We start from the raw sequence: 57671 nt of genomic DNA on the forward strand, positions 1-57671 counted from the left end.
CGCCGTATTTGACTCGCGGGTTGATCGCAAGCGCCCGGATAATCAAGGCTTCTCCTTCGTCGAGGTGACCGCGCCTCAGCTGGCATAAGCCGAGCTCGCTCAGCACGTCAGCGGAATCGTCCATGATGCGATGCACGTCAACCAGCAGCTCGTAAGCCGCATCGTATTTCTTCTGTTCCATATAAATTCGGGCGATCTCATGCTTGGTTGAGAGATCATGTGGGCTTAACCGCAGCTCATCGCGCAGCCGGCTCAGCCGACGTGCCCGCTTGAGCGGCTTGAGGAAGCTCGGGGTGAGTCCGACAAAGCGGCGGTCCAGCATATACACAATCAGCAGCAGTACGATGAGGGCAACGAATGGATTCCCAAATAACCAGGTCAACAGGATAAATATAAAAACTTTACTCACAAACGACACGCATCCTTCCCCGCTCAATATATAGCCGATTGTACCATAAGCTGCCAGTCTTTGGACAGAAGCGGCTGACCGCAGGTCGGGGACGGCTGTTTTTTGACCGTATAGGCAGGAATTTGCCATTCCTTGCTCGAATGGGTTGTCTTAGCTAAAAACGTTGGGGGACCGAATAACAGATGAATGAAATCAAGGCTGCCGCCTGGGGCAAAACCAGACAGATGGGCAAAGCCAAGTTCGTAATGATCCGGGGCGTACTTCTGTGGGGGATCACACTCGCGGCCTTATTTACCGCGATCGAGTTGTTTTCGCAGCGTTCCTTGCAGTCATCCTGGCTGACCGTGAGGCTGCTCGTCTTTGGAATCGTGGGCTTCTTCGCCGCTAACTTCCAATGGGACGGCAATGAGCGCAAGTACGCAGCATTCCAGCAAAATTCCGCGCCCTCCAAATCTGGCGGCTCCGGAACCGGGAATTCCAAGTCAGGCAGCAAGCATGCCGGTCCTTCCAGAACGGGCAAACCGAAGGCCCGCAGGAAATAACCCCGCCTAGCTTAGCAAGCGTGGCACGACGAAGAGGGGCTGATCCCGAAGCAAAGTTGCTTCCGGGTCAGCCCCTTTTTCATCTATTGAGCCCGTTGCGTGATGCATAAAACACCAAACAGCCGACCGCATCGCGATCAGCTGCTTGATGAATAGGTGATTATCCCGCTGTGTTTACGGCATTAGACAGAAGATTGAAGTCCTCGTCACTCAGCTGGATGGCGGCTGCAGCAATATTTTCCTCCAGATGGGCGATCGATGAGGTGCCCGGGATCGGAAGAACGTTAGGCGAGCGCTTCAGCAGCCAGGCCAGAGCCAGCTGAGCCGGCTTAGCCTCTAGACGTGCGGACAGCTCGCTGAGCGGACCACCGTCTCTTGCCAGCTCCCCGGTAGCTAGAGGGAAGAATGGTATGAACGCGATCTGATTGGCCTGCGCATACTCGAGTACTTGCTCCGAATCCCGCTTCGCCAGATTATACAGATTTTGCACGGCTACAATCTTGGCGATCTTGCCTGCCGCCTTCAGCTCCTCGACGCTCACTTCGCTTAGTCCGATGTGGCGGATCTTGCCTTCCTGCTGGAGCTTCGCCAGCTCTCCGATCTGCTCCTCCAGAGGGACCTGCGCATCGATACGGTGCAATTGCAGCAGATCGATCCTTTCCAGGCCGAGGAAACGAAGGCTCAACTCCACCTGCTGACGCAGGTACTCCGGGCGGCCGACCGGACGCCAGTCATTGGGACCCGGACGGCTGAGGCCGACCTTGGTGGCAATGACCAGCCCGTCCCGGTACGGATGCAGAGCTTTCTTGATCAGCAGATCCGTTACGAACGGACCGTAGGCATCCGCAGTATCAATAAAATTAACGCCGAGCTCTACGGCATGGCGGATCACCCGGACCGCTTCCTCAGGGTCGCGGGGATCTCCCCAGCTGCCCTCGCCGGTCAGCTGCAGCGTACCATAGCCCAGCCGGGTAACCGGCAGATCTCCTCCCAGGGTAAATGTACCGGACGCGCTGGCTGCTGTGGATTGTGTGGTCATATCAAATCTCCTCCTTAAGGTATGAAAGATAGGGATGGTGAAGTTGCGAACCCCAATAATCAATTTTTCCTCCCTATTTACTGAGAATTAGGATTGCTTACTTGTGGTCCGACATGATTAAATTGTATCAGGAGCATATCGCTTGCTGGAATGTACCTGAGTTCGTATCCACCGTTCGTTTTTGTTCGTCTCTGTGTATCAGGGAATGCGTAAGGAGGCTGGGAAGATGCCATACCAAGCTAATGTGGAGAACCTTCCGGAGGAATATATCAAAAAATTCAGAATCAGGTCGGCCACCGCCTCCGGCAAAAGGCTGCGGCAGGTCGATCTGGCCAAGCTGGTCGGCGTGGATGCGCGAACCATCCAGCAGTGGGAAAGCGGCGAGCGCACGCCGAGTGCGCCTAATCTGCAGAAGCTGGTCAAGGTATTCTGGGATGAAGGAATTTTCCAAGCGGAGGCCGGGGAGCAGGAAGCGATGCTGCTCTGGCAATCCGTCAAACGGTATCATGACAACAAGCCGGGTATGTTTCGCACCTATCCGGAATTTGATAGAAGCTGGTTTCAGCAGCTCATGTCCTCCCCTCTTGGTCTCGCTCGTACCGAGACAGAACCGTTGGCTGAGCCGGTAAGAGACGGCCATACCCAGGAGAAGGAGCGGCCAGGCCTGAGGAGCTTGAGCTTCGAGCGCAGGGTACAGCGAGCAGCAGGCAACCTGACGCTTCCCCTGTCCAGCTTTATCGGGCGCAAGCAGCATGTGCAGGAGATTCACGAGCTTCTGCTCCGCTCCCCGCTCGTCACACTGACCGGACCGGGAGGCAGCGGCAAGACCTCGCTCGCGCTCCATGCGGCCTCCGCCCTGGGTTCGAGGTATACGGATGGCATCTGGCTGTTCGAGTTTGCCTCTGTGTCCGAGCCTCAGCTTGTGATCGGCTCGATCATGTCTACACTCGGTCTGGAGGACCGGCAGGGACACTCGCAGTTGGAGACCGTACAGGATTTTGTGAAAGAAAAGAACCTGCTCCTTATCTTCGATAACTGCGAGCATCTGATCGGGGCATGCGCCCATACGGCAGAGGCGCTTCTGGCTCATGCCCCTGCGGTCACCATCCTGGCTACGAGCCAGGAGCCGCTGAGCATGTCCGGCGAGATGCTGGTGCGGGTGCCCGCGCTAAGCCTTCCTTCGGCGTCTCTCCGTCTGGAGGAGATGTCCCGTGAGGAGCTCATCGCCTACGAAGCCGTCCAGCTATTTATCGACAGAACGGGCTCGATCCTCCCCGGCTTCCAGGTATCGGAGCGGCAAGCGGTTCTCATCGCCGAAATTTGCCAGCGGCTCGAAGGAAACCCGCTGTCGCTGGAGCTGGCAGCCGCTCGCATGAACATGCTGTCGCTGGAACAGATCAAGGAGCGTCTGAGCGATTTACTGGGCTTCCTGACCACAGGAAGGCGGACCGCCGCTCCGCGTCAGCAGACGCTGAAGGCGGCGATTGACTGGAGCTACTCTCTGCTCTCCGACAAGGAGCAGCTGCTGCTGCGGCTGCTGAGTGTGTTCATGGGAGGATTCACGCTGGAAGCGGTGGAGGAGGTGTGCGTCTACAGCCCGACAAACCATGAGCCCTGCGCACTTTCCAAGGAAGACGTGCTGGAGCTGCTCTCCCATCTGGTCGACAAATCGCTCATCGCGACGGACTGGTCGGGTTCCTCCGGTCAGCTCCGCTATGAATTACTGGCTCCAATCAAGCAGTATGCGCAAGAAAAGCTAGCTGAGTGCCAGCTAGAATGTCACCGTCTGCACGGAGGTGATATTGGACAGAATCACCGTCTCCACGCCGAGCATTATGCGCGGCTAAGCGGGAAGATGGAGCAGCACTACGCCAGCGGAGACGAGGAAGCTGCTCTGGAGAAGATCCGGTGCGAGTACGCAGACCTCCGCGCTGCGCTCCAGTGGGCCTGCGAGCAGCCGGAGCGGCTGAATACCGGACTTCGTCTGGCTGGCTCGCTCATCTGGTTCTGGGTGCATGAAGGACACTGGAACGAGGGACTGCTGTGGTTGTCCAGATTGCTGCCGTCCGTCCGGAGCGGAGAAAACCCGGAGCTGGCGGCCAAGGCTCTGCACGGCCGCGCAAGCCTGCTGCAGGCGCAAGGCCAACAGCAGCAAGCCCAAGCTCCAGATATCGTGCAGGGCTGAGTAAGAAATCAAATCATACTCATAAAGTTAACCTATGCACAGACAAGAAAAAACCTGCTACCGCAAGAAGCGGTCGCAGGCATCAAGGGAATGTATATAATTAAAAAGGGGGTCACTGCTTATTATAGGGGGACAACATTAAAGGATGATGAATATCAGATTACAGTTCCATGACAATTCGTCGTACTTGCTCCCCCGCTCAATCATCATCCGGATGCGGCTCATAGACCGGTGGCTGATCTCCCCCGATCTTGCGCTTCATCGCCAGCAAGGCAAAGAATAGCAGCACCTCATTATTCACATAAGACACGCTCAGTCCGAAAATGCCGAACATGCGGGAGAAATCCTGCCCGGCCCCGCCAAAGGAGGATGCCCACCACCAGATGCCTCCTCCTGCAATTAGCGTATTCACCACCGATCCTGCCAGAAAAGAAAGACCCAGCTTCTCCGTCTTCCACATCGGCCATATGCCTACAACTCCGGTCAGCACGAAGCCTGCCCCGAGAATGAACCAAAATATCGTATCGTACGTCAAGGCGTCCCCTCACGCTCCCTACCATTTGTTTCGTTCGCTCTAAGTCCTTCAACAGCGTATCACGAATACCCCGCCCGGACAACCGTTTGAACAATCTGCCTTAAAGTTGTCAAATGCTGCCTCGGGCTGGCAACTGCCCCATGCATCAGCTTACATCCCGGTTCCTCCCTATGGCACTCCCGGCCTGTATACGTTATACTGAAAGGCAGAGACGACTCGGCTTGGGGGCTGTAACCCCAGGCATAGTGCCGTCCGATAGAGGAGGTGCCTTATGGCACAAAGCAAAGCACAGAAGCAGCGCAGCAAGCAAGTGCGTGAAGGAAAGGTCGATCCCGCGGTTAACCGCAAAAGCTGGAATGGCTGTCTGCCGGTGGTGAAGCTCACCCCAACCTACAAGGAAACGAAGAACAAACAGGACGGCAAGCACAAAAAGAAATGGCACCTCTCGTCATCCGCGAGTGAAGGTGCCATTTCTGTTTTTATATTCAGAGCTTGCTGACGCTACAGCACTTCTCCCGCTTCCAGACGTCCACGCGCATACAAGCCGCTGCCAACAACTCCCGCGTCCTCTAGCAGTTCTGCAGGCTTGATCTGGAGGTCCTTCCAGTAGAACGACAGAGCCGCGCGCTGGAGTTCCTCCCGCATCGGCTTCAGCAGCCGCTCCCCAGCCTGCGCAGCACCGCCCCCGACTACGATGACATCAGGACTGAATAGTGTGATGGCTGTTGCCAGTCCGCGGCCGAGCAGCGTGCCTGTACGCTGCAGCACCGCGATCGCTGCCGGGTCTCCAGCGTCATAGGCCTTGGATACGTCCGCCGCCGTGATCTCCTGCACCCGCTCGCCCGGGAAGCGCTCCGCCAGCACGGTCGACTCCCCGCGCTCTACCGCTTCGCGCGCCTGTCTCGCGATGCCTGTCGCTGAGGCTACCGTCTCCAGACAGCCAATCAGCCCGCAGTTGCAAGCGTAGTCTATACCTTCCAAGGCTATATGACCAAGCTCTCCTGCACGACCGCCGCTGCCGTAATACAGACGGCCTTCATTGAACATCGCGGCAGCCATACCTGTGCCTACCGTAATGCCCAGCACATGCTGGAACCCGCGTCCGGCTCCGCCAGTAGCCTCTCCATAGACATACATGCGCACATCGTTATTGACGAATACCGGCAGTCCTCGGATCCGCGCGCTCAACAGTGCGGCCAGCGGGAAGTCCTTCCAGCCGAGATTAGCCGCGAAAACGCTCGTTCCTTGAACATGATCCACGAAGCCGGGTACGCCGATTCCTACACCCTCGACCGGGACCTGTACGTCTGCCCGCAGCTGTTCGATCGCCTCGGCCAGCCGTCTTACGACATCTTCGCCGCCATGCTGCACCTCGGTAGGAATCTTCACCATCCGCAAAGTCTGCCCAGCCTCATTCACGATACCTGCAACCATATTCGTTCCGCCGATATCTACGCCTATGTAATGCTTCAACTGGCTCTCCTCTTTTCTCCCGGTTATAGTTGCCCCGGCTTGTCCGCTGCGGACCCGCCTGCGTTAAGGATTGACGCGCTCCGGCTCCGGCTCAGCCAAATACAGCTTGACGCCGTTCGCCTCCAGATACGTGCGCAGCGGGCCCTCATCCAGCCGATTCGTGATGCATCCCGTAAGCGTCGTCAGGGACGCCATGCTGAACAGCGACGTGCGCCCCGCCTTCGTGTGATCGAAGACGGCATAGGATCTCAGAGACCGCTTCAGCATCAGCCTGGCAATATCCGCTTCCTGCTCCGAGAACGTCGTCAGCCCCTGCTCCTCCGTAATACCGTCGATCCCCATGAACATAACCCCGATATTGATACCCTCGATAATCCGCTCAGCGAGAGGCCCGCACAGCTCGAAGCTGTTGCGGCGCATTACGCCGCCGGTCAGCACCACCTGCACGCCATCGCTTTCGGACAGCTCCATCGCAATGTTCACCGCATTGGTCACCACGGTGATTCCCTTGCGCAGCTTCAGCTCCCGGGCGATGAGGAAGGTTGTCGTCCCCCCCGTCAACCCGACGACATCTCCATCCTCGACCAGCGCCGCCGCCTGGGCTGCGATCGCTTCCTTCTCCAGCCACAGCAGCTGCTTTTTCTCGAAAAAAGAGATTTCCCGCGCAGAAGCAGCCGCAGGACTCTCCAGCTGGGCTCCGCCCAAACTGCGGATAATGCCTCCCTGCCGCTCCAGCTCATCGAGATCCCGCCGGGCTGTCGCTTCCGAGCAGTCGAACTTGTCGATCATTTCCTGGATCGTGATGCGTCCTTGACGCTTCAACAGGTTCATAATCTGCTCCCGCCGTCTATCTCCCTTGTTGGGAGCCCGATCAACCATGATCATGCCTCCTTCGCAATCCACTACGTTCGCTCGCTTTTATCAAATTTTAAATCATTTTTTTGACGATATCAATCAAATTTTATGTATTCACCTATCATATGAAACCAACTCGTATTTATTGCGTATTATATATGAAGCGAAAGCCACAGCCGCCGCTTACTACCGTTTATCAATGCTCTCAGGGGGTTAACATGCCTAACCGTCAAGATTTATACGAGGTGGAAGAAGCTTTCCGGCAGTTGTTCCGTCGGATCAAGGCAGCCTGGACGCGCTTCGAGGTGCGAGGCGTCTCTTCCTCTCAAGCCTCCATTCTGGAAAAACTTCATACCGACGGTCCGCTGAAGGTGTCTCAGATTGCCGATGCACTCTGGATTACAGCCGGAGCGGTCACTTCTCTGTCAGACAAGCTGATTGCCGGGGGCTACGCCGAGCGTTCGCGATCTGAAGAAGACCGCAGGGTCGTCTATCTGGAGATCACCGATAACGGCCGTGAAGTTCTGGAAGAATTCCGCCTCCACCGCAAGGCTATCGTGGACGGATTTTTCGGCAAGCTGGCGGACGAGGATGCCAGGCATTTGATCCGCATCTTCAATCTGATGCTGGATGAGTCGGACCCTTCGCAATCGTAGCACGTTCATTTTTGGAGCATGTCTGCTCATGTAGCCGACATTTGTTTAAACCGCAGCTGGTCTGCGGTTTTTTCGCTTGTTTTTTCAGGTGTAACGCTCGTGCATCGCGGAGCCGCTGGTAACCGGATCCGGTTACCAGCGGCTCCGCTTTACTCGCTCTTGGTCAGCCGCTTGAATGCCCCAATAAATGCCGCCGGATCGGCGTTCACTTGAAACGGGTATACCCCCTGCCTCGTGTGCAGATACAGCATTCCCTCATCGGGACCCATTCTGCGATAGGACATATCGTAGACCTCATCTAGCGGAAACTCTCGGTATCTGGTCGTGATTTTCGTCGCATATAAGCAGAGGATACGGTGATCGACAAGGCTCGTCTGGCCCGACGATGTCAAGGATCTTTCAATTTTATAATAAGGATGCTCGGCAATCACTTGATGCATAGTCCAACCTCCCGAAGTATGATTCAAGAGTGTATTGCTAGTCCTCGTCCGGTTCGTCTTCTTCCTCCAGACACATCTCGATGAATGCGTACAGATTTTTCGCTTCGACAGAACGATTTCCCCAGTCATGCCAGAAGTACAGTACTTGTCCTAGAGCTCCCGCTTCCGATGGGTCTGTATCCAGGCAGAGGTAATCTCCGCCCCCATTCTCTGCGATGGGAATCCACTTGGCATTCCAGAGCAGCGGCTTGATCTCTTCCCCAATCTCCGGTTCCAAATCATCCGGATCAAATTCTTCCTGCAGGAACTCCCAATTTTCCACAATCTGAGCAATCGGAGACAGCGTGAGATTTCGAACGAAAGCTGACGTCCCTGCCAGCCAATGCTGTCCATTATGTACCTTGTAAAAATCCTTCATTTCCTCAGGAAGCCTAATGCCTAGGATACGCTCGAGCCGTTGAAAATCCTCATCGCTTGCACCCGGCTGCAAGTGAAGGGTTTCTTCGAAGCTCGCTTTCCTGCTGCTTCCTTGTTCAGTAATCCGCTGCCACAGCAGCTTTGCTTGATTGTCCACGGGGTTTCCTCCAGCTTGTCCATAGTCCTTCATCATATACCATTATAGCTGCATACTACTGCGCTTTGGTATCATCCCATTAGATACATACGTATAAAGCTTATATTAAAAAAATTATTTATTTCCATGTAACCAAATTCAGTCCATCGAACTCTAATACATGTAACAAAAAAATAGAGCTTAATCATAAATTTTCCATAGGAGAAAGGTGGTGCGCCCCCTGAATTCACATGTAGATCTCGTACTCCAGGCTCAAGCTGGCGACCGCGAGGCCTTCATTCAGCTTATGCGGGAAATAGAAGTACAGCTGTATAGAACGGCATGGGCCATCGTCAAGCAAGAGGAAGACTGTGCAGATGCTCTTCAGGAGACGATGCTGAATGCCTTTAAGTCGTTACAGGCTCTAAAAGAACCGTCTTACTTCAAAACTTGGATTTTCCGTATTCTTATTAATGTATGCAATCAGATTCTGAAGAAAAGAGCTCGGACCTTGCCATTCGCCGATTTACCCAACGTGGTCTCCCCATCGAGCGAGTACGAAAAAATTGATCTATGGGATGCCGTTGACCGGCTGGAGGATAAGCAGCGCTTGGTTATTGTGCTGCATTATTTCGAAGACATGCCGTTAAGTCAGGTTGGTGAAGTGCTTGATCTCTCGCTCGAAGCCGTGAAAACCCGTCTGCACCGGGCCAGAATAAAATTAAAGGATTCCATTCGAACCCCCGATGACAAGGAGCTGATCCATGGTGAATCAATTTCTGGACGATAAGCTGACTCAAGCCAAGAGCACGCTTCCCGAGCAATTGCCGCAAACCGTTCGTTCCAGACTGGATGAGACCTATAAAATGATTGAACAAATGGAAGCACCGGAACAACCGACCAGACGAACGAAAAAGGAGAAAAAACCAATGAAACTCATTCATAAATTAAGTATCATCATATCCGCTGCTGCCGTGATGGGGGTAGCCGTCATCGGATCCGGGTTCATATCCCCAGTGATGGCCGAGACGCTCAGCAAAATTCCGAATTTAAACGGGCTTTTTGCCAAATGGGGATATGTATCGGGGGACATCGGCCTTGAGCAGGCTGATGAATATGCCGTCAATGTGGGAAAAACGGTAACCCAGGATGGTCTAAGCATCCATATTAACAATGCTGTATTTGACGGTACACGTATTGTCATGGAGCTTGCAACCCCTGGAAATACGTTGAATACGGTCACGGTTCCGGAACCCGGAGCGGGAAATCGAATGGAACCCCCTGTTCAGGGGAAAGGGGCGCTTGAGGAAATCCAAGCCATCTATCAAGGTCAGCCGCTCATACTGAGCGCCGCTATAGAAAACGATAACCCTTCGAAAATGCTGCTAAATATCTCAAATTTTATAGACCCGCAACATACTGGCAATCCGAGCTATCAAACCGTGCAATTTCCGAAAAAAATAGATTTGACACTGAAAGTCAAATTGAAAGACTATAATACGCCGTTCAACTTGGTGCTCCCGTTGACCCAAACGGCCGACAAAACCACACTTGCTTCGAATGAGGTTAAATCCTTTGAGCATATTAACTTAAAAATCGACAAGCTGGATCTCACGCCAATCACAACCCAATTAGACATTCGATACGTTCCGGGCCAAGGCCAAAGTATAGCGGATATGCTAGCCGCAATTCCGAAAACATACAAAGGTTCAGACGGTAATTTCCTGATCCTTCAATATGAGGTCGTGGACGATCAGGGCGTTGCTCTGAGACCTGTCGGTCTCATGGTCCCTCAAGTACCCATCACTACTTTGACTTTTGAACCGTTCAAGACGAAACCCAAATTCGTGACCATTAAGCCTTATCTTAATGTTCCTACAGGCGAACCGGCGAAACCGGATGAGACCACCGCAATCGGGAATGTTCTCAGTTACTCAGCTCCTACCAAAAAAGTTTATGTGTCTGAGCTCGAATTAACCCTGCAGGTGAAGTAAAATTCTATTTTCTCCGCTCGGGCAAATAAAGCAAAAACCAGCGTCCGTTTCATGCCTTAGCATGGAGCCGGACGCTGGTTTTTCTTACTGTGTCAGGATGGGGAATGAGCAACCGCTATACCCATCACACAAACTCGTCTAGATGAGTTGAGTATACACTTGTTCTCAACCGTAAAAAACATCTGTAAGGTACCGTTCATAAAACTGGAACTCCAATAGCCTGCTTGCGACTTCAAACTCGATATGATATGTTGTAAATACAACAATATAATATGGTAAATGCAATAAAAAGGAGGTTGTCTATGAAAGAAATTCTTCGCGAAGTAGGCATGATAGCCAGAGCTTGCGATTCCATAAGCAATATAGAATTTAAAGAGCTGGACCTGACTAAAGGCCAGTATCTATACCTGGTGCGGATATGCGAGAATCCGGGAATCATCCAAGAGAAACTTGCCGAGATGATTAAAGTCGATCGCACGACAGCAGCCCGTTCCATTAGTAAACTGGAAATTCAAGGCTTTATCGAGAAAGAAAACGAGCCGGACAATAAAAAAAACAAGAGGCTACTTCCTACCGGCAAAGGGAAGGATGCCTACCTGTTTTTAAAAAGAGAAGCCGATTATTCGGATCAGGTTGCGCTATCGGGGCTGTCTATGAAAGAACAGGCAACCCTCCTCAGCCTACTTCAAAAGGTCAGAAAAAATATAGAAGGCGATTGGGAAATCGTCAAAAGAGGCGGCAAACGAATTTACTGAGGGAGAGAAGAAAATGGGAGAACTGACTTTGCAGTGGGTAGAGCCGCAGAATGAGGATTTACTTGCTTTGATCGCGAAGCTGGACGATTATTTATACGGATTGTACCCCGCGGAAGAAGTGTTTGTGGTTGATTTGGATAAGCCTGAGGTCAGCCAGGTCGTATTTGTCGTGGCCTATGAGGAGGGCGTTGCTGTCGGCTGCGGAGCCTATCGCCCTCTGGATGAGCAGTCCTGTGAGCTCAAACGTATATTTGTCGACCCTCCATACCGGAATAGAGGGATTGCGTCCCGTCTTTTAGCTTTTCTGGAGCAGCATGCCGAGAGGGCTGGATTTACCTCCCTCCTCCTCGAAACCGGGCTGATGCAGCCCGAATCCATTGAGCTGTACAAGAAATTCGGATTTGTCGATATCGAACGATTCGGCGAATATGTCGATTGCCCTAGCAGCATCTGTATGGGAAAGAACCTGAGCTGACCACCTGACCATATCATCATAGGGGAGACAAGTGAGATGGACTGCCAGACAGATTATTTGTACAAAGGCTTGAAGATTCGTAAGCTCGGCCACTCCGAGGTGGCCTGGATACATGAGCTCATGCAGGATGTTGTATCCAGACTCCCCCAGAACGTGCTGTTCGCTATGGACGATCAAGACTATTTCCATGACCTGCTGGAGCAGAACGGTGAAATTTACGGGGCCTATAACCAGGAAATATTAGTCGCTTATTCGGTACTTGCTTCCCCCGGAAAGGCGGAGGGGAACTTGGGACGAGAGTTCGGAGTGCCGGAGGCAGAGCTGCCCCGCGTCTGGGTGCTCGACTCAACGATCGTTCACGAATCCGGGCGTGGCCTCGGGCTACAGCGCTTGTTCAATGATTTGCGGGAACAACGTGCCAGACAGCTTGGCGGCCATTACCTGTATGCCACGGTCCACCCGGATAACGCAGCAAGTCTCCGTAATTTGGAGCATGCCCAGCTTGTTCTTCAATTCACGAGGCCGATGTACGGAGGAGTTCTCAGACACTGCTTGGCCAAAAAGCTCTAGTCCCTACTTCAACGCGATGAATAAATCAATTTCATTATCCGGACTGTCCGGCTCGTATCGCTCATCCCAAATTTCAAAATCATAGTCCTTCGGTTCATGACCAGTTTCACACATCCATTCCCCATAGACATACGCGTAGGAATGACTAAGCTCCGATTCAAGACCTTTATGCGTGAAGGTCACATACTTGCCCTCAGGAACCGAGTGGCTGATCATCTGTGCAGGCGCAGGCGCCCCGCCAGGGTGAACCACTTCATAGCCGAGCAGATGGCTGAATGAATCCGTCTGAGGATCGAAATCCGGGCGGTCGGGATAAATCTGCATCAAAATAGGATGTTCATGCTTCTTGCCTGCAATCTCGTCTTTTCGTTCCACCAGGGAACGATAGGCATCCTTCCCCAGGCCAGACTCAAACTCTTCCACCGTCGCTTCGATTCTGCAGCCTACCACCTGGATCGGCGGTAAGGTGATGATTCTAGCTTCCATTCACAAGTCCTCCATTCCTTTAACTCAGATGTTCCACGGATGCAAAATCTTCGATTCTATACTCTCCGCTTTCATAGATGAGTGTTGTTATAGAACATTCGGGGATCAGCTCACTTTGTACGGCAACGAAATGAGGATGCCAAACCTTCAATTGTTCCTCTCGGAAGGTCTGAACCAAAAAGTCAGTTATTAATCCTCCATGCGTAACAATAGCAATGTGACCATCAACCGGATGTTTCTGTGCTAATTCCGTCAATAGAGAAGATAAACGTTCACCTGCTTGTTTGGCCGAATCGCCTACGGGTGGTATATATTCGGGTTCACAGGTGCATCGCTCCCACATGGCAACAAACTCATCGAAGGTTTGTCCTGGAAGGTCCCCCCAATTAGCACGTTCCCGCAAACGACTATCCACATGAACGGTGGACTTCGTCTCCAGTGCCATATATTCAGCGGTTTCTTTCGCCCTTCGAAGCGGACTTGAAAGTATGGCTGTTATAGGCCAATTACATAAACGTTTAGCTGTCGATTGTGCTTGTATGACCCCCTTAGGGGTGATGGGAACATCCCCTATTGCCTTTTCTTTGATAGCATGCCTGACAAGAAAGAAAGTCGTACTCATCTCATGACCTCCTGCAATCTATTGAGAGGATCTTTTGTACGAACTAGAGTTCCTATTATATTATAACAAAAAGGATTTTAAGCAACAATCTTGATGGAAAGAGCCTTTAGAAATGAATTGTTCATGAGCAAGCTTTGCACAATATCTTTAGTCGCAGGCTCCAGGGGAACGCCGCCGCTTCTATACAGCAGGACCCAACGAAGACAAGCCAGTACTTCAAAAACTTCAAGCTCCTGCTGCTGCATATCACTCTCCGCTAAATAGGCGGAACAAAATACATCAGCAACCCGCTCCGAGGCATAGATCTTCTGCAAGATTAGTGCCCACGCCAAGTCATACCGGGGGTCCCCTACTTGTCCGTTCGTCCAATCGATCACGGTATAACGACGATCATGATCCTCCACAATATTGCTTCCATGAAAATCGCCATGAATAATGCGATCTTGCTGGATTTGGGCGATTGGAATAAGAGCCGTTAAGGCCTCATGGATGTCAGCATGTTCGCTTGCCTCAGCAAAAAAATACCCGATGAAATCGTACTTGGGGATAGGGACAGGACCGATCTCTTCTATGCGGATTCGATGAATGCTGGATAAAATCTCTGCAACCGCCTTTATTTTATCTTCATCTACGTTCCGAATGGGCGTTCCGTCAAAGGTTGTTAACAACACCGTATCGGAGTTTGGATCGATCCCCCACCCCACCGGCCTGGAGACCGATATTCCCCGTTCAGACAGTGCATTCAGTAAATGAAATTGAGCACGAACATCCGGCTTTGAGCTCTTATTCCATGTTTTCATGACAAAGCTCTCTTGATCCGAGCAGATCTTGACAACCTCAGCTTCCAATCCTTGCTCCATCGGATGTACGGTCAGACGGTCTTCCTGATTCAGTAAATGATCCAGCGTTTGATGAGTATCGACCCAATTCACGGTACTTAACGAGACTCCCAAAGATAGTCATCCTTTCTTAAATGCCCGCGTACGGTATACTCGGATAGGTTAAAAGATACATTGATGTTGAATCGGAAGCATAGCGTCTTGCCTTGAAGTATTAGGGTATAGGTGACCACGTACGGAGTCTCGATGTAGAACATTGTAAGCTGTATCGTACGATGATCTTGCCACGAGGCATACGTCACCACCTCTTGGAGGTGCAGGGACAAATCTTTATTGAATACCTGCTTGGTGCGCATCGGCTGTGTAAAATGAAAAGGCACCCGATGATCCCGGTCATCCCCGTAGCAGACGTGAAGCTCCCATGTCTCTTCGTGCACTTCAAGGCCAATCGTTCTGAGACCTTGGGGATTGTCATCCATATGATAACGGCCAGGATGGACCATCGGGATAGGATCGGGGACAGTCTGATTGGCCGGTATAATAGGAGTCAACGTAGATAACCGATTCTGTAATTCCATATACGCTTCTGAACAAGGGGTAACCTCTTCGTCTAACCGGTCGAAAATATGCTCGTAAATCAAATTCAGCAGCGTCTGCAAGGGTTCCATACTCTTGAAGCTGGAGTTCGCCACGATCACGATCTGCTCTTCAGGAGCCACCAAGCACAATTGGCCAAAAGAGCCATCCCCCCTGTAACAACCACGCCTGCCTAAGTGAAACTGGTAGCCGTAGCCTTGTGCAGAATCGATCCGCTTTGCCCCTGCCCGATTATCGCTTTGTTCCATTGTCGCTAGCTTGATGTATCGCTCCGAAACCATTCTCTTGCCTTCGAAAATGCCTCGTTGTAACAGCATAAGCCCGAATTTGGCTACGCTCTCGGTCGTTAGGCTTAATCCCATGCCGCCTGCTGTAACGCCCATTGGACAGGTCTCCCAAGAGGGTCTTGGTATGCCTAGCGGTTCAAACAATCTGGGCATCAAAAAATCGACCAGATTTTGACCGGTTACCCGTTCGATTATCGCAGATAGCATGTAGGTAGCAGGTGTGCTGTAACGGTAGTGACTTCCCGGTTCATGTTCGACTTCTTGAGCTAGAAATGCCTTGACCCAGTCCTGCTCGCTCACTACGGCCGCATAGATATTCTCCTGATGACCCGTATTCATCGATAGCAGATGGTGGACCGTCATGTTGGCTAAGTTCGGGGAAATCGTAGCCGGTAGCTTGTCCGGAAAAAATGAAATGACGGGATCCTCCAAGTCTAACCATCCTTGGTCCCATGCGATACCTATGGCGATGGACGTAAAGCTTTTGCTCAGGGAATACAACAGCTGCGGACTGTCCTTGCGATAGGGCTCCCGCCAAAATTGAGCGGTGGCATGGCCATCCTGCAGCAGCATAAAGCTGTTGACCTCTAATTTCAATTGCTCCATTCGCGTGAAAAACTCGAGTAAAGCTTTCGAAGAAAGTCTGTGGTATTCAGGAATATCCGTAGGAATGTTCAGCATATCTGCCTCCAGGCTCGGCCTCTCTTTATCCGAAGATAACTATTTCCATATTTAGTCTTAATTTACCTTCTTTCTATATGTATGAACAATGGCCTTAAGTAGGTATTCACCACCATCAATTTGCATTAAGATTAATTCTAGAAAGTAGTTTTTAGGAGGTGCTATTATTTCACCTGCGTTCGAGAGAATAATATCGATAATAGAAGAAAAACTATGGCGATCCAAGTTTACATAACCTCATATGGACTGAAAATAGCAGCTGTAGAATGATTGACTTTGAATATTCTGGTTGGACCTGAAATGGAATTTGATCTAGCAGATATTATCGAACATCCTCAATCCAAAAAAATTAATAATAATCTATGGGAAGGCTTTATAAGTGAGTTCAATTTATCAAGAGAAAGTGAAAAAAAGTTTTAATCTCTCGTGAGCTAGTTTCAATATTTTGGTTATTAAGATTCTGGCCTACTGTCCTTGAGGATCAAGACGCAGATAACAAATTCACACTTCAATTAGGTAAAGTTTCCAATCTAGTTGATCTAGAGTAAAGACAAACAAGAGGGGTTCGCCGCCCCTCTTACTATTCCCTCCAGGATATCAACTGCTTCAATACACCAGACCTGTTCCTTCGTCAAAGCCGAGCATCAGATTCATATTCTGGATAGCCGCACCAGATGCGCCTTTACCCAAATTATCGTATCTGGACATGATCTGAATCTTGTCGCCTTGGCCGAAGACAAAAATCTCCAGCCGGTTCGTATCCTTGCATGCCGTAATCTGAAACTCTCCCTGATCTAGACCAGCCTCCGAATCGAAAGGCATCACATGGACGAAGCGCTCCGATTCATAGTAGGAGGATAATACTTCGTGGACGTCTTTAGCCGAAGCGTGCTTAGCGAGATGCCTGCTGACTAAGGGAACAGACATGGCGAGCCCCTGGGCATAGTCCGCTTTAATTGGTGTGAATAACGGTTCATAGGAAAGTCCCGCATATAACATCATTTCCGGCAAATGCTTATGATTGAGCTGCAGCGCATAATGTCTGGGAACATTAAGCTTGTGGGCAGCAGCTAAGGCTGGATTTTCATAATTCTCGATCTCGCTTCTTCCACCTCCGCTATAGCCTGTCACCGAGTAACAGGTAACCGGATAATCTGGTCCAAGAATTCCTGCTTCAATCAACGGCCTCACCGAAAGAATAAATCCCGTGGCATGACAGCCTCCAACGGAGACTCTCGATGCCGTCCGTATGAGCTCTCTGTGGCCCTTTAGCTCAGGCAGGCCGTAGACCCAGTTTCTATCCGTTCTAAACGTAGTACTGGCATTAATAATTTTGGTTTTCTCATTGTGTACAAGGGCTACGGATTCTTTGGCCGCCGAGTCGGGTAGGCAAAGAAACACAAGATCCGCTTCGTTCAGAAATTTGCTGCGGACTTCAGGATTTTTTCTCTGATCGGAGTCGATCCTGAGAATCTCGATATCGGATAGCTTGGATAAATACTCAAAGATCTTTAAACCTGTCGTTCCTTCTTGTCCATCGACAAATACTTTGTAGCTCATGGGTTTCACCTCGATATGAATAATAATTCAATTTAATTAATAATTATACATATCAATTCATATTATTTCAATTCATTTCCATAATAATTTCAAAGTGCCACCAAGCTATGGTCCGCACCAGCAGTTTGTTTAGATGATTAGCTTTCTAATCGTACTGCCATTCCAGCTGGCCCTTCCTTACTTTGGCTGCATAGATGATCTGCCCCGTATGATAATGAACCTCTCTGACCATGGCTACCATCAAATTTAGAGCGGTCGTTTCATTGTTGACTATAGGTCAGAGGCGGTAAAACGGCACCACGAACATGCGCAATAAGATTCGCAATCGAATTACTCTCCAGGTTTGGCGACCATGTGATAGTTTCTCAAACTATGTTAACCGGGTCTCACAAGATGCCTTGGGCATCAACAGGCAATTCCCGAACATGTTCCAGATATTTAGTCATGTTATTGTCATCCTTCACTTCGTACGTGTACTGAAAATACTCAGCGACCTCCTGTGCCAGCGACCTAAATAATGCACAAGCCGTGAATACAGAGCTCCACATGTTTTCATAATGACTGTCCGAGTAGGTTTGTTGGTACATGTCCCAATAAGATTCAGGCAGATACTTATTGAAATATTTCCCCATTTTTCCTGTAGATACTTGAAAATTAGTTTGGGTACCTATCCACCACGAAATCATCTCATCCAAACGAGGTCGGATGACGTGCTCAAACATTTGTTTAGCGTAAGGTAATTCATCACGCCATATTCCTTTGGCCACATTCTGAAGACACCACCAAAAATCATTGCAGCAGCTGGCGTACAATGATTCTGCAGGCTCTTGGACATGATAGTCCAAATCAGTGGGGGCAGAAATAGCCGGCAGGCAGTTGTCCTTATCCAATAGCGGGACTGTAAGTTTGTCACTCACATATCCATCCTTCATAGATTCAATCGTTTCAATATGAAGATCTATACGATTCCCATCTGTAAATAGCATTAAATATCCGTAAGAACGGGCAAAATCCATAACGTGACCCATAGAGTGGTCATTCTTATCCGGCTTTGGCGAATGATCGTTACTGCGAAGTGGATCTTTATTTTCCAGTGAAATCTTGGCTCACAATTCCGTAGAGAATGCCTGATTGATCGCACTCATCGAGTTGAAGTGCTTGTTTATTCATTCTCTTCGAAGGTACAAAAAACGTCTCCATTTTGTCACGGAAGGAGTCACTTTTCGTTGACAAGGAAGCCGTCCTTGCTAAGGATCTCATGTCAAAGGGTGCCCCCGAACCATACTGATGGCTGCCGGAACACCCTTATCCAATTCATCTAATGTATGTTATATATTACTTGACAGTTATTTAAAAGATTTAATCAAAATAGGAGTCTTGCTGCTTTTAAAGCTGGCGTCTCCAAGCTGTCCGGCTTTATTGCCTCCCCATGCCCACAATTTTCCGTCTTCGGTGACAGCCAAAGCGTGGTAGTGCCCCATAGCAATGGACGTTACCTTCTTCAATCCTTCGATGCGCCTTAATTCCGGATTTCCAGTATAGGGAAAGTTATATTCGTCTACATCGTAACCCATGACCCACAAAGACCCGTCCTTCTTCAAGACCAGCGTCCTGCCTACACTCGTAGTTATGGAGGAGACGTCCGTTAAGCTTTTGACCAGAGTTGGACGCTCAATCAGCGTTGGAAGCTCTTTAGCCGCTGTGGTGATGGGCTGCCCCAGTGATCCGCCGTAGTTGTTCCCCCAGCCCCAGACCGTGCCATCCTTCTTGATAACCAAGTGGTTTCTCCCCTGACCGGCTGACAAAGCAACAACTCCAGTCAAGTCCTTAATCGGAGTAGCCGTATAGTTGTCATTGGTCTGCATGTTGTTATAAGAGTTCCACTCCGACACGGAGCCATCCTCTTTCAGAATCAGCAGCTTGGCATCCCCGTTCATGGAAATATCTTTGGCACCGGTGATATTTGTTAATTTATGAGGTCCCGTATAGTAATAATCAGGATGCCAGACCCATACCGCCCCGTCTTTATCGATAGCCGCGGATCCGTTGCTTATCGAAATCTTGACGATATTGGATAATCCTTCAATTTGCTTCGGCGCCTTAAACTCCATAATGCCGTCAGGTTTGTCTTGCGATTTCCGCTTTATATCGATATCCCACTGCCACACCGTACCGTCCTTTTTTAAGACAACTGGTCCCACCGAAGAGGACTGAACAGAAACGGTATCTTTCAATTCTTTGATAATCTGCGGACGATTGTCCCGATAGGTGTGCTTGCCGTCCGAGATATCGAAGAGGCCTCCCCAATACCATACTTCTCCTCCTGAAGTATGAACGATATTGCTCGCACCGAAAGCGGAAACCGTAATCTCCGCAGTTTTCTCCGCCACTTTCTCGGTGACGGGGGCAGCCAGCGACTGAGCCGCCAGCAGGAGGGATAATCCGCCGGTCAGCAGAAGCGACCTTGACCATTTTCCAACTCGGCTTTGTTGACTAGAACTTCTCAAAAACATTCACTCTCCAATCTAGATTATTTGGTCTTCCGAAGTTCATAGACGGTCCATTCTGCCAAAATGTTCCTTGTTTTTTATAAAAAAAGCAAAAAAAAGTTAAAACCACTCATAAAGATACCATTTATGAAAAACAAACAAAGAGCCTGTCCCCAGGCTCCTCATCTCTTGTGCAAGATTTCTAAAAATCTATTATGGCTTCTGTCATCTTTCAACCCGTGCGCTCATAGAATACTAGCAGCTTGTTAGAAAGGAGCGTGATCGGATGAGCGTCTACTGGATCGAGTTGCTGATGTGGCTCTCCTTGTTCGTTACCTTAATGCTGACCTTCTCCATCCTGCTGATGGACTTTGTAGTCAGCGATTCGTCCAGCTACGACCTGGAGGTTCTATGGAAAGGTCAATATACCCGCCAGGAGCTGCACCTGGAGCCCGATGACGATTAAATAGCCTGCTAGCAGCAGCCCTTCAGCAATTAGATTGGCGCTTGACCGGCACGACCAACGGCCGCCGATGCCGTAAATCGGGAAGCTCCGATGACCAATACGAGCAGCAGCGCATACAGCGACACCAGTACCCACAACGTAACCCCGAGCGACAAACGGTCCATGCACCAGCCGGTCAGCAGGGGAATCACCGCTCCTCCGACGCCTCCAGAGGCGATGAGAATACTCGTGGTTCCTTCCTCCTTGCCGGGGAAAAATGAATTGGCAAAGACTAGCGCGACTGCAAACATGCCCGACATCAATAAGCCAAGCACCAGAATGATAGCGAAGCCTCCGGCCACGCTCGAAATCGACGCGAACACAGCGAGCGATGCGACACCGCCGACGCAGCTGACGATCAGATACCGCGCATGTCCCCAGCGGCCCGCCAGTTGAGCGGCGAACAAGCGGCCCACAGCCATCGCTCCCCAGAAGCAGGTGACCGACAACGCGCCAAGCTCCGGCTTGACTCCCGCATTCTCCAGCAGGATCGAGGGCAGGAAGTTAGCCAGACTCATCTCCGCCCCTACGTACAGCGCAAACACGGAGATAAATAAGACCATCTTCCCTACAGATCTCCCTGTTCGGGACGCAATAGGAGGGGAATCGCTCGCAGCCGCAGGAGCCGCGTCCGAATGAGGGGATGACTTGCCTAATGCCGCTGTCATCTGGCCCATGGGCAGCAGCAGCCAGAGTACGAGCACGACAGCTGATAGGAGAGAGAGTGTAAGGAAGCCTCCCCGCCACCAGCCTCCTGTGATGAGCAGCGATGAGATCAAGGGCATAACCAGCGCTCCGACGCCAAAAAAAACCTCCAGGCGGGCCATCGCGGCCGTCTTCCTGGATTCCTCCATATAACCGATGACCATCCCGCCGATAATCGTCTCAATCATGCCGAAGCCGAACCCCGCCAGCGGCGCCGTCAGCATCACAACCGACCAAGCCGGAAGCGTGAAGAAGACGGATTCAGCCAGTGTCAGGCAGATCAGACAGAGCAGCAGCGCTCCCCGCTTGCCGAGCCGGGCGGAGAACCATGGACCCGCAAGCACGCCCACAAGAAAACCAAAAAATTGCAGGGCGACGAGCTGACCGCCGGAGCTGTAATCCTTGCCGTAATGGGCCAACAGCTCAGGCATCAGCGACCCGATAATGACGTGCGCCAGACCGATCAGGAAATAAGAGATGCAGCCTGTCCATAGAAAAGTTTTCACAGCGAACCTCCAAGCTTCATCCAAGTTCAATCGGGCCAAGCTTTAGAGCAGCCCTCTTAATCTGGAGTCCACTTTACTGGAATGCCGGCCAGATTGCAATACTTCACGTGTAATAAGTAGACGCGTTCTCAGACATCCTATAGAGGCATCATCTTGCTTCTATATCCGAGAAGGGACGTGTAATACGATGAGCCATTCCAAACGCCGACAGGAAAATGAGTGGAAAATCCGCAAGCAGTCCCCGCACCCCCATGGCAAGATCAAGGCGATTGCCGAATATTCGGACGAATACGATGCCCAGCATCCGGACAAGTGAATGCGGCAAGACCCCGCCGGCTACCCGGCGGGGTCTTGTTCTGTCAGCAGAAGCAGTCAGGCCCGGAAGAGGCTGCGGGACCAGCTGGAGCGGCCTTCGGGTCCGGCTTCTCCTCGTAAGCGATCAGCGCGTGCGTCGCATGGCTGAGAATCGCCCCAGCCCGGGTCGACGCGGCTACCGTCACGGCTTCCACCATCTCCTCCGGCGTCCCTCCTAGCGCTCGGAACTTCTTCACATGAACATCGATGCAGTACGGACAACCGGTGACATGGGCTACCGCGATGGCGATCAGTTCCTTCGTCTTCTCTGGGATGTGACTGGATGCCTGAAAGACATCCCGCTCGAACGACAGAAACGAAGAGGAGACTTGCGGAGTTAGCTTCATTAGATCAGGAATGCGCTGCAAGTTCGAACGGTCATAATAAGGGGACATACGGTTTCCTCCCGAAATGTGAATGTTGGAAGCTAAGCTCATTCTAGGGGAAATCTTGCCCTGATTCCGTGACTTTGTCACCTTGGCAGACTTAAAAAAGCCTGACTGATAGCAAGAAGCCTCATGGAGATACCTCCCCAGTCTGTGTCGCACATCAACGCAGCAAGACCCCGCCGTCCCCACGGCGGGGTCTTACTGCTGGGTGCAGGTAAACGTTAAGGGCAGGCCAGATGCAAGGTTTCTTCGCTCTGACAAGGAACCGCGCTCTGCTCCAGCCCGGCCCTTCTTCCTTTCAGTCTTAGCTTTGAGGCTGGCGTAAGCTCTCAGTCCTTCCCTGGGCGATCAATTGACGCGCCCGCTCGACCTCCCTGTCGCTCGGAGTCGGGACATCGCCCAGCGGGTAGACCCGCCCGAGCTGCTGCCACTTGTAGACGCCCATCCGGTGGTAAGGTAGCACCTCGACCTTCTCCACCGCGCTCAGCGTGCCGATGAAGCGGCCCAGCTCCAGCAGGTCCCCGGCATCATCGGTAATGCCGGGGATCAGCACATGCCTGATCCACATCGGCTTGCCCAGCTCGGACAGCCTCCGGGCGAAGCGTAGAATGCGGTCATTGGGCTGGCTGGTCAGCGCCTGATGCTTCGCACGGTCGATATGCTTGAGATCCAGCAGCACGAGGTCCGTATGCGCCAGCAGTCCCTCGGCATGCTCGGGCTCGCAGAAGCCCGAGGAATCGAGAGCCGTAGGCAGATTCCAGCGCTGCTTGACCTCCCGGAACAGCTCGGCGACAAAGGGAGCCTGAAGCGTCGGCTCGCCGCCGGTGACAGTCAGTCCGCCCCCGGAGCTCCGGTAATACGGGAGAAACGACTCGATCTCCTTCAGTACAGCCGCCACGTCGACGGTACGGCCGCCCCCGGTATCCCAGGTATCCGGATTGTGGCAAAAGGCGCACTGCAGGGCGCAGCCCTGCATGAACAGCACGAACCGGATGCCGGGACCGTCTACGGTGCCGAAGGTATCGAGCGAGTGAATCCGTCCTCTCATCCGATCGAGCCGTGGAACGTCCGGTTCACGACATCAAGCTGCTGCTCCCGGGTCAGCTTGATGAAGTTAACGGCATATCCCGACACACGGACGGTAAGCTGCGGGTACTGCTCCGGATGCTCCATCGCATCGAGCAGCTGCTCCCGGTTGAAGACGTTGACGTTCAGGTGATGGCCTCCGCTCTCCGCGTAGCCATCCAGCATGGCGACAAGATTCTTCGCCCGCACCTCTTCCTCGCGGCCCAAGGCCTTCGGGATGATCGAGAAGGTGTTGGAAATCCCGTCGAGGCAATGCTCGTAAGGGATCTTCGCTACCGAGTTCAGCGAGGCCAGCGCGCCCTTGGTGTCGCGGCCGTGCATCGGATTGGCGCCCGGCGCGAACGGCTCGCCGGCTTTGCGCCCGTCTGGCGTCGTACCGGTCTTCTTGCCGTATACGACATTCGACGTGATCGTCAGCACGGACATCGTCGGCAGCGCATTCCGGTACGTCCGGTGCTTGCGCAGCTTGTTCATGAACGTCTCGGCCAGCTCGACAGCGATCTGGTCGACCCGGTCGTCGTTATTGCCGTACTTCGGATAGTCGCCTTCGATCTCGAAGTCGACGGCGATGCCCTTCTCGTTGCGGATAGGGCGAACCTGAGCGTAGCGGATCGCGCTGAGGCTGTCGGCGACGACGGATAGACCCGCGATGCCGCAAGCCATCGTCCGTACGATCTCCCGGTCATGCAGCGCCATCTCGATGCGCTCGTAGCTGTATTTGTCATGCATGAAGTGAATGACGTTCAGCGTGTTCATATACAGACCTGCCAGCCATTCCATCACTTGATCGAACTTGGCATAGACTTCGTCATAGCTGAGCTTATCCGCCAGAACCGGCGCCGTCTGCGGCCCGACCTGGATGCCGAGCTTCTCATCAACGCCTCCGTTGATCGCATAGAGCAGCGCCTTCGCCAGATTGGCCCGCGCGCCGAAGAACTGCATCTGCTTGCCGATGCGCATCGCCGATACGCAGCAGGCGATGCCATAGTCATCGCCGTAAAGCGGCAGCATCAGGTCATCCGACTCGTATTGAATGGAGCTGGTTTCGATAGATACCTTGGCACAATAATTCTTGAAGCCTTCCGGCAGCTTGGTGGACCAGAGTACCGTCAGGTTTGGCTCCGGCGCCGGACCCAGATTGTACAGGGTGTGCAGGAAGCGGAACGAAGACTTCGTGACTCGTGTCTTACCGTTCAAGCCCATGCCTCCGATCGACTCGGTCACCCAGGTCGGGTCGCCGCTAAACAGCTCATTGTAATCCGGAGTCCGCAGGAACTTCACGATCCGCAGCTTCATGACGAAATGATCGACCAGCTCCTGTGCCTGCGCTTCCGTCAGGACACCGTCCTTCAGATCGCGCTCGATATAGATATCCAGGAAGCTGGAGACGCGTCCCAGGCTCATCGCAGCACCGTTCTGCTCCTTGATCGCAGCGAGATAAGCGAAGTATACCCACTGGATCGCTTCCTTGGCGCTGCCCGCAGGGCGGGAGATATCGGAGCCGTAAGCGAGAGCCATCGCCTTCAGCTCAGCCAAGCTGCGAATCTGCTCGGACAGCTCCTCACGATCGCGGATCACCTCTTCGGTCATCGTGTCGACCTCGAGCTGCCGCAGATCGTTCTTCTTGTCCGCGATCAGCCGGTCGACGCCATACAAGGCGACGCGGCGGTAATCGCCGATGATCCGTCCGCGGCCATATGCATCCGGCAGCCCCGTGATGATACCTGCCTTACGGGCTAGCTTCATGCCGGTCGTATAAGCGTCGAAGACACCCTGGTTATGCGTCTTGCGGATATCCGTGAACACCTTGACGAGCTCTTCAGGTACCTGGAAGCCGTAAGCCTCGCATGCATCCACCACCATGCGGATGCCGCCGAAAGGCTGGACGGAGCGCTTGAACGGCTCGTCGGTCTGTAAGCCGACGATCTGCTCCAACCCCTTTTCGATATAGCCGGGACCGTGGGAGGTGATGGTGGAGACGGTGCGGACGTCAACGTCCAGCACCCCTCCATTGGCACGCTCCTTGAGCATCAGTTCACGGATATGCTGCCATAGTGCCTCTGTGGCCTCGGTCGGCCCCGCCAGAAAATCCTCGCGGCCAGTATAAGGCGTCAGATTGCGGTCGATAAAGTTTTTGACGTCGATATGCGTCTGCCATTTGCCCGCTGAGAAGCTGCGCCATTCGACCGGTCCGGTCTGCTCCGCTCCGGCCCTAGCAGTTGTTTCATGAATAGCCATGGAAGATCCCTCCTGCCCTAGTTCAAGCTTGAATTAGAATTTGCCGTAGAAAGCATTGCGGTATACATCGGCCAGCTCCTTGACCAGCGGCAAGCGCGGATTCGCGGTTGTGCACTGATCCTCGAACGCACGGTCGGCCAAATAATCGACTCTCGATTCGAAGTCGGCCGGATCGAAGCCCAGCGCTTGGAAGCTTTCCGGAATGCCAAGCGATTTGTTCAACTTGCGGATGGCTTCGATCAGGCTGTTCACGCCTTCCTCGGTCGTCTTGGCCGGCAGTCCCAGCATCCGGGCGATCTCGGCATAGCGAAGGTCAGCGATAAAGTGATCGTATTTCGGGAACGAAGCGAACTTGGTCGGCTTCTGGGCGTTGTAACGGATGACATGCGGCATCAGGATCGCATTCGTGCGGCCGTGGGCCGTATGGTACTGTCCGCCCCACTTATGCGCGAGGCTGTGGTTGATGCCCAGGAACGCATTGGCGAAGGCCATACCTGCGATGGTCGACGCGTTATGCATTTTCTCCCTTGCCACCGGGTCTGCGGTATGATGCGAAGCCTCCAGGTACTGGAACACCAGTTGGATCGCCTTCATCGCAAGTCCGTCCGTATAATCATTCGCCATAACCGACACGTACGCTTCGATCGCATGGGTCAATACGTCCATCCCCGTATCGGCGACTGCCGTCTTCGGCAGGGTGTATACGTATTCCGGATCGATGATCGCCACATCCGGCGTCAGCTCGTAATCGGCCAGCGGGTACTTGGTGTTGCCTTTATTTTTATCCGTGATAACCGCGAAGCTGGTTACCTCCGAGCCCGTACCGGAAGTGGTCGGAATAGCGACGAACTTGGCTTTCTGGCCCAGTCTCGGGTATTTGTAGACACGCTTGCGGATATCCAGGAACTTCTGCTTCAGCGAGTGGAAATCCGTATCCGGGTATTCGTAGAACAGCCACATGGCCTTGGCCGCATCCATCGGCGAGCCGCCGCCGAGCGCGATGATGCAGTCTGGCTGGAACGATCTCATCTGCTCCGTGCCGCGGTCCACCGTATCGACGGAAGGATCGGGCTCAACATCGCTGAAGATCTCGATATGCACCGGAGTCCGGCGCTTGCGCAGGTAATACTCGACCCGCTCCACATAGCCCAGCTTCACCATCATCGGGTCTGTGACGATCATGACGCGCGTGATGTCCGGCATTTTCTCTAGGTACTGCGTTGCGCCCTTCTCGAAGTACACCTTAGGCGGCATCTTGAACCACTGCATATTCACCGTACGCTCCGCAACGCGCTTGATATTCAGCAGGTTGACTGCCGTCACGTTAGCCGTCGTGGAGTTATGCCCGTATGAACCGCAGCCCAGCGTCAGCGAAGGCAGGTTCGTGTTGTAAAGATCCCCGATCGCGCCATGCGTCGAAGGCGAATTGACAATCACGCGGCCGGTTTGCAGCTTGGCGGCGAACGCCTGCACGACTTGGTCATTCTTGGTATGCACGACGGAAGAGTGACCCATCCCGCCGAAGGCGACGACCTCGGCCGCACGCTGGATGCCCTGCTCGGCATTCTTCACCTTGTAGCAAGCCAGCACGGGGCTCAGCTTCTCGGCAGACAGCGGGTACGCCTCACCTACGCCCTGCAGCTCGGCGACGAGAATTTTCGTGGTCTCGGGCACATTCAGCCCTGCCATGCGGGCGATAGCCGGTGCCGGCTGGCCGACGATGACGGCGTTGACCGCACATTTCTCCGGATTGATCACAAGCTTGGAGACTGCCTCGGTTTCCTCTTTATTCAAGAAGTAGCAGCCGTACTCGATCATCAGCTTCTTAGCCTGCTCGTAGATCGGCTCCTCCAGAATAACCGCTTGCTCCGAAGCGCAGATCATGCCGTTGTCGAACGTCTTGGACAGGATCAGGTCCGTAACCGCCTGCTTCAGATCGGCCGTCTTCTCGATGAAGCATGGCACGTTGCCCGGGCCTACGCCAAGCGCCGGCTTGCCGGTGCTGTAAGCCGCCTTCACCATCGAGGACCCGCCAGTCGCGAGCACGAGCGCCACATCGGGATGGTTCATCAGGAGCTGGGTCGCCTCGACGGACGGATGCTCAATCCACTGGATGCAAGCAGCAGGGGCTCCCGCCAGAACCGCTGCATCGCGCAGCGTGCGGGCTGCGGTTACGCTGGATTTCTGCGCCGACGGATGGAAGGCGAAAATAATCGGATTACGCGTCTTGGCCGAGATCAGTGACTTGAACATCGTGGTGGATGTCGGGTTGGTCACCGGTGTTACCCCTGCGATCACACCGACCGGCTCGGCGACTAGACGGTAATTCTCATAAGAGTTCACTTCGATCGTGCCTACCGTCTTGTTGGATTTGATGCTGTGATAGATATATTCAGTGGCGAAGATATTCTTGGTGATCTTGTCTTCGTAGACGCCGCGTCCCGTCTCCTCGAAGGCCAGCTTAGCCAGCTCCATATGACGGTCCAGACCCGCGAGCGCCATCTGTTGGACGACATGGTCGACTTGCTCCTGATCAAGCTCCAGATAGGCTTGCTGTGCTTGCAGCGCCTGGGATACCAGTTTGTTTACTTCTTCTTGAGCCGACACCTGTTGAACTTGGACTTTCGTTTCCTTCACAGCCATGGATAATCTCCTCCTGAAATTAACGGTTTCTTTGTTCGGTCCTGACGGCTAACGGCAAATCTGCAGGCTGTATATGCAGGCTATCTGAACAAGCGCGGTGCTAGGTGAAGCCGAGTAACTCAAACTCCCTGATTTACAGGCGGCTGTTTCGATCCTTAGGATCGGAGCGCTCCTCTGCAGCCGGGGATACGCGGCAATCCTCGCAAATCCACTCGGTGCCGGTTTCACCGTGCCCTTGAACCTTGCCGCAGCTGTTGCAATCGATGACTTTACGGTGTGACATGGGTCTCTCCTCCTTGAATAAGTGCTTAGGCTGGTTCCAGGATCTTGCCTGGTCAGGAAAATAAGCTGTCGATATCCGTGAGAATTTGATCCGCCATCGGGTAGACGACCTCTTCTTCCAGGTTCAGATGCTCGGTCAAAATCAGGCAAGCCTGAATGAGATGGGAAGCTGCATTTTTTACGTGAATTTTTTCACCTTCTATTGCGGGCCCATCCACAGCATCGTAGAAAGACTGCACGAACATATGCGCCAGCTCGTGATCCTTCTCCATCACCCAGATCGAAGGCAAAATCGACGGCCCCTGCACCTTGTTGAAATACCGCGTCAGCAGCGGGAACAACTCCTGCTCCTCCCAGTGTGCGTGCCGGTCGAGCGATTCCATCAGGGCGCCGATGGAAATTTTTAATTCCCCTAGCTGCAGGGCAGCCTCAGCCGCGGACTTCAGTTTGGTTACCGCGTCGCCCTGCCGGCGGATGTCCATGAGGCGTGAACGCAGCTCTTCATGCTCATCCTTGAGCCGCTCTATAGCCTCCATGAACTGGGTGGGCCGGGCGCTTTGCACATGTATTTCAACTGCCGGTGTCTGCATGCCGGAATCCTCCTTGATTTGGAATTGTCTTTATTGTAAACCCGGATTCCAGTTTTCACTGTGAAAAAAATCACTCGCCGCAAATTCGACATAACTTACATGAGAACGCCAAAAAGCCGCTCCCTCCCGGGGAACGGCTTCTGTTTTGCTTTTGCTTTTGACAAGCAATGGACTGCCTCTTATGGTTTGCGCGCCAACTGCTCCTGTGCCATCCGGATCATCTCACGCACCATGCGGCCACCGATCTGGCCGCCTATTTTGCCTGCCTGTTCGGTGGACAGCGAGCCGTTGCCGGTCCGCTGGAGGGGAATGCCTAGAGATTTGGCTACCTCGTACTTGACCTGCTCAGGCTGCGCCGATACGGAGGTATAGCCTGCGCGGTGCATCACGTCCGCCTTGAAGGCATCGAGCGCTTGTCCGGCTCCGGGCACAACGGGGTGTCTGCTTCTTCTTCGGGCCACTTGCTTCGCTCCTTTCTAGTTGTAAAGGAAATAACTTCCGGCAAGGTTTATCGAGATGCTGGGAAGAGGCATCTTGCGTTCATATGCGATTTCATTTAAACTATAAAACGAGAACAAATGTTCCTATTTTAATTGTTCGCGAGGTATGCGCTATGAAAACCACTTATGAACCGATTCACGCAAAGCAAGTGCTCAACGCGGTCCAAAGTCCCGCTATGCCGTTCGACTGGTCGATCAATCCTTACCGGGGCTGCCAGCATGGCTGTAGTTTCTGCTATGCGCGGTCTACTCATACATTTCTTGGTCTGGATGCGGACGATACATTCCAGCATCGGATCCTGATCAAGCATAATGCGCCCGAGGCGCTCGAAGCCCAGCTTCAGCGCATGTTGAAGTCGAGGAACGGCCTCGCCCGGCTCGGGAAGGTGGCTCTAGGCACAGCAACCGACCCGTACCAGCAGATCGAAGGACGAGAGCGCATCACCCGTCAGTGTCTGGAGGTGCTGGCCGCCTACCGGATTCCTGTCAGCATCACGACACGTTCACCGCTCATTCTCCGGGATGTGGATCTCTTGCATTCCTTACCGGATTGCTCTGTCAATATCAGCATGAATACGCTGGATCAGACCGTATGGCGAAGCTTTGAGCCAATGTCACCGGCCCCGTCGATGAGGCTGCGGGCCTTGGCAGGTCTGCGGGAACAAGGCATCGAGGCCGGTGTGTTCATCGCTCCGCTCCTGCCTTATCTGACGGATAGCGAGGAACAATTGCTTCCGCTCATCCAGGCAATTAAGCAAGCCGACGCTTCGTTCGTTATGGGCTCCGTTCTCCGCTTGAACAATGCCGCTGTGAAATCCTGGTTCTTCTCCGCGCTGCGGGATCATTATCCGCGGCTCACGGAGCGGTACGCCCGGCTTTACGCAGGATCGGCCTCGGCCCCGAAGCTGTTTCGCTCAGAGATTGCGGATCGGCTGGAGGCATTGCTCCAGGCCCACGGCTTATCTTCCTTTAAGCCGGTAGCCGGCCGGGAGAGCCATGATGCAACGCCGTACGACACCCATAGCACCGAGCAGAGCCCGGTGCAGCTGGCTTTTGATCTATAAGGGTTCACGCGGCAGCAGGTTGACGATTCGGTCAAGCATCCTGCTGCTGCACGATTCTCAGGTCGTCTGTGAACCACAGCCTGTAGCTGAGCGTGCTCAGCAGGATAGCCGTCAACGCTGCGGATGCAGTCAGAATGAACATGATCAGCAGTTGATACCGTACAGCCTGAATCGGATCGGCCCCGGCTACGATCATGCCCGTCATCATGCCTGGCAATTGGACCAGACCCACCGTCTTCATCCCATCGACGGTCGGGATCATACTGGCGCGCACCGCGCGCTTGAGCGAGCTTTGCACCGCCTGGCGTGCCGTTGAGCCGAGTGCCAGCAGCGCCTCCATCTCGCCGCGGGACGTTTCGACCTCCCGCTTCATCTGGTTCAGGAACAAGCCCGAGACGATCATGGCACTTCCAATCGTAATCCCGCTGATCGGAATAATGTATTGAGCGAGCGGCTCGATGATGTTCAGGCCGAGCAGCAGCGCCATCGTCACGGCTTCCGTGCAGCCGATCGACAGCCAGATTCGCAGCCGGATCCCTTTCAGCCGGCGTGTTCTTCCGCCTGCATTCCAGGCTGCGATAACGGTCATGATCAAGACCATCAGCACGATCACCCAAGGATTCCGGGCATCGAAGACGAAGTGCAGCACATAGCCGATGAGCAGCAGCTGCACCGCCGAGCGGACCGTGCCTATCGCGATATCCTTCTCCAGTCCCAGCCTCTGGCGGTTGGAGAGCAGCATGGTGAAGATGATGAAGATCAGTGTGCAGCCCAAGGCCAGATTAGACATCAGTGCCTTCCCCTTCCCGCGGAGGGCTCCGGCAGGAACTGCCGGGCCGCTTCCGTCTGCGGATCGTGGAAGAAGCTCTGGGTATCCGCCTGTTCCAGCAGCCGGCCTCCGCTCATAAACCAGACGGTATCACTGACCTGACGCGCTTGCTCCAGGTCATGCGTGATCCATAAGCAAGCCGTACCCTCACGGCGCGCCCACGCGTTCAACTCCCGCTCGACGGCTAGCTTGCTCCCCGGATCGAGCGAAGCCGTCACTTCGTCGAGCAGCAGCGCCTGCGGACGCAGCAGCAGCGACCGGATCAGAGCTGTCCGCTGCTTCTCGCCGCCAGACAACTCGGCAGCAGGCTTCTTCCAGTCCATATCGCCCAGGCCCAATGCTGCCATGCATTGCTCGGCCAACGGACGGTCGAACGGACGGCCATGCAGCAAACTGACCGTTCGCAGATTGTCCTCCACACTGCCGGGCAGCATGATAGCCTGCTGCGCCACATAGCTTACCCTGGAGCGCCATTCTTCCGGCTTCCAGGTCGCGCTGTCCGTTCCTTGCAGCAGCAGCTTCCCTTCGTCGGGAACGTCCAATCTGGCAAGGATACGCAGCAGTGTGCTCTTCCCCTGGCCGGATACGCCAAGTACCGCTATTCGCTGTCCGCCCGTTACCTCGGCCGTGACCTGCTCGAATAAATACCGGTCCGGCGCATCGAAGCGCCGCTTGGCAATCTGTTGAATCGATAACAAAACTGTCAACCTCCCGAGCCTCCCATTCTGTGCAACTTTATTATATAAGAGATTGGCAGCAACCGAAAGAGAACGATTCTCAACAAGGAGAATCGTTCTCGGATAAGTACGGATAGAATCCCAGCCTGACGCTGCAAGCTAGGACTGGAATCGAGCTACGGTAGCAGCTGTAGAGCCCACGCCCACGCGCAACAGATCAAGGGCGGCTGCTGCGGCTAAATCTCCTGAACGCGATCCTATACCCCCATAGCAAGAGGCCCAGAAACAAAACGTAGACGACTACCAAGACGGCTGTCGTCTGGGGAGAGCTCCGTACCGTTTCGCCTACGAGAGCGAAAAAGAACATCACCGGAATCTTCCCCAGGATCGTAGCCGCCATAAAAAGCAGGACCGGTATCCGGCTCAGCGCTGAATACACGTTGATGACCGGAGCCGGCATGAAGGGAATGAGCCGGGCGGTCAGCACGCCCAGAAACGGGTGCTTTTCATACAAGACGGTGAACTTCTCCATCTGGCGGAATCTGCTCAGATATTTCCGTCCCTGCTCACGAAACATCGTCCGGACGAGCAGCAGCATCAGCAACGATGCGATCGAGGAACCTGAGATGTTAAGAAGACCACCGATGACAATACCATACTTGGCTCCCATCATCCCCCCGATCACCCCGAACGGGACAACCGGTACAAAGGCGAACAGAATCGAGACCAGCAGCATCAGCGGAATATCCGAGATGTCTCCACTGGACACCCAGCTTATCAACTCATCCTTGTAGAATAGAGCTGCACCGATTAGCGCCACGTACATAAGAACGGCTAGTGCTATTTTCACATGCGTCTTCCTTTCCAGGGAGCGCAACCGGCTTTCTCCTGCCTGGATGCCAGTTTACAGCTTCGCACGCTGGAGGCGCAAAGCATTCAATACGACGGATACCGAGCTAAGGGCCATGGCAGCACCGGCGAGCCAAGGGGCCAGGAATCCCATCGCGGCTATCGGGATGCCGATAACGTTGTAGGCCAGTGCCCAGAACAGATTCTGGCGAATATTCGTCATGGTCTTGCGGCTCATCCCGATCGCATCGGGGATGCTGTTCAAGTCACCGCGCATCAGCGTCACGTCAGCTGCCTCCATCGCGATATCCGTGCCTGTGCCGATGGCAATCCCGATATCGGCAGTGGCCAGTGCAGGCGCATCATTGATGCCGTCACCCACCATCGCTACCTTGCGTCCCGCTTCCTGAAGCTTCTTGACCTCCTGCGCCTTGCCTTCCGGCAGCACCTCGGCAAGCACATGGCCGATACCGGCTTGAGCGGCAATTGCCTTGGCTGTACGCTCATTATCTCCTGTTATCATGATAACGTCGATGCCTGCCTGCTGCAACCTTGCCACAGCCTCGGGCGAAGTCTCCTTAATCGTATCGGCCACCGCGACCATGCCCGCATACCGGCCGTCCACGGCGACCAGCATCGCCGTCCGTCCCGCTTCCTCCAGGCGGTTCATCGCTTCGTATGCCGAATCTGCGGCAATACCGAACTTAGCCATTAGCTTACGTGTTCCGATGAGAAGCGTGCTGCCTTGGACGACCGCCTTAATCCCGTAGCCTGGTATGGCTTCGAACTGTTCGGAAGCAGGCAGAGTAACACCTCTAGCCATGATCCCTGCAACGATAGCCTCCGCAAGCGGATGCTCCGAATGCTTCTCCGCTGCCCCGACCCAGGCCAGGAAACGTTCCTCTTCCATACCTTCCGTTACGACGATATCCGTCAGTTCCGGCTTTCCTTTTGTTACCGTACCCGTTTTGTCCAGGATAATGGTATCGACCTTATGCGCAGCCTCCAGATGCTCGCCGCCCTTGAACAGAATCCCAAGCTCCGCCGAGCGGCCGGAACCGGCCATGATGGAGGTCGGCGTAGCCAGCCCCAGTGCACATGGGCAAGCAATAACCAGCACGGCAATCGCCTTCTCCAGCGCGCCTGAGAAGCTCCCCGGCTCGACGCCGAAGTACCAGACGCAGAAGGTCAGCACCGCAATCCCCACGACAATCGGAACAAAGATGCCCGAGATCGAATCGGCTACGCGCTGGATCGGAGCCTTGGACCCTTGCGCCTCCTCCACAACCCGAATAATCTGAGCCAGTGCGGTATCCTTGCCTACCTGTGTCGTGCGGATGCGCAGAGAGCCGTTCTTGTTGACCGTTGCTCCGATCACCTTGTCCCCGACCGACTTTTCCACCGGAATGCTCTCACCGGTCAGCATGGATTCATCAACCGACGACGAGCCTTGCTCAACCATGCCATCTACCGGGATCTTCTCTCCCGGCTTCACGATGACCAAGTCTCCGGCTACGACTTCCTCGACCGGAACCTGTAGCTCCTGCCCGTCCCGGATGACGAGTGCCGTTCTAGCCTGCAATCCCATCAGTGTGCGGATCGCTTCGGACGAGCGGCCCTTTGCCAGCGTCTCGAACAGCTTGCCCAATAGAATCAGTGTAATCAGCACAGAGCTGGTCTCGTAGTACATATCCACCATCAGATGCCCACCGGCACTAACCGATTGGAGGGTCAGATACAGACTGTAAAAATACGCAGCCGACGTACCGAGCGCAACCAATACATCCATATTCGCACTGCCGTTGCGCAGCGCCTTGTAAGCCCCAATGTAAAACTGCCATCCGATGATAAACTGGACGGGCGTCGCCAGCGCGAGCTGGAACCAGGGGTTCATGAACAGCTCAGGCAGCCAGATAAACGAAGTGAAGGAGAAGTGACTCACCATCGCCCACAACAGAGGCAGGGAAAGCGCCGCAGAGACTATAAGCTTCCTCTTCTGCTTCTTGAGCTCTTGGGCCCGGCGGTCCTCCGGTTTCTGATCCGCTTGCTTGTGAGCCGCTTCGTAGCCGAGCTGGGAAACCTTCTTCACCACATCCGATATCCCGACGTGGGCCGGATTATACTCGATGTGAGCGGTCTCCAGCGCCAGATTCACGGTTGCCTTATCGATGCCCGGAAGCTTATTCAGGCCCTTCTCGATACGCGTGGCGCAAGCCGCGCAGGTCATGCCCGTAATCTGAAAATCTGCCGTTTCCCTCACGGTCCCATAGCCGAGCGCTTCGATCTTGCCTTCGACCTTGGAGCGGTCCGTTTGAGCAGGATCATAAGTAACCGATGCCTGCTCCAGCGCAAAGTTCACCGTTGCTTCGGAGACCCCTTCCAGCTTGCCCAGTCCCTTCTCAATCCGGTTGGCGCAGGCGGCGCAGGTCATCCCTGTTACTTGCCAGGTTTCTTGGCGTTGTCCGGCGGTTGTCATAACTAACACCTCTCAATATACCCCTATAGGGTATGTATTTAAGTAAAAAAATAATCTTCTATATAGAGAAGACAATCGAACGGATCACTCATCTTGTATAGAAAGCCGATGAGGAAGCAGCGCATACGCCTCTTACTTCATCAGCTTATGAACGGTAACGAGCAGCTCGTCAAGTACCTCATGATCGCCGGACTGAATCCGTTCCACCACACAGGATTTCATGTGGTTTTCCAGCAGCAGCTTGCCCACACCATTCAGCGCGGATTGAATCGCAGCCATCTGATTCAGAATATCATCACAATATACGTCCTTCTCGATCATTCCCTTGATCCCTCTAATTTGCCCTTCGATCCGGTTCAAACGCGAAGTTAACGCTGCTTTAGTTTGATCCGAATGATGGCTCTTGCGAACGGCTGCGGACTCGCAGCCGGATGCTTCGGCTTTGACGGCCATCGCTTCTTCCGTCACAGGAATGTCCATGTCCGGGTCCCCCTTCTCCTTCTTATATACTCAATATAATATACCCCCCATCCCTATGTCAAGTGACAGGCAAAAGAATCACCGATTCTTCTTTTCCTCTCATTAACTGTCCTTCACACGAAACTCATGCTTACAAAAGCAAAAACCTCTGCGGCAATGCCCCAGAGGTCGGTGAACGGATCTTATCAAATTCAACTGCTTACACCTCTACTTCACCGGCCGATGCACAATCTCCATCGTCTGCTTCGCAGCAAGCAGCATGGCCTTCCGCTCCGCCTCGCGCATTGAGCTCGGCTGATAGCGACCTGCGATCGCCATTTCCCGGACTGGGATCACCTGGTATGTCATGTTCCCGGCAGCGGCTCGGGCCCGGCGCACCCAGGTCGGCACATATTCCAGCGATTGCAGGCGGGTACCTGCGGCGTCTTTTTCAATCGTCGCCAACAGCATCAGTCCATGTCTCGTGGCCGCTCGGCCCATCAGCGTCGTTGAGATAAAATTGCCCAAGGAATAGATCGCTGCCTGGCCGCTGGAAGTCCGTATGGCGGGCTGCACGACATGAGGATGCGCCCCCAGGATCAGATCGGCTCCGCCCTCCAGCAGCTTCCCGACAAGACGCTTCTGTACCGCAACCGGCTTGTGCGTGTACTCTTTGCCGAAGTGCGGGCAAACGATCGTGTAATCCGCCTGCTGGCGCGCCGCGGCCAGCTCGCGCAGCATCTGCTCCTCATCCAGCAGGTTCACCATCCAGGCCTGCTCCCGTGCCAGCGGCAGCTTATTGGTGCTCTTGGAGTAAGATAGCACCGCGATTCGTATGCCCTTAATATCCAGCAAGAGTGGCTGACCCGCCTCCGCCCGGCTGCGAAAGGTTCCCGTATGGGCGATACCTTCCCGGTCCAACATATCCAGCGTGCGGACCAATCCCTCCGTCCCGCGGTCCAGACAATGATTGTTCCCGGTGACCAGTACATCAAAGCCCGCCTCACGGAGATCCGGGGCGAGCTGTTCGGGAGCATGGAACGTATAGAAGCGCGTCTTCGGATGCCGGTACGTAAACCTGGCAGGCGGCCCGCCCAGCGGAACCTCCAGATTGCCGATGGTCAGATCGGCCTTCTGCAGCAGCGGCGCCGTATACCGGAAAACCGGCGCAAAGTCATAGCTCCCCATCTCCCGCCGCGCTGAGCGGACGATCGACTCGGAGATCAAAATATCGCCTACAGCAGCAATCTGCACAAGGGTCGACATCGGGCGTCCCTCCTTCTCGGAATCATCCTATTCAAGAACGGGCATGACCGTTCCGTCTGGAAATCCCGAGAGAAGGCCGTGACCTCCCCGAGCTTACACATCAAACTCCAGCTGCTTCTTGGCCTGAGCGATGAACGCAACCGGTGTCGAGATGACATCCTTGTCGTATTCGATTGCGCCGATTTTGAGGGCCAGCTCGACTTTATATTTTTGTGCAAATTCCGTACTATTCAATTCGTCAACCCGACTCTTCAAACGGTCGATGACAAAGTTCGCTCCCTCCCGATCCGTGAACAGCAGCATGCCCCAGGTCGGATTGTCCCGATTAAGCAGATATAGGGAATCATTGGTCCGGATGCTCGTCTGGCTGATCTGGGACAGATCATGGACGGCATTCATCAGCTTCTCCTCACTGATCATGCGCCGGATCTCATCCCAATACTTCACACTGAGCACGAGCAGCGTCAGCGGCATATGATATCTCACGGACAAAGCCATGAAGACGGTCGCATCGTTCTGAAAGGACAAGCTGTTTTTCAGGCTGGTTGTTTCGTCCATCGTAGCCAGCGAGGCGTTGGCCTTCTTCAAGTCTTCATTCTCGGTTTGCAGCTGCTTGTTAGCCAGTGTAAACAGCCAGGTGGCAATCGTGAAGACGGGCGTCATGATAAGCCAGAAGTAATTCTGGGTGCCGACCAATCCTCCCTCCACAACCGTACGATACAGGGTATAGGTACCGTAGCCGAAGACAAATACAATATTCAGCATCAAGCCTGTCGTCACCGTCGTAAAATAGGTGATAACCGCGATCAGAAAAGCCAAATTCAAGAAAATAATGTTCTGGATGTACAGATTCGGATCGGCCGCCGTAAATACGATGCTGATAAAGCAAGCGATGAACAGCAGCAAGAATGCGCCATCCGATACCGTGCTGCCTTGTATCCGCCTCATCGTCCTCGCCCTCGCTTCGTTTTCTTCTTATGCTTGCGGATCATCAGAATCAGGGAGACGAGCACCAGAACCAGCACCAGTACCGCAGCTATCGTAAAACTGACGACATCCTTGCGGGCCAGCACGTCGCCCAGAACCGAGGAAGGCTCGGGCTCGGTCAGTTTTTTGAAGCGGAAAGCCTGAGTCTTTCCGTCCTTATCGGTCACGACCCCATCCCCGAACACCTTCCACAGCGTTCCTTCTGTAGCTATGAGCTTAGAAGCCAAGTAAGCATACTCTTGTCCGCTGCCTGTAATAGCCAACAGACCGTAACCTTTATCATAAGGCGAGTCGATCAACTGCAGGGAACCGATCCGCTTCCCGTAGTCGGCATCGATGCTCATCTTCTCATTGGACAAGAAGCCTCCTCCGCTGGGATCATAACGGAAGTACAGCTTATCATTATTATCCCGGATAACCTTGTTATCCTTATAGCTGCCTATAGCAATAATTTGCCGACCCTTAAGTACATCTGCTCCCGCTTCATCCCCGTAGAAACGGATTTCTCCCGTGTTGGTCTGCGCATATTGACCGAGCAGATTGAACAGACTGGTCAGCGCTTGATACGTATAAGATTCGCGCTTGCCTGGGAGTACCACGGCAACTTGATTGAAACTGCCGTCTCTCAGGAATGGATACGGGTAATTGTTGAACAGCAAATCGGCTCTGTCCTTCGTATTCAGTTGCAGCATGGAATCCTTCTCGATGAAAGCCCACGGCATCTGATCCTGATTTTCAATACAGCTCATATTGCTTTTCAGTTCCAGGTCGAAAGCAACGGTTACGGAGAAATTGCCGGAGATGTTGAGGTTCTTGGGTATGGGTAGCGACAGATGGTCTCCGTCAGCCAACTCCGTAGACAGCCTCTTGCTGCCGATCGGTGTCTTGTCAATCAAGACGGTCACCATAGAGCGGTCCATATCCAGGTTCTTGGCATAGCGGAAATCGATACTCAGCTTGCTGGCATCTGCTATAGAGCGGTTGCCGGGCAGCGGGACAAAGTAGGTTTTCTCTCGGTGCATAGCTCCAGTCAGTTTATCTCCGGTCTCGGTCAGTGTCACATTACGGCTCACATTAACGGCCGGAGTCTCGACCTCGGTTGAAGAATCAACCACTTTCGTATTGGCATCGATTTGCCCAAGCAGCGCCTGGTTGGCCACCAGACGGCCTGCCTTAACTAAGAGTCCCGCATCTCGGGAGGTCACAACCAGCGTAGGCTGGGTACCCAGATTCACCAATTGAAGAAGCGCCTTATCCTGAAGCTCCGCCGTGCTCAAGAGAGCCTTCAGATCCGTCGGCAAATTATCGTACAGGGACACCAGCACAACAGCTTGCTTCCCCTTCACTTTATCCGGCCCGTATTCCAGCAGAGGAATCGTACGGGACTTCAGTGAATTGGCCTTCGCAAAGCCGGTCAAGGCATAGGTAGCAGCTTCCAGCTCTGCAGCATCGCTTCGCTCAGATACGGCTATAGCATTGAGAGATTCATCGACCGTATCGAGGCCAATAAAGTGCCGATTGAAATCACGGATGCTGTCCTTCATGGCATCATTGGCATACTGTACGGAAATTCGAGAAGTCTCGAAGACCTGCAGCCACTTTTCCCGCGTATCGGTCGGCAGGCAGGCAAGGTTCAGATTCGTCTCGGTCGACTCCAAGTTACCTTGTACCGTAACCGTATTGACGCCTTCGGTCAGCAGTGAAGTAGGAACCGTTACCGTGAGCTGCTGCTTCTGGGCGTCACTGATGACCGGTCTGAACGAATGAAAGGGCGTACCGTTCAGAAACAGCGTTACGCTGGAACGGTCGCTCTGCGTCAACGGCGATGCTTTATAATCGAGCTGAATCTGGACAGCATCGACCTTCCAATAATTTTCGATCTGAAAAAACTGCTGGAAGGACGATCCCCCTCCGTATAAGGACGAAGCGGCAAACATCGTTCCATACGTTTTTCGGGCGGCCTGCCCCTCCTCTGCTCCCTCGGCATGGACTGCAAGCGGAAGCAGCAAGGCCGAGCAAAGCACGGCTGTCAATATCAATCGTTTGTTCACAAGTCTTCTCTCCTGCCTTAGAAGCGTTCGGTTTTGTACCATTTTACTTCTCTTTTAAACACCAGATCCTTCAAGTAAGCATACATGCCGTAAGCCGCTACCACCATCCACAGCTGACAGTAAGAGACGTACATTAGCATGATGATCCACACATTCGAGAGCCTCATCTCGCCTTTTTCCGTGACGAGGGTAATGAAGGTACCGACAATAAACAGAGTGATCGCCAGCAGCCATAGAAAGGAGCTGAACCCGGCAATCGTCGTCGTAACGAACCCTAGCGCGTTCAGAATAAGCAGCAGATCGGACATGATGAGCGAGGTAAGCAGTAAAAAATAAATCGACAAGAAGTAAAGAATATCAAACCGGATAATTTTAGCTGTCGGGTCAAACAATAAACGGAGATTTTTGACAATAACATAGATATTGCCCTTAGCCCAGCGCGTGCGCTGCTTGAACCACACCTTGACCGTTTGCGGCTCTTGCTCCCAGGTGACCGCCTTCGGCTGAAATTTGATCCTGTAGCCCATCATATAAATACGGAAGCTGATTTCGGTATCCTCCGCAATCGCCTTCACGTCCCAGCCGCCGATCCGTTCGACGATCTCCCTTCTCATAATGAAGTTCGTGCCTGGAATGGTACACAGCTTGAACAGCTTCCAGCGCCCGGCCTGCGCCATCCATTGAAAAGACAGCGTCTCGATATTGATAAAGCGTGTCAGCAGGTTAGCGTCCCGGTTGCGTGTGCGGAATTTGCCGATCACCGCCCCAAGCTTCGGATCATGCATAATCTCCGAAACCAGATAGAGCAGCGCTTTTTTCTCAGGGGTGTTATCCGCATCATAGATCGCGATCAGCTCTCCCTTGGCCAGGGCGAATCCGAGGTTTAACGCATTGGATTTCCCCTTTCCTCCTGTAACGGAGTCGGAATTCAATATCGTAAGGTTGCGCCCGGCGTACTTATGCTGGAGTTTGCCCAGCAGATCGCTGCTGTTATCCGAGGAGTTATCGTTAATTACAATAATCTCGTACCGGTCGTGGGGATAATGCAACGCCAGCAAGGCCTCGACGGTCTGCGTAATCACCTTGCCTTCATTGTGGGCGGGTACCATAATCGTAACGAAGGGCGCTTCCCCGACAAGCTCGGGGACCGCCTGGTTCTCCAACTGGATGTAGTATAAATAGCCCGCCACAATCAGCACGACATTCACCAGCAGAAGCGACCAGATGCAAATCACAGAAATCAGCATGAACAAATCTGCTAGGGTCATAGTTTTCTCTCCGGATGGATATATTTGCGTTTGTACAGCCGATACCCGACAATCAGGAATCCGCCGAAAATCATCAGCGTGGTGATGATTAATACAATAAATATATTATTTTGAACGGTGAACAGCGTATCCAAGCTTTTCGGGCCTTCCTGAATGTACGTATGGTTAGAATCCACACTTTCCATAGTCGTGTTTAATACGAGCGTTCTTCCGTTAATCTGTAGAATCCCCCGGCTTGAACGGATGTCATGCTTGTCCGTGCGGACCGCATGCGCCGTGTTCTTATAATCGCCAAATGTTCTCCAGTCGCTTTGAAGAGTGGCCACCGTTTCCTTCAACTGCTGCTCATCCTGTGGAAACCGAAAGACAAGAGCCGTGTTCATTGGGAGCGGCTCCCCGCTTCTGGCGGCTTCGCCGTATGCCTCCAGTTTCCCCGACTCCACCGTGTAGAAGGAGGTTGCAAAGGTCTTCGCCGTATCCGTAGGCGCCCGGTACATGACCCGCTCATTAGGAAACATCACAATCGAATCGAAGAAGGACATGCCTCTCGCCGTGTAGTGCTCGTCGTACGTCCAGTACATCTCCGCCCCGATCCCCAGCGGTGCTATGCCATGCTCGGCCAACACATCGATGAACGACGACATCTCATCCTTCAGCGTGGTGATGTTCTGGCTGATGGTCGAGGCCACGAACGGTGCATTGACGACCAGACTTCCGTTGCGCGACTGCACATACTTCAATGTCTCCATGTAGCGCTGCATAGCCGGATAATCAAAGTTGCTGAGCACCGGCTGGATACTGGCAATGAAGGGGATGCCCGATTCGTACAATTGATCCGCCAGACGCTTCAGCAGACCCAGATCGGAGAACGGATAGATGTCCTTGAATACGGCATAATACTGGCTCTGTCCGTCAGACGCCAGCCAATCCTGGAGCAGATAGGAGAGCCCCAATTCGCTCAAATTCCCCTTTTCCAGGTAAGGTACGTACCCATAGCGGCCGTTGGCCACTCCGTAAGGAGATGGCTTGGAACGGCTGCCGGAGCTCCAACTGCCGTACGCCTTACCCGCATAGCGGACGATATACGGCAATTGCTCTACGATCATCGGGGACTGGGAGAACTGTCCCAGCGTGAGCCGGGCCGTATCTCGCCCGCCCGGTTCCTCCTGAAGCTCCAGTGCCTGTGCAGCTTGATCCGGTACATGCTGCCCAACGTGAAGATAGTGGCCAGAGTAAGCCGCAAAGTCCCGGTCAAAGACAGCAGGCAGTTCGGGAAGATCCTGCGCATTGCGCACGGCAATGAGGTAGTCATATTTCTTCAAGGTGCCCGCTTCATACCGGTCGAAGGAAGTCAGGGTCACCTGGACGCTGAACGCTGCAAGCAGTCGCTGGATTGCCTCTACATTCCCTTCCTTGCGGGTCTCCAAGGACAGGCTGTCGTAGATCAGCAAAACCTGTTTCGGCGGAGAGTCTTGATGAATACCGTTAGCGGAGGCCTGGACGGAGAAGCAAGCAGACGCAAGAAGGAAACAGAGCGACAACAGGAGCATCGGTATGGCCTTCTTTCGAAGCATGGGCTTCTCCTCCTAACGATAAGATTAAAGAGCAAGTTCAGGCTCGGCTTCAGGCTCATCCTCAGGCTCGGCTGGCTGAGCTCCCCAAAGTCTGCGGGCTATCAGATCGGCTATTGTGAGGAAGGAGACGAGATCAAAGCTCGCTGTGAACAAAAATTCATGCTTGGATAAGTCCGCATCCCCTGCCCCGATGATCGAAACCAGAATGCCAGACAATCCTACCAGTATCATCATTGTGATAAGCGGCAATCTCAGGACCAGCCTCATCCTCCGGGCTCGAATCGCAGCGATGAAGGAAGGCATGTACAGTCCCATGACGACGAGTGTCCAGATGATGATGAAACCGAAGGTTTTGGGAGCCAGAGCATCCTTTAAGAGGCTGTATCCGGAGAAGAACACCGTCTGTGTTCCGAAGGGCTTGCCCACCGATATCTCGTAATTCCCCATGGCCGGCGGACGAATCGTAAAGCCGCTGCGTGCCGCCAGATTGAGCATTTTACCTGCTTGATCGGGATGAGTAAGATAGTAAGCGAGAATCGAACCGAAGCCATACTGGCTGTAGAACTCCTTGTCCAGCAGCTCGGAATCAACATCCACGGTCGTATAAGGATGGTAATAAATACTTCGGTTCAGCACCGCGAATTGTTTATCGATGCCGAAGGCTTTCAGCGTAGCCTCGGGATCGGGCGAATCCATAAGTACTCCGCGGGTCATCGCATGATATTTATTGATGTTGACGAATTCCTTCGGGATCAGTACGTACGTGCCAATTCCGACGACAAACAGCCCGATCAGTATAGATGCCGTCAAGCTTTTGTAAGCTCGGCCCCCGCGGATCCAGACCAGGACTACGCCAACTATTGCCATGATGACACCCACCGGCGCATTTTGCTGCTTACTGGTCGTCAGGAGCAAGGCGCTAACCGCGAACACAGCCAGCATGGCGTAGTCATTGTATCTCTTCCGATACAGCAGCAATCCGGATGCTACTACGAGCATAGCCATAATCAGAACGACACTTTCGCTGTAGAAAGAACTGAAATATGCCGTATAGCCGGTATCCGCAAACATAAAAATTGCCAAGGCAGCAATCGAATAACCAATCCCTCTAGAAAGCTTCCAAGTGACTGCTTCCACCAGCAAGTAGACAGCCGCCGTGTATAACACCGTATAGATCGCGGCCTGAAACCGGATATCGAACACCTCGGTGCTATGCAGCATACCGTTAAGAAACATGGCCATATGAATAAACAAGGACTGGGATGAGAACAAGGCTGCTCCGTTTTCATTAAAATATTGAAGCAAGCCGTATTGCTTGACGAAATACCCCAAGTATTGGCTGTTATAATCCGGAGCACTGAAATACAGCCCGTTTCCATACAAAATTCGGAAATAGTCTCCATTATCCGCCATCCCGATATAGGGAGGCACAAATAAGGCGATGGTCGTTATTAAGAACACCCCGGCCGCAGCTAATGCCGCGGGCGATACCCATCGGGTGAACCAACGTATGATGTTACCCGCTGACATGCTGCTAGCCTTCCTTCCAGTTAGTATGCGTACGCTAGTAAAGCCATCAGATTATCAAAGGAATACGCCTGTCCAGACCCCGTATCCCCAAAGCCCCCATGCAGCATATTGCCGCTGTCCAGCACCTGGAATTCATTCATTCTCCGGATGCTATCCTCATACAAGGAACGGTCTCCGAGCTCCGCTCCGATCATCGCGGTTATCGCATAGATCGCAGTCGAACGGATATCCGTGGTTGGCTTGCCTTCCTTCGTGTATTGCCCGTACAGGGTACCTGCCTTCACTTGGTCCTTGATAAAACGAATACTAGAGGGCTCATGCTGCCGGATTTCGGCAAGGGATAGAATCGTCAGGAGAGATTCCACGGTATTAATCCGCTCTGAGCTATAAGCGGCTTTCTGGTACTCATAGCGAGTTTCATAGAACGGAAAGTTATCGCCTAAATATCCTTTCTTACTAATACCCAGCATATTGGAAATAAACGCAGCTTTGGGCTTGTCTGCGATCGGTAGAAGCTTCAAGGTCTTTAGATCAATATAACATAAAGTGATGGAATCGTTGGTTATGTGATAGGTATTATCATAAAAATCGTACAAAAGTCCGTCTTTGACGTTATGCTCATAGAACCTTTGCCCGTACGTTTTCGCCTCCGATGTATAGGTATCGTCCTGGAAAACCTGCCCCGCTTCATAGAGACTGCGGATAATCCGCAGATCATCCACTGCGGCATTCACCGGATATTTCTTGCTAAGCAAGGGGCTGTACCGGTAGCTAAAGCCAGACGGTAGATCGAAGATCTGCTTCGTCCTTGCCCACATCCCGTCATACATGTCCCGCTGTCCGGTCAGCGCGTAGTAGCGCAGCATGAAACCGGACGACTCGCTAAGCACCTCATGCCCGGTAGCCATCTCCGCAGATTGTCCGGTATCCTTGAGGTTCGTGTAGATGCCGTCGGGTCCGGTCAGGCGGCCTTGGATAAAGGCCACCAGGGCGTCACGCTTGCTATTCATATGAGCCTGATCTCCATATCCCCCCGCCGGCAGCAGGGAACCAGATTCTTCTGTTGGTTTAGACGTCCGGACAGGCTCACAGCCCGTCAAGACAAGAAACAGCAATAAGCTGCTCAAGCCGATAAAGATACCTTTGCTCATGGCGTGCTGTTCTCCTACTGTGTACTCTCGGTCAATCTCAGATGCGAACAAAAATAGGTCTTTGTAACTATTAATATATCATATCTCGTTTTCATTTTTAAATGAAATTGTCGTTTTTTCCTCGACTTCCCCAGGAAGCCATGCTATTTTTATGTTAAGCTTAGTTTACCATAATGTTTTCATTCTCTCAGGAGGTAATATATGTTTACATTCGGAGGAGAAGCTCCTTTCCTGACCGTCGTGGTTCCCTGCTACAACGAGGAGAAGGTGATTCACGAAACGACCCGAAGGCTGGCCGGCGTCCTCGACCGGTTGGTTCAGGAGCAGCTGATCGCACCGGAAAGTAAGGTTCTGTATGTGGATGACGGCAGCAAGGACGAGACCTGGACGCTCATCGATGAGCTGAGCCGTACTCATCCCTTCGTCCGCGGATTGAAGCTCGCCCGCAACGTAGGGCATCAGAATGCGCTACTGGCCGGACTGACTGCAGCCGGAGCTTGTTCCGACTGTGTCATCTCCATTGACGCCGATCTTCAGGATGATGTGACGGCCATCCGGTCCTTTTTATATAAATTCCATGAAGGCTTCGATGTCGTATACGGAGTCCGGGAAAGTCGGTCGACCGATTCCTTCTTTAAGAGGAACACGGCTCTTGGCTTTTATCGGATGATGAAGCTGCTGGGCGTCAATATTATGTACAATCATGCCGACTATCGCCTCCTCAGCCATCGAGCCCTAAGTGCTTTATTAGAGTACAAGGAAGTAAACCTGTTTCTTCGGGGGATCGTCCCCCTGGTCGGTTATCGCTCTGCGGTTGTTCGTTATGACAGACACGAGCGGTACGCGGGTGAATCCAAGTACAACTTGCGGAAGATGCTGTCCTTTGCGTTCCAGGGTATTACCTCCTTCAGCATAACCCCGATCCGGATGGTGACGGCCGGAGGGTTTATTATCTTCGTGCTGAGCTTTCTGGCTGCCCTCTACTCACTGTTCGTTCATCTACGGGGACAGACGACATCCGGTTGGACCTCGCTCATCTTGTCCATCTGGTTCATCGGTGGCGTTCAATTGATGAGCCTGGGCTTGCTCGGGGAATATATCGGCAAGATTTATATGGAAGTGAAGGGAAGACCCTTGTACAATATTGAAATAAACCAGCTTCTGGAAGAGCGAAAAGCTGACGCTGACCGAAGCCGGAAAATCTCTTCGTTATAGGATGGTACGATGAAGCCCACGACCTTTTTTACGTCCAGCGTATTTCGTTTTTTGCTCGTCGGCCTCCTCAATACGGCGATCGGCCTGTCCGTGATGCTGGGCCTGCTGCATCTGGCCGGGCTGGACTACTGGACCTCGACCCTGCTCGGCACTGCGGTCGGCGCCTGCGTCAGCTACCTGCTGAACAGAACGTTCACCTTCAAGAGCCAGGCCTCATACAAGTCCAGCTTGGTCAAGTTTATTCTGGTGCTCGCCTGCTGCTATCTAGTAGCCTATGCGAGCAGCAGCTTGTTTACGAATGTCTTGCGTGAATTTGTCCCTATATTGTCCGAGGACATGAGCCACACGGTGGCAGTGGTGCTGGGGAATGGGTTGTATACGGTGCTGAATTATGTGGGGCAGCGGTATGTGGTGTTTGGATCGGGATCGAAGAAAACATCCCATCTGGAGACTTAGATGGATACTGTGTTTGGTTTGAGAAAGTGGAAGGAGCGCTGCTTGATGCGGCGCTTTTTTGCGTTATATTTGTTTAGGGATACGGTAGTTTTGACTTATAGAATAAAAAGATCATTCAAGCTCTATTTTTGGGGTCGTGGTGCGGTTTCAATCCACGCTCCCGCACGGGGAGCGACCGGCTCGGGATCAACGTTAGGTTCCGGGTCCTCCGCGTTTCAATCCACGCTCCCGCACGGGGAGCGACCAAATACACCCTCGACCTGCAACTATTCGCAGGCGAGGTTTCAATCCACGCTCCCGCACGGGGAGCGACCGGGTTACGAATGGTCATGCATCGCCGATCCTTAGGTTTCAATCCACGCTCCCGCACGGGGAGCGACTAACTATGCCATTAACCATTCAACAAATCATAACCGTTTCAATCCACGCTCCCGCACGGGGAGCGACAAAAACGCACCGTCAATGCCCTGCCCGCTCGTGTCGTTTCAATCCACGCTCCCGCACGGGGAGCGACGGCATGTTGGTCGAGGTGTCCGACGCCATCCCTAAGTTTCAATCCACGCTCCCGCACGGGGAGCGACTTAGGCGGCATCACTTACCTCCGATAGCGTTAAGTTTCAATCCACGCTCCCGCACGGGGAGCGACTCTCTTCCGCCACACTGCGGCCACGATGTTTTTGCAGTTTCAATTCACGCTCCCGCACGGGGAGCGACTCTCTTCCGCCACACTGCGGCCACGATGTTTTTGCAGTTTCAATTCACGCTCCCGCACGGGGAGCGACGCACAGCATAAGCACTGGTGATCTTCTGCTTTCGGTTTCAATCCACGCTCCCGCACGGGGAGCGACGCGAGCAAGCTGGTACGACGCTGCGGGGGGCATTCTTGTTTCAATCCACGCTCCCGCACGGGGAGCGACACAAGCAGTCCTACCAGGCCGCCAAGGGCATCGAGTTTCAATCCACGCTCCCGCACGGGGAGCGACCTATGTCAATGGTATGCCCTAAGCTTGGATTGACCTGGTTTCAATCCACGCTCCCGCACGGGGAGCGACCCAAAGGAGATAAGCCTGACAAAAGGTGGACCAGTTTCAATCCACGCTCCCGCACGGGGAGCGACGACGCCGATACCGAGGCCAGCAAATTGGAGTTGCTGTTTCAATCCACGCTCCCGCACGGGGAGCGACGCCAAAGTACCGTAAGCTGCCGGTTACGTCGAGGTTTCAATCCACGCTCCCGCACGGGGAGCGACCGGAGTACTACACAGAACGCGCCGGCACATCAGGAGTTTCAATCCACGCTCCCGCACGGGGAGCGACGTAGCATAAGGGCCGATGGAACATGGTCGATTATAGGTTTCAATCCACGCTCCCGCACGGGGAGCGACGGTCTTTGGCATCCTCTGGCTTATACGTATCTGGTTTCAATCCACGCTCCCGCACGGGGAGCGACCTGAAAGAGCTGGGTATCAATGCTGTCGATACCGTTTCAATCCACGCTCCCGCACGGGGAGCGACGCATCGTAAATACTCGCCGCTCGATCGGCTGGACGTTTCAATCCACGCTCCCGCACGGGGAGCGACGCTGGTCTCTGCGTCTACGGTCGCTAATACGATGTTTCAATCCACGCTCCCGCACGGGGAGCGACTATACAATACGCTGTCCTCGATCAGCCGGCTGGCCAGTTTCAATCCACGCTCCCGCACGGGGAGCGACGCCAGGCACGCAGCTTCATCCGCGCTATTCAAACGGTTTCAATCCACGCTCCCGCACGGGGAGCGACCTTCGGCGGCTCTTTTATTTTCCCAAACGCTTGGGTTTCAATCCACGCTCCCGCACGGGGAGCGACGATATTTGAGCGCTGTGTTCTCTTAAAGGAGGAATAGTTTCAATCCACGCTCCCGCACGGGGAGCGACAAAAATAAGCAGCGGGTCGCTCCGTTTGTCGCGGTTTCAATCCACGCTCCCGCACGGGGAGCGACCCGGATAACACTTCACTTCGATTGGTTCATACGGGTTTCAATCCACGCTCCCGCACGGGGAGCGACAACTCTCCTTGTTTGCCGATAAGGAGCGTATGAGGTTTCAATCCACGCTCCCGCACGGGGAGCGACATATTAGCGATTGTCAGGACGATGCAGAAGCCGTAGTTTCAATCCACGCTCCCGCACGGGGAGCGACCGAGTCCAAGCGCGGTAATCAGCCGTGTTGGAGAGCGTTTCAATCCACGCTCCCGCACGGGGAGCGACGTGATGTAGCGGAGGCGATCGAAAAATTCCGGAGTTTCAATCCACGCTCCCGCACGGGGAGCGACTCCCGCTTGAATGGAATCGCCGTAAAGCAACACAGTTTCAATCCACGCTCCCGCACGGGGAGCGAAGCACAGCCTGCAAAGCCTTGCTGGGCAAGGCTTTGCAGGCCCATTTTCGCGAACCTTCTTTGAAAGAGGCTCTCACTTCAATGATTTTGAATCAAAATCGCCCAAAACCCTTGTTGCGCATGCGGTGCGAACCTCCCAGGGATTTCATGTGAGCTTGGGGTTCGCACCAAGAGCTAATCGATGAATAGTAGGCCCTCAGGGTCATAAGTCTCTTTGGCTCCAATATGCTCGACGCGTTTCTTCCAGTTGCTTCCTAACATATAATAACGCAAACTGTCTTTGCTAGGATCAATGGTCTTCTCCAATAGAGCGCGTAGCTGTTTAAATTGTACAGGATCAACCAAACATTCAAAAACGGAGTTTTGCACGCGCTGCCCGTAACTCAGACAATACTTGGCTACATGACGCAGCCTCCGTTTTCCCTCAGGAGTAAGGGTCTCAACGTCATAAGTGATCAAAACCATCATGGACTAGTCTCACCTCACTTCCATAGGAACGGAGGATACCCATCCAAGTCGCCACGAATGTAACGTGCTAACAATAGTGCCTGCGCATATGGAAGCAAGCCCACCGAGATTTTCTCCTTCAGAAACGGATGACGGATTTCGTCATGCTTCCGTTTCTGCCAAGCTGTAATAATATCTTTCTTCAGATCCGGCTTTAACAGCACGGCACCGTTTTCCTTGACCATAAAAGACTTCGGATTGATCTGCTTGCGGTTGATCATCGTGAGAACAAGCCGATCCACCATGTAACAGCGCAGTTCTTCCATCATATCAAGTGCCAAACTCTGCCTACCCGGGCGATCTCGATGTAGGAACCCTACGGCAGGGTCAAGCCCTACCGTTTCCAGGGCTGAATGCACATCAGTCCGCAGCAACGCATACAAGTAAGATAATAAGGCATTAACCCGATCCAGAGGTGGACGACGGTTGCGCCCGCGCATGTAGAACTGATCCTTATCAATTAATATCAGCTCATTAAAAGCTGAGAAATAACGACGTGCCGCTTCTCCTTCCACACCTCTTAACTCATCTAAGGTGTTGCAACCGAGCGTACGCTTCATATACCTTTTAAGAAAATCGGACTCCCGTACTACTTTGTCTGATTGAATCGTTTCTTCATGATCACGCAGAGCCCTGTTCAAAACAGCTCTGGCATTCGCTATTTTTCCGAGCACAAATCGATTAGCCAGAGCGACCCCGTCCGGTCCATCGGCCATCCGGTATTGCTTCCGCCGAAGCAGTACATTCCCTTTGGCCCCGCCTACAACACTACCTAGGAATTTACCACTCTCCTGCAGAAATGACAGAGTTACTCCCCGCTCCATGCAAAGATGCATCAGAGATGGACTCGCTCCGGTGTAACCGAACATAACGATACTTTCCAGATTATGCACTGGAATCCGAATCGCAACCTGATCCTCCTTCTTCACAACCACACTTTCCCCTTCCCTAGACAAGTAACTGTCAGGGGCCGTGATATACAAGGTATTCAATAATTTTCTCATAACCTTGCCCTCCTTCACGGCTCATCGGTCAATAAGTAGTCCCTTACATAATTTTCAGAGGATTTCACGTTCATCTTAGGCTGACAGAGCGACTCTAGTGAGCAACTGGTACATTTGGGCGCATAAATGGCTCTGGCTGTAAGGCTAATCGCAAAATCTCGATGCATGTCAGCGGCAAGCTCATGAACACGAGTTCTCAAGCTTTTATCAAAGCGAACGCTCACTCTCCGCTCTCGCTCTCCGTAAAACAGCGCCCCTTCGTCTACGCGTACTCCCAACATGTCTTCCAAAGCAATCGCCTGTGCACAGAGCTGCACCTCATCACAGTCTCCTTGCTTGGGCTTTCCTCGCTTATACTCCACCGGAAAGGGAATCCACCAGCCGCGGCGTCCTTTCAGTCTGACCTTATTAGGCTCCTCGGTATCGGCTACTGCGTGAAATTCAACTACATCGGACACACCATACAAGCCAAGTGTCGGGGAAACGAGCGGCATCGCCCGCGATACCAATACATCTCCCCTCAACTCGCTTAGATACGGGTCATCTGCACGCTTATGCATTTGAGTACCCTCGTAAGTTAGCACATTCTCCGCCCACTGCTGCTCCATATGGATCAGGCCCCACTGTCTGCGGCAAAAAGCATAATGCTGAATGCCGGAAATCATCAAAAATTCGTCGTCCTCATAAGAATGTGCAACGGCTTCTCCCTTATCTGATATCATGCCTGTTCGATCAATGTAACTCCGTCCGGTACCTCTTCTTTAGCCAAGGTAAACGTATAGTCTCCGAAGGAACGCGCTGGTCCCACTACGTTTTTCTCAGCCTTAATCAGCTCCAACAGCCGATGAGCAGGGGCATTCCCTAGCTTTGTCTCATGTTCGAAGACAAATAGTTTACGGACAGCCATCTGTCCGCGTGAAGCAGAACGATCATGCTCGAACAGATTCGTCAGTGCCTCCAGAAGCACATTCAGATCATTTGCAGAAAAACCCGTCTTTTCGGCCAGATAAGCCGAAATGTAACCATCCATCCGATAGAGAGCGTATGGCACCACATGCTTACGCCCCATCTCTCTGTCCTTGTCCGCTCCTTCCTGAGTCACTGCCTGGCGGGTAATCGTCACCTCTTGGGAAAAGATAGGATCCAAGCTGCGGGCAAACGTAAATTGTACCGGTCCTCTGACCTGTCCCGTATTCACCTTAGTGGTCATCACGGCGCCGAATGTACGAATGTCGTAGAAGTTATCGCACATCCAGTTCGTCAGTTGTGCGGCTTCCTGGGCGTCTTTGGGCTTAAGCTCCTTGCTCTGTGCGTCGGATGGGCGCAGGGCTCTGTAAGCTCTGCGGTGCTGCTCGTTCAATACGCCGCCCTCTGTCACATAAATATTGAATCCTTCCTGACCCTCACGCGTCAGCTCGATATAGTTACGGACCTTGCGTTTCAGGCAAACGTCTGTCACAATGCCGTAACCGGTCTCGGGGTCGATCCGAGGCATGTTGCCTGCATCAGGATCTCCATTCGGATTGCCGTTAATCACATCGAAGAACAAAGAAAACTCTATTCGCTTATCCAACTTGTCCTGGTTAACGGCTTGTATGTTCAGTTCGCTCTCTAGTGTAGACATTTTTTCATCTCGCCTCTCATTTTAAATTAAAAAAATGGTAGCCATACCTTTTAAGCTTCAGGTGAGCTTTCATTGTCCGAACGTTCAGAGGATTCGGCCGCCGCTGCAGCCTCCTTCTTGGCTTCCGCTGCGGCCTTGATTTGCTCGAAGAAGTATTGTTTCTGATGGTAGTAACCGATAACAAAGATCCCTTGGCGCTGTAAATCCAGATGAGCCGGGAATTCGTAAACCCCCTGGAGGATCTCACCCATCTCTTGGTCACGGAAGTCGCCATACCGGGATTTGCTCATATGGTGCTGAGCCAGCTTGATCAGAATCGGAAATACAGCAGCCGGATTAGAGGAAGCGGAGCTAAAATACCTGTCCTTGATTGTTGCATTCAGCTTATTGTTTGCAGCTTCCTGCTGCGCTTTTTCCAATACGGCAAAGAGTCTCCCTAACCGATAGGCGGGCTCTTGTGCATGTTCGTTGAGCGCCAAGTCCAATTCCTCCTTTAGATAAGTACTGCCTTTATTCAAACGCATGTATCGATTCAGATATGCCTTCAGAATCGATACCCGCTGAGGGTTCACTGCACCGTCGGCACGAATACGATTTAATATTAAATTATACAGAGAGAAGGGATAGGATTTGCCATGAATAACCGACCGCAGCAGTTCTCCGCCAAGCAGAGGAGGCGGACCATCCCCCACCTTCTTGCCGTCGCCGCCTACCCGCATGGTCTCTGCCAAAATTCTAAAAATGTTGTTGGTTAGGTCTCTGTGCCGATCATCCGTACCTGCAATTGCAAAATCTGCAGCATGCTGTCCAAGCTTATTAACCAAGTCGCCGAAATGCCCTTGCCAGAAGAACCTCACGGCTACTCTGGCATTATTAGGAGCTAGCCCCAGGATATAAAACGGTGTGTCGCCTTGCGGAACCATACTTGCGTCCAGATTCGATCCTTGGCGGGCACGATCCAGCACATCCTGAAGCTGGGAGGTTAGCTTCTTATCCTCTGCAGGAACGTGACTGGCATCGACATATTGAGCAAAAAACGGCTCCAACTCCTCAGCTGCTGCCGCTCCTGACCAGAACACCAGCGTCATATCCCCAATCCAAATTCGGTTTCGCGGAAAGGCAAGCAGATGATTAAGCGCTGTTGTATAGCCAAAAACTGCTGTTTTACTGACAGGTGAGTTATAGCTCTGCATACTGTCCTTGCCATAAGACTCCGCAGAGCGAAAATTGAAAGAGACCAGCGAAGCACCAGCAGCTTGAGCATTGCGCACGCCCTTGATCTTATCGTGGGTTCGCGCGATAGAAGCCTTTTCTCCGGTAAGCAGGCATTGAGCTTCAAAGTCAGATGACACCTGAGACTCTTGCCGATAACGAATCCACGCCTGCTTAACCGCCTCGGACTCATGTCCCATCGCCTGCCGGGTGGTAACCCGGAATACCATATTGGTATCTACGCCTTTATCGAGCTCTTCCATCCAACTCTGCAAGGCAGGATGCTCTCTGACGGCAGCCGGGTCCCAATTGTCGTAGAACATTAAGATAGCCTTTGCATCAGTGTCCTGAACCCCTAGGAGAACCTTGCGTGCCAGCTCCCTAGAAGCTTCATACTTCTTGCGAGCATCCCCCTTTTTTTTGGCTGTGTCCTTCTCCAGAGGCATGACAGGATAGTGACCTAATGCATACTCTGCCTTATCCGAAAGAAAGTATGGACTTATACCGCTGGAGCGACTCGGTTGCTCTGGCACATTCATGATCCAAGGCTGCTTCTTCTTGCCACTGTGATCCCGAATATCCTGAATACTTGCCAGGCTTCCATCCTCACGAATTTCGAGCACATACGAAATCTTGGCCGCACTGAAGTACAATGGACTAACGCCGGAATCTGGATCAGCCGATAGATCCAGATATCGTTGATGTAACGCCTGGATGATCACTTGGCATCACTTCCCTTCCCGGAATGGAGGCACTTCGATACATCCGTTCTTCATAACAGCACGGAAAAACCTGGGTGTCATTCCATCTTGGAAATCAATGTCATGCAGCATCCAACCTAGATCTTTTTCTTCTGAATTGCGGTAGTATTCCGAAGGAAGATCCGAATCTTGTTCCAATAAACTGAACTGAGCTGCGAATTCTCGGCATCCCAGATAAGGTCGATGGAAGCATTGTCCTTGCCTGGCTCGGCGCAAGAAAATGTTATAGTGTTTCTCCGGTCCATCTTCCGGTCCGGCCTGATCGGTCATCTCAAAATGAGCTTCGATCACATAGGCTGGCTGCTTCAGCATCAGAGTCGCCCTCTGCTGCCTCTCCTCTGTTACGACCTGAGCGAGCACAGACGATTTCCCGCTCATCGCGTTTTTAATGCTGGATGTAGAGATTTTATTTTCAATTTCATTCCGCCGGATATTCTCAAAGCGAATTTCATTGAGCACTTGTATCCGGTCCACGACCCAGCGTATTGCCGGCTTCCAGTGGACGGCTTCCAAAATGCCGCGCGCTGCCGAAGGTGTCATCACATCGTAGCTAACCCGCTCCACCTTCATCTCTGGACGTGTGAAACACGCATAATCACCCCATACATGGAGTTTGATTCCGTAGCCCATGGGTAGACTCCTTCCTTATTTTTCTTAAAAAACATATAGCTCTTGTGCATGATACTCTGCCGTAAACGGTTGTACCCCTATGTCTTCCTTGTACCAGTAATCCGGGTTCTTGAGTTGAAAAATATTCTCCCGAACTTCGATCAACTCACCCGCTTGTCGAAAAGCCTCAAACTCAGGAGGGTAAAGCTGAACCACGTAGGACTGCAGTTGACGCATTAGCTTGGTTATCCCTTCTGCATGAGGGAGAGCATCCAGAGCCTTCTTGGCTTTTTCATCATAGTTAATAAGAACCGGCTTGGCTGCCGACTGAATCAGCTCGAACTTCTGCGCTACGGTCTCAAAAGGAAATTCCAATCTACGGGCTTGCTCCTGTAACAAGGGGAGTATCTCATATTTATCTGTCAAATCCTTAGAGTTCGCTGTCCCTTTTCCTAAAGTCTGATAGAAATACAGCTCCCCAAAGTAAGCTCGCATGGCTTCCAGAGAAATAGGGTCATCCGCAAACTCCTCTAATACCTTACGGGCAGCGCCCGCCGTTAGCCCAAACCAGCCTTGATATGGGGTTTCTGCTGTTTCAAATACATAAGCGTCACGAAGCGGGACCTTTCTATTACGATTGCAGCGTCCTGCTGCCTGAGCGATGGAATCCAGGCCCGCCAACTCCCGATATACAACAGGAAAATCTACATCGACTCCGCATTCAATCAACTGCGTACTGATCAGCAGACAGTCATCGCCATCTTGTAAGCGTTCGCGAATTTCCTTCAACTTTTCCATCCGGTGCATGGGACACATACGTGCGCTCAGATGAAAGACTGCAATCCGATCTATGCCTGGTATGGCTTTGAGTTTTTCGAATAGCTCCCTTGCAGCTTTTCTTGTGTTTACGATGCATAACGCCTGTCGGTCCGAAGCCATACGTTCCACCAAGGCATCATGATCCGTCATTCCTAGCATATTGAGACGCACCCTGCGGAACTGATCAAAACGTAAAGGCACATCTTCGACAATCTCCTGAATTTCTACGGGCTTGACGAAGACAGGCTGAACATATGGCTGGGTAGCCGTACTGAATACGACAGTAGCTCCATAGTTCCGGCATAGCTCCTCTAACGCGTGAAGGCAGGGCTTGAAAAATTCGCCATTCATCATCTGCGCCTCATCCAACACGATGATGCTGTTGGCCAAATTATGCAGCTTGCGGCAACGCGATCGTTTGTTAGAAAATAAGGATTCGAAGAATTGAACGTTTGTCGTTACGACAATAGGAGCATCCCAGTTCTCCGTGGCCAGCTCCATTTTCTTTGTAAGCTTTCGCATCTCATCCTTTTCTTCCAAATCCTCATCTGCTTCATGCTGAACATTAGAGTGATGCTCCAGTACATGCTCCCCTCCCAAGGCTTCCCGATATACATTGGCGTTCTGTTCAATAATGCTGGTGTAAGGGATAACAAAAATAATGCGACGCATATGAGTATGGTGCTCGGCATGTTCAAGGGCAAATCCTAGTGAAATTAACGTCTTGCCGCTTCCAGTAGGCAACGTCAGACTATACATCCCCGGAGCACCACTAGCGCGTCGCAAACACTCCTGAAGTAATTCTGCTCTCAGCTTATCAATTTGCTTCTTGGGGTTAGAAAAGGATTCCTGCATGTGTTCCCGGTAATGAACAAGCAGATCTGCAAGCTTTGCAGTAGAAACACGCAGATTGGATTTTCCGGGCTCAGTATACTCTTCAGTGTCCAATGAATCGGCATCAACTAAACAAGAAAATAACATGCGAATGAATAAAGAAAGCTGAATCCCCTCGTGAATTCCTGCCTTCAGTGGGTTCGTCAGAACAGGGCTTGCAGCTTCAGGCAGAT

General features: G+C 52.8%; 54 protein-coding genes, 1 pseudogene and 1 CRISPR repeat array (2 of these 56 running past the window's edge). Of the genes and pseudogenes, 14 read left to right on the plus strand and 41 right to left on the minus strand.

Going from position 1 to position 57671, the window contains the following annotated elements; all coding sequences use genetic code 11:
* Positions 1–409 carry the 5' portion of a tetratricopeptide repeat protein gene (locus WMW72_RS00845; RefSeq protein ID WP_341413512.1) on the minus strand. Its footprint begins 263 nt before the window's first position, so the window shows 409 of its 672 coding nt (coding positions 1–409); its start codon is at positions 407–409; its stop codon lies beyond the left edge, outside the window.
* 182 nt (positions 410–591) lie between these two features.
* Between WMW72_RS00845 and WMW72_RS00850 the strand changes: the two genes are divergently transcribed.
* Entirely contained in the window at positions 592–951 is a 360-nt protein-coding gene (locus WMW72_RS00850) for a hypothetical protein (protein WP_341413513.1), read from the plus strand.
* 160 nt (positions 952–1111) lie between these two features.
* On the opposite strand, the gene WMW72_RS00855 is transcribed toward WMW72_RS00850, so the two are convergent.
* Positions 1112–1990 (minus strand): aldo/keto reductase, encoded by an 879-nt coding sequence (locus WMW72_RS00855; RefSeq protein WP_341413514.1) that lies wholly within the window; start codon positions 1988–1990, stop codon positions 1112–1114.
* A gap of 226 nt (positions 1991–2216) precedes the next feature.
* Between WMW72_RS00855 and WMW72_RS00860 the strand changes: the two genes are divergently transcribed.
* Positions 2217–4175 (plus strand): helix-turn-helix domain-containing protein, encoded by a 1959-nt coding sequence (locus WMW72_RS00860; RefSeq protein ID WP_341413515.1) that lies wholly within the window; start codon positions 2217–2219, stop codon positions 4173–4175.
* Between the two features lie 199 nt (positions 4176–4374).
* Here the strand turns inward: WMW72_RS00860 and WMW72_RS00865 are convergent, their stop codons facing one another.
* Positions 4375–4710 (minus strand): hypothetical protein, encoded by a 336-nt coding sequence (locus WMW72_RS00865; protein ID WP_341413516.1) that lies wholly within the window; start codon positions 4708–4710, stop codon positions 4375–4377.
* 271 nt (positions 4711–4981) lie between these two features.
* Between WMW72_RS00865 and WMW72_RS00870 the strand changes: the two genes are divergently transcribed.
* A complete protein-coding gene (locus WMW72_RS00870) occupies positions 4982–5209 on the plus strand; it encodes a hypothetical protein (protein WP_341413517.1) in 228 nt (75 codons plus the stop codon).
* A 2-nt stretch (positions 5210–5211) separates the two neighbouring features.
* Here the strand turns inward: WMW72_RS00870 and WMW72_RS00875 are convergent, their stop codons facing one another.
* Positions 5212–6183, minus strand: coding sequence for an ROK family protein (locus tag WMW72_RS00875; protein WP_341413518.1), 972 nt, complete (start codon positions 6181–6183; stop codon positions 5212–5214).
* A gap of 63 nt (positions 6184–6246) precedes the next feature.
* Positions 6247–7062 carry a DeoR/GlpR family DNA-binding transcription regulator gene (locus WMW72_RS00880; protein WP_341413519.1) on the minus strand — a complete coding sequence of 272 codons (816 nt, stop codon included), beginning with the start codon at positions 7060–7062 and terminating at the stop codon, positions 6247–6249.
* A gap of 194 nt (positions 7063–7256) precedes the next feature.
* Here WMW72_RS00880 and WMW72_RS00885 point away from each other — a divergent pair, with 194 nt between their 5' ends.
* Entirely contained in the window at positions 7257–7694 is a 438-nt protein-coding gene (locus WMW72_RS00885; protein WP_341413520.1) for a MarR family winged helix-turn-helix transcriptional regulator, read from the plus strand.
* A 149-nt stretch (positions 7695–7843) separates the two neighbouring features.
* Here the strand turns inward: WMW72_RS00885 and WMW72_RS00890 are convergent, their stop codons facing one another.
* Together WMW72_RS00890 and WMW72_RS00895 are read right to left on the minus strand one after the other, a co-directional pair.
* Positions 7844–8134 carry a hypothetical protein gene (locus WMW72_RS00890; RefSeq protein ID WP_341413521.1) on the minus strand — a complete coding sequence of 97 codons (291 nt, stop codon included), beginning with the start codon at positions 8132–8134 and terminating at the stop codon, positions 7844–7846.
* Positions 8135–8171: 37 nt separating this feature from the next.
* Positions 8172–8708 carry an SMI1/KNR4 family protein gene (locus WMW72_RS00895; protein ID WP_341413522.1) on the minus strand — a complete coding sequence of 179 codons (537 nt, stop codon included), beginning with the start codon at positions 8706–8708 and terminating at the stop codon, positions 8172–8174.
* A 211-nt stretch (positions 8709–8919) separates the two neighbouring features.
* Here WMW72_RS00895 and WMW72_RS00900 point away from each other — a divergent pair, with 211 nt between their 5' ends.
* From WMW72_RS00900 to WMW72_RS00920, 5 genes are all read left to right on the plus strand, one after another.
* On the plus strand, positions 8920–9477 hold the full coding sequence (locus WMW72_RS00900) for a sigma-70 family RNA polymerase sigma factor (protein ID WP_341413523.1): 558 nt from the start codon (positions 8920–8922) through the stop codon (positions 9475–9477).
* Positions 9452–10681, plus strand: a complete 1230-nt coding sequence (locus WMW72_RS00905) for a DUF4179 domain-containing protein (protein ID WP_341413524.1) — start codon at positions 9452–9454, stop codon at positions 10679–10681. The genes WMW72_RS00900 and WMW72_RS00905 overlap by 26 nt, the downstream gene beginning before the upstream one ends.
* A 302-nt stretch (positions 10682–10983) precedes the next feature.
* Entirely contained in the window at positions 10984–11436 is a 453-nt protein-coding gene (locus WMW72_RS00910) for a MarR family winged helix-turn-helix transcriptional regulator (RefSeq protein WP_341413525.1), read from the plus strand.
* Between the two features lie 13 nt (positions 11437–11449).
* Positions 11450–11911 carry a GNAT family N-acetyltransferase gene (locus WMW72_RS00915; protein ID WP_341413526.1) on the plus strand — a complete coding sequence of 154 codons (462 nt, stop codon included), beginning with the start codon at positions 11450–11452 and terminating at the stop codon, positions 11909–11911.
* A 36-nt stretch (positions 11912–11947) separates the two neighbouring features.
* Positions 11948–12481 carry a GNAT family N-acetyltransferase gene (locus WMW72_RS00920; protein WP_341413527.1) on the plus strand — a complete coding sequence of 178 codons (534 nt, stop codon included), beginning with the start codon at positions 11948–11950 and terminating at the stop codon, positions 12479–12481.
* Between the two features lie 3 nt (positions 12482–12484).
* Here the strand turns inward: WMW72_RS00920 and WMW72_RS00925 are convergent, their stop codons facing one another.
* The 7 genes and pseudogenes from WMW72_RS00925 to WMW72_RS00955 all read right to left on the minus strand — a co-directional run bounded on the left by WMW72_RS00925 (position 12485) and on the right by WMW72_RS00955 (position 20066).
* On the minus strand, positions 12485–12967 hold the full coding sequence (locus tag WMW72_RS00925; RefSeq protein ID WP_341413528.1) for a GyrI-like domain-containing protein: 483 nt from the start codon (positions 12965–12967) through the stop codon (positions 12485–12487).
* 19 nt (positions 12968–12986) lie between these two features.
* The gene (locus tag WMW72_RS00930) at positions 12987–13589 is read right to left on the minus strand and encodes a histidine phosphatase family protein (RefSeq protein ID WP_341413529.1); all 603 of its coding nucleotides are present in this window, start codon (positions 13587–13589) and stop codon (positions 12987–12989) included.
* 77 nt (positions 13590–13666) lie between these two features.
* Positions 13667–14521 carry a phosphotransferase family protein gene (locus tag WMW72_RS00935; protein WP_341413530.1) on the minus strand — a complete coding sequence of 285 codons (855 nt, stop codon included), beginning with the start codon at positions 14519–14521 and terminating at the stop codon, positions 13667–13669.
* 5 nt (positions 14522–14526) lie between these two features.
* On the minus strand, positions 14527–15993 hold the full coding sequence (locus tag WMW72_RS00940; protein ID WP_341413531.1) for a serine hydrolase domain-containing protein: 1467 nt from the start codon (positions 15991–15993) through the stop codon (positions 14527–14529).
* Positions 15994–16599: 606 nt separating this feature from the next.
* A complete protein-coding gene (gene argC / locus WMW72_RS00945; RefSeq protein WP_341413532.1) occupies positions 16600–17553 on the minus strand; it encodes an N-acetyl-gamma-glutamyl-phosphate reductase in 954 nt (317 codons plus the stop codon).
* A 386-nt stretch (positions 17554–17939) separates the two neighbouring features.
* A pseudogene (locus WMW72_RS00950) lies at positions 17940–18605 on the minus strand (aminoglycoside 6-adenylyltransferase); the annotation flags it as partial.
* Between the two features lie 294 nt (positions 18606–18899).
* Positions 18900–20066 carry an RCC1 domain-containing protein gene (locus tag WMW72_RS00955; protein WP_341413533.1) on the minus strand — a complete coding sequence of 389 codons (1167 nt, stop codon included), beginning with the start codon at positions 20064–20066 and terminating at the stop codon, positions 18900–18902.
* A gap of 262 nt (positions 20067–20328) precedes the next feature.
* Between WMW72_RS00955 and WMW72_RS00960 the strand changes: the two genes are divergently transcribed.
* Positions 20329–20508 carry a hypothetical protein gene (locus tag WMW72_RS00960; RefSeq protein WP_341413534.1) on the plus strand — a complete coding sequence of 60 codons (180 nt, stop codon included), beginning with the start codon at positions 20329–20331 and terminating at the stop codon, positions 20506–20508.
* A gap of 29 nt (positions 20509–20537) precedes the next feature.
* On the opposite strand, the gene WMW72_RS00965 is transcribed toward WMW72_RS00960, so the two are convergent.
* Positions 20538–21758, minus strand: coding sequence for an MFS transporter (locus WMW72_RS00965; protein WP_341413535.1), 1221 nt, complete (start codon positions 21756–21758; stop codon positions 20538–20540).
* A 187-nt stretch (positions 21759–21945) separates the two neighbouring features.
* Between WMW72_RS00965 and WMW72_RS00970 the strand changes: the two genes are divergently transcribed.
* Positions 21946–22074 (plus strand): DUF6254 family protein, encoded by a 129-nt coding sequence (locus WMW72_RS00970; RefSeq protein WP_341413536.1) that lies wholly within the window; start codon positions 21946–21948, stop codon positions 22072–22074.
* Positions 22075–22117: 43 nt separating this feature from the next.
* On the opposite strand, the gene WMW72_RS00975 is transcribed toward WMW72_RS00970, so the two are convergent.
* The 7 genes from WMW72_RS00975 to WMW72_RS01005 form a co-directional block, all read right to left on the minus strand.
* Positions 22118–22507, minus strand: a complete 390-nt coding sequence (locus WMW72_RS00975; RefSeq protein ID WP_341413537.1) for a carboxymuconolactone decarboxylase family protein — start codon at positions 22505–22507, stop codon at positions 22118–22120.
* A 298-nt stretch (positions 22508–22805) separates the two neighbouring features.
* A complete protein-coding gene (gene pflA / locus WMW72_RS00980; RefSeq protein WP_341413538.1) occupies positions 22806–23549 on the minus strand; it encodes a pyruvate formate-lyase-activating protein in 744 nt (247 codons plus the stop codon).
* Complete coding sequence (gene pflB / locus WMW72_RS00985; protein ID WP_341413539.1) at positions 23546–25825, minus strand: formate C-acetyltransferase; 2280 nt, start codon at positions 25823–25825, stop codon at positions 23546–23548. The genes pflA and pflB overlap by 4 nt, the downstream gene beginning before the upstream one ends.
* Before the next feature lie 33 nt (positions 25826–25858).
* The gene (gene adhE, locus WMW72_RS00990; RefSeq protein ID WP_341413540.1) at positions 25859–28468 is read right to left on the minus strand and encodes a bifunctional acetaldehyde-CoA/alcohol dehydrogenase; all 2610 of its coding nucleotides are present in this window, start codon (positions 28466–28468) and stop codon (positions 25859–25861) included.
* Positions 28469–28601: 133 nt separating this feature from the next.
* Positions 28602–28751, minus strand: a complete 150-nt coding sequence (locus tag WMW72_RS00995) for a hypothetical protein (RefSeq protein WP_341413541.1) — start codon at positions 28749–28751, stop codon at positions 28602–28604.
* 52 nt (positions 28752–28803) lie between these two features.
* Positions 28804–29340: a hemerythrin domain-containing protein gene (locus WMW72_RS01000; RefSeq protein WP_341413542.1), complete on the minus strand. Its 537-nt coding sequence runs from the start codon at positions 29338–29340 to the stop codon at positions 28804–28806.
* A gap of 179 nt (positions 29341–29519) precedes the next feature.
* Positions 29520–29801: an alpha/beta-type small acid-soluble spore protein gene (locus tag WMW72_RS01005; protein WP_341413543.1), complete on the minus strand. Its 282-nt coding sequence runs from the start codon at positions 29799–29801 to the stop codon at positions 29520–29522.
* 152 nt (positions 29802–29953) lie between these two features.
* Here WMW72_RS01005 and WMW72_RS01010 point away from each other — a divergent pair, with 152 nt between their 5' ends.
* The gene (locus WMW72_RS01010) at positions 29954–30904 is read left to right on the plus strand and encodes an SPL family radical SAM protein (protein ID WP_341413544.1); all 951 of its coding nucleotides are present in this window, start codon (positions 29954–29956) and stop codon (positions 30902–30904) included.
* A gap of 31 nt (positions 30905–30935) precedes the next feature.
* Here the strand turns inward: WMW72_RS01010 and WMW72_RS01015 are convergent, their stop codons facing one another.
* From WMW72_RS01015 to WMW72_RS01070, 12 genes are all read right to left on the minus strand, one after another.
* Positions 30936–31694 (minus strand): ABC transporter permease, encoded by a 759-nt coding sequence (locus WMW72_RS01015; RefSeq protein WP_341413545.1) that lies wholly within the window; start codon positions 31692–31694, stop codon positions 30936–30938.
* A complete protein-coding gene (locus tag WMW72_RS01020) occupies positions 31694–32440 on the minus strand; it encodes an ABC transporter ATP-binding protein (protein WP_341413546.1) in 747 nt (248 codons plus the stop codon). The genes WMW72_RS01015 and WMW72_RS01020 overlap by 1 nt, the downstream gene beginning before the upstream one ends.
* 187 nt (positions 32441–32627) lie before the next feature.
* Positions 32628–33260: a TVP38/TMEM64 family protein gene (locus tag WMW72_RS01025; protein ID WP_341413547.1), complete on the minus strand. Its 633-nt coding sequence runs from the start codon at positions 33258–33260 to the stop codon at positions 32628–32630.
* Between the two features lie 54 nt (positions 33261–33314).
* A complete protein-coding gene (locus WMW72_RS01030) occupies positions 33315–35735 on the minus strand; it encodes a heavy metal translocating P-type ATPase (protein ID WP_341414080.1) in 2421 nt (806 codons plus the stop codon).
* Between the two features lie 132 nt (positions 35736–35867).
* Entirely contained in the window at positions 35868–36188 is a 321-nt protein-coding gene (locus tag WMW72_RS01035) for a metal-sensitive transcriptional regulator (protein ID WP_341414081.1), read from the minus strand.
* 234 nt (positions 36189–36422) lie between these two features.
* The gene (locus tag WMW72_RS01040; protein WP_341413548.1) at positions 36423–37460 is read right to left on the minus strand and encodes a CapA family protein; all 1038 of its coding nucleotides are present in this window, start codon (positions 37458–37460) and stop codon (positions 36423–36425) included.
* Positions 37461–37553: 93 nt separating this feature from the next.
* Positions 37554–38408 (minus strand): GGDEF domain-containing protein, encoded by an 855-nt coding sequence (locus WMW72_RS01045; protein ID WP_341413549.1) that lies wholly within the window; start codon positions 38406–38408, stop codon positions 37554–37556.
* A complete protein-coding gene (locus WMW72_RS01050; protein WP_341413550.1) occupies positions 38405–40498 on the minus strand; it encodes a cellulose biosynthesis cyclic di-GMP-binding regulatory protein BcsB in 2094 nt (697 codons plus the stop codon). The genes WMW72_RS01045 and WMW72_RS01050 overlap by 4 nt, the downstream gene beginning before the upstream one ends.
* Before the next feature lie 17 nt (positions 40499–40515).
* On the minus strand, positions 40516–41766 hold the full coding sequence (locus WMW72_RS01055; RefSeq protein WP_341413551.1) for a glycosyltransferase family 2 protein: 1251 nt from the start codon (positions 41764–41766) through the stop codon (positions 40516–40518).
* Positions 41763–43340, minus strand: a complete 1578-nt coding sequence (locus WMW72_RS01060) for a hypothetical protein (protein ID WP_341413552.1) — start codon at positions 43338–43340, stop codon at positions 41763–41765. The genes WMW72_RS01055 and WMW72_RS01060 overlap by 4 nt, the downstream gene beginning before the upstream one ends.
* Before the next feature lie 24 nt (positions 43341–43364).
* Positions 43365–44870: a glycan biosynthesis hexose transferase WsfD gene (gene wsfD / locus WMW72_RS01065; protein WP_341413553.1), complete on the minus strand. Its 1506-nt coding sequence runs from the start codon at positions 44868–44870 to the stop codon at positions 43365–43367.
* A gap of 20 nt (positions 44871–44890) precedes the next feature.
* Positions 44891–46021, minus strand: a complete 1131-nt coding sequence (locus WMW72_RS01070; protein ID WP_341413554.1) for a hypothetical protein — start codon at positions 46019–46021, stop codon at positions 44891–44893.
* A gap of 201 nt (positions 46022–46222) precedes the next feature.
* Here WMW72_RS01070 and WMW72_RS01075 point away from each other — a divergent pair, with 201 nt between their 5' ends.
* Entirely contained in the window at positions 46223–47236 is a 1014-nt protein-coding gene (locus WMW72_RS01075) for a glycosyltransferase family 2 protein (protein WP_341413555.1), read from the plus strand.
* A 9-nt stretch (positions 47237–47245) separates the two neighbouring features.
* A complete protein-coding gene (locus WMW72_RS01080; RefSeq protein WP_341413556.1) occupies positions 47246–47692 on the plus strand; it encodes a GtrA family protein in 447 nt (148 codons plus the stop codon).
* 144 nt (positions 47693–47836) lie between these two features.
* A CRISPR array of direct repeats spans positions 47837–50069; the repeat unit is 32 nt; unit sequence GTTTCAATCCACGCTCCCGCACGGGGAGCGAC.
* A gap of 173 nt (positions 50070–50242) precedes the next feature.
* Here WMW72_RS01080 and cas2 read toward each other — a convergent pair.
* The 7 genes in view from cas2 to cas3 are tightly spaced (at most 50 nt apart) and all read right to left on the minus strand, a layout consistent with a single transcriptional unit that may run on beyond the window.
* Positions 50243–50536 carry a CRISPR-associated endonuclease Cas2 gene (gene cas2, locus WMW72_RS01085; RefSeq protein ID WP_341413557.1) on the minus strand — a complete coding sequence of 98 codons (294 nt, stop codon included), beginning with the start codon at positions 50534–50536 and terminating at the stop codon, positions 50243–50245.
* Positions 50537–50550: 14 nt separating this feature from the next.
* Positions 50551–51579: a type I-C CRISPR-associated endonuclease Cas1c gene (gene cas1c / locus WMW72_RS01090; protein ID WP_341413558.1), complete on the minus strand. Its 1029-nt coding sequence runs from the start codon at positions 51577–51579 to the stop codon at positions 50551–50553.
* Between the two features lie 14 nt (positions 51580–51593).
* Positions 51594–52301, minus strand: a complete 708-nt coding sequence (gene cas4, locus WMW72_RS01095) for a CRISPR-associated protein Cas4 (RefSeq protein WP_341413559.1) — start codon at positions 52299–52301, stop codon at positions 51594–51596.
* On the minus strand, positions 52298–53203 hold the full coding sequence (gene cas7c / locus WMW72_RS01100; protein WP_341413560.1) for a type I-C CRISPR-associated protein Cas7/Csd2: 906 nt from the start codon (positions 53201–53203) through the stop codon (positions 52298–52300). The genes cas4 and cas7c overlap by 4 nt, the downstream gene beginning before the upstream one ends.
* Positions 53204–53253: 50 nt before the next feature.
* On the minus strand, positions 53254–55137 hold the full coding sequence (gene cas8c / locus WMW72_RS01105) for a type I-C CRISPR-associated protein Cas8c/Csd1 (RefSeq protein WP_341413561.1): 1884 nt from the start codon (positions 55135–55137) through the stop codon (positions 53254–53256).
* A gap of 6 nt (positions 55138–55143) precedes the next feature.
* On the minus strand, positions 55144–55806 hold the full coding sequence (gene cas5c, locus WMW72_RS01110) for a type I-C CRISPR-associated protein Cas5c (RefSeq protein WP_341413562.1): 663 nt from the start codon (positions 55804–55806) through the stop codon (positions 55144–55146).
* Positions 55807–55830: 24 nt separating this feature from the next.
* Positions 55831–57671: the 3' portion of a CRISPR-associated helicase Cas3' gene (cas3, locus tag WMW72_RS01115; protein WP_341413563.1), read on the minus strand. Its footprint extends 436 nt past the window's final position; only the last 1841 of its 2277 coding nucleotides appear in the window; its start codon lies beyond the right edge, outside the window; the stop codon is at positions 55831–55833.

Origin of the sequence: Paenibacillus filicis (assembly GCF_038070315.1) — a bacterium.
Lineage (GTDB): Bacteria > Bacillota > Bacilli > Paenibacillales > NBRC-103111 > Paenibacillus_G > Paenibacillus_G filicis.

Coding starts and splice junctions, on each gene's coding strand:
- WMW72_RS00850 (WP_341413513.1), top strand. CDS start 592: ATGAATGAAATCAAGGCTGCCGCCTGGGGCAAAACCAGACAGATGGGC.
- WMW72_RS00855 (WP_341413514.1), bottom strand. CDS start 1,990: ATGACCACACAATCCACAGCAGCCAGCGCGTCCGGTACATTTACCCTG.
- WMW72_RS00860 (WP_341413515.1), top strand. CDS start 2,217: ATGCCATACCAAGCTAATGTGGAGAACCTTCCGGAGGAATATATCAAA.
- WMW72_RS00870 (WP_341413517.1), top strand. CDS start 4,982: ATGGCACAAAGCAAAGCACAGAAGCAGCGCAGCAAGCAAGTGCGTGAA.
- WMW72_RS00880 (WP_341413519.1), bottom strand. CDS start 7,062: ATGGTTGATCGGGCTCCCAACAAGGGAGATAGACGGCGGGAGCAGATT.
- WMW72_RS00885 (WP_341413520.1), top strand. CDS start 7,257: ATGCCTAACCGTCAAGATTTATACGAGGTGGAAGAAGCTTTCCGGCAG.
- WMW72_RS00890 (WP_341413521.1), bottom strand. CDS start 8,134: ATGCATCAAGTGATTGCCGAGCATCCTTATTATAAAATTGAAAGATCC.
- WMW72_RS00905 (WP_341413524.1), top strand. CDS start 9,452: ATGGTGAATCAATTTCTGGACGATAAGCTGACTCAAGCCAAGAGCACG.
- WMW72_RS00910 (WP_341413525.1), top strand. CDS start 10,984: ATGAAAGAAATTCTTCGCGAAGTAGGCATGATAGCCAGAGCTTGCGAT.
- WMW72_RS00915 (WP_341413526.1), top strand. CDS start 11,450: ATGGGAGAACTGACTTTGCAGTGGGTAGAGCCGCAGAATGAGGATTTA.
- WMW72_RS00920 (WP_341413527.1), top strand. CDS start 11,948: ATGGACTGCCAGACAGATTATTTGTACAAAGGCTTGAAGATTCGTAAG.
- WMW72_RS00925 (WP_341413528.1), bottom strand. CDS start 12,967: ATGGAAGCTAGAATCATCACCTTACCGCCGATCCAGGTGGTAGGCTGC.
- WMW72_RS00930 (WP_341413529.1), bottom strand. CDS start 13,589: ATGAGTACGACTTTCTTTCTTGTCAGGCATGCTATCAAAGAAAAGGCA.
- WMW72_RS00940 (WP_341413531.1), bottom strand. CDS start 15,993: ATGCTGAACATTCCTACGGATATTCCTGAATACCACAGACTTTCTTCG.
- argC (WP_341413532.1), bottom strand. CDS start 17,553: ATGAGCTACAAAGTATTTGTCGATGGACAAGAAGGAACGACAGGTTTA.
- WMW72_RS00955 (WP_341413533.1), bottom strand. CDS start 20,066: ATGTTTTTGAGAAGTTCTAGTCAACAAAGCCGAGTTGGAAAATGGTCA.
- WMW72_RS00960 (WP_341413534.1), top strand. CDS start 20,329: ATGAGCGTCTACTGGATCGAGTTGCTGATGTGGCTCTCCTTGTTCGTT.
- WMW72_RS00970 (WP_341413536.1), top strand. CDS start 21,946: ATGAGCCATTCCAAACGCCGACAGGAAAATGAGTGGAAAATCCGCAAG.
- WMW72_RS00975 (WP_341413537.1), bottom strand. CDS start 22,507: ATGTCCCCTTATTATGACCGTTCGAACTTGCAGCGCATTCCTGATCTA.
- pflA (WP_341413538.1), bottom strand. CDS start 23,549: ATGAGAGGACGGATTCACTCGCTCGATACCTTCGGCACCGTAGACGGT.
- pflB (WP_341413539.1), bottom strand. CDS start 25,825: ATGGCTATTCATGAAACAACTGCTAGGGCCGGAGCGGAGCAGACCGGA.
- adhE (WP_341413540.1), bottom strand. CDS start 28,468: ATGGCTGTGAAGGAAACGAAAGTCCAAGTTCAACAGGTGTCGGCTCAA.
- WMW72_RS00995 (WP_341413541.1), bottom strand. CDS start 28,751: ATGTCACACCGTAAAGTCATCGATTGCAACAGCTGCGGCAAGGTTCAA.
- WMW72_RS01000 (WP_341413542.1), bottom strand. CDS start 29,340: ATGCAGACACCGGCAGTTGAAATACATGTGCAAAGCGCCCGGCCCACC.
- WMW72_RS01010 (WP_341413544.1), top strand. CDS start 29,954: ATGAAAACCACTTATGAACCGATTCACGCAAAGCAAGTGCTCAACGCG.
- WMW72_RS01015 (WP_341413545.1), bottom strand. CDS start 31,694: ATGTCTAATCTGGCCTTGGGCTGCACACTGATCTTCATCATCTTCACC.
- WMW72_RS01030 (WP_341414080.1), bottom strand. CDS start 35,735: ATGACAACCGCCGGACAACGCCAAGAAACCTGGCAAGTAACAGGGATG.
- WMW72_RS01035 (WP_341414081.1), bottom strand. CDS start 36,188: ATGGCCGTCAAAGCCGAAGCATCCGGCTGCGAGTCCGCAGCCGTTCGC.
- WMW72_RS01040 (WP_341413548.1), bottom strand. CDS start 37,460: ATGTCGACCCTTGTGCAGATTGCTGCTGTAGGCGATATTTTGATCTCC.
- WMW72_RS01045 (WP_341413549.1), bottom strand. CDS start 38,408: ATGAGGCGGATACAAGGCAGCACGGTATCGGATGGCGCATTCTTGCTG.
- WMW72_RS01055 (WP_341413551.1), bottom strand. CDS start 41,766: ATGACCCTAGCAGATTTGTTCATGCTGATTTCTGTGATTTGCATCTGG.
- WMW72_RS01060 (WP_341413552.1), bottom strand. CDS start 43,340: ATGCTTCGAAAGAAGGCCATACCGATGCTCCTGTTGTCGCTCTGTTTC.
- wsfD (WP_341413553.1), bottom strand. CDS start 44,870: ATGTCAGCGGGTAACATCATACGTTGGTTCACCCGATGGGTATCGCCC.
- WMW72_RS01070 (WP_341413554.1), bottom strand. CDS start 46,021: ATGAGCAAAGGTATCTTTATCGGCTTGAGCAGCTTATTGCTGTTTCTT.
- WMW72_RS01075 (WP_341413555.1), top strand. CDS start 46,223: ATGTTTACATTCGGAGGAGAAGCTCCTTTCCTGACCGTCGTGGTTCCC.
- WMW72_RS01080 (WP_341413556.1), top strand. CDS start 47,246: ATGAAGCCCACGACCTTTTTTACGTCCAGCGTATTTCGTTTTTTGCTC.
- cas2 (WP_341413557.1), bottom strand. CDS start 50,536: ATGATGGTTTTGATCACTTATGACGTTGAGACCCTTACTCCTGAGGGA.
- cas1c (WP_341413558.1), bottom strand. CDS start 51,579: ATGAGAAAATTATTGAATACCTTGTATATCACGGCCCCTGACAGTTAC.
- cas4 (WP_341413559.1), bottom strand. CDS start 52,301: ATGATATCAGATAAGGGAGAAGCCGTTGCACATTCTTATGAGGACGAC.
- cas7c (WP_341413560.1), bottom strand. CDS start 53,203: ATGTCTACACTAGAGAGCGAACTGAACATACAAGCCGTTAACCAGGAC.
- cas5c (WP_341413562.1), bottom strand. CDS start 55,806: ATGGGCTACGGAATCAAACTCCATGTATGGGGTGATTATGCGTGTTTC.